The organism is Noviherbaspirillum autotrophicum, assembly GCF_000818395.1.
Classification (GTDB): Bacteria; Pseudomonadota; Gammaproteobacteria; order Burkholderiales; family Burkholderiaceae_D; genus Noviherbaspirillum; species Noviherbaspirillum autotrophicum.
Genome location: NZ_JWJG01000028.1, coordinates 1,196,594 through 1,241,945 on the forward strand (window position 1 = coordinate 1,196,594; position 45,352 = coordinate 1,241,945).

At 59.5% G+C, this 45,352-nt stretch carries 33 protein-coding genes, 2 tRNA genes and 3 rRNA genes (1 of these 38 only partly in view); 22 read left to right on the forward strand and 16 right to left on the reverse strand.

The genetic code is table 11. The features are described from left to right. On the forward strand, nt 1-755 hold the end of the coding sequence (locus TSA66_RS25425; RefSeq protein ID WP_052452157.1) for a PAS domain S-box protein. The gene continues 2,176 nt to the left of window position 1, outside the view; only the last 755 of its 2,931 coding nucleotides appear in the window; its start codon lies beyond the left edge, outside the window; it ends in the stop codon at nt 753-755. 125 nt (nt 756-880) lie between these two features. Next, the gene (locus TSA66_RS06825) at nt 881-1,951 is read left to right on the forward strand and encodes an AI-2E family transporter (RefSeq protein WP_040039495.1); all 1,071 of its coding nucleotides are present in this window, start codon (nt 881-883) and stop codon (nt 1,949-1,951) included. A gap of 85 nt (nt 1,952-2,036) precedes the next feature. On the opposite strand, the gene TSA66_RS06830 is transcribed toward TSA66_RS06825, so the two are convergent. Beyond that, nucleotides 2,037-2,270 (reverse strand): hypothetical protein, encoded by a 234-nt coding sequence (locus TSA66_RS06830; protein WP_040039496.1) that lies wholly within the window; start codon nt 2,268-2,270, stop codon nt 2,037-2,039. 389 nt (nt 2,271-2,659) lie between these two features. Between TSA66_RS06830 and TSA66_RS06835 the strand changes: the two genes are divergently transcribed. The 4 genes from TSA66_RS06835 to TSA66_RS06850 all read left to right on the forward strand — a co-directional run bounded on the left by TSA66_RS06835 (nt 2,660) and on the right by TSA66_RS06850 (nt 6,217). Then, nucleotides 2,660-3,979 (forward strand): PQQ-dependent sugar dehydrogenase, encoded by a 1,320-nt coding sequence (locus tag TSA66_RS06835; RefSeq protein WP_408639503.1) that lies wholly within the window; start codon nt 2,660-2,662, stop codon nt 3,977-3,979. Between the two features lie 160 nt (nt 3,980-4,139). Then, on the forward strand, nt 4,140-5,150 hold the full coding sequence (locus tag TSA66_RS06840; RefSeq protein WP_040039498.1) for a helix-turn-helix transcriptional regulator: 1,011 nt from the start codon (nt 4,140-4,142) through the stop codon (nt 5,148-5,150). Between the two features lie 133 nt (nt 5,151-5,283). Then, the gene (locus TSA66_RS06845; protein ID WP_040039499.1) at nt 5,284-5,697 is read left to right on the forward strand and encodes a VanZ family protein; all 414 of its coding nucleotides are present in this window, start codon (nt 5,284-5,286) and stop codon (nt 5,695-5,697) included. A 175-nt stretch (nt 5,698-5,872) separates the two neighbouring features. Next, the gene (locus TSA66_RS06850; protein ID WP_040039500.1) at nt 5,873-6,217 is read left to right on the forward strand and encodes a hypothetical protein; all 345 of its coding nucleotides are present in this window, start codon (nt 5,873-5,875) and stop codon (nt 6,215-6,217) included. Here the strand turns inward: TSA66_RS06850 and TSA66_RS06855 are convergent. Continuing rightward, nucleotides 6,214-7,182, reverse strand: coding sequence for a ChaN family lipoprotein (locus TSA66_RS06855; RefSeq protein WP_084199386.1), 969 nt, complete (start codon nt 7,180-7,182; stop codon nt 6,214-6,216). The genes TSA66_RS06850 and TSA66_RS06855 overlap by 4 nt on opposite strands. Nucleotides 7,183-7,977: 795 nt before the next feature. Here TSA66_RS06855 and TSA66_RS06860 point away from each other — a divergent pair. The 3 genes from TSA66_RS06860 (at nt 7,978) to TSA66_RS06870 (ending at nt 13,344) form a co-directional block, all read left to right on the forward strand. Further along, nucleotides 7,978-10,824: an adenosylcobalamin-dependent ribonucleoside-diphosphate reductase gene (locus TSA66_RS06860; protein WP_040039501.1), complete on the forward strand. Its 2,847-nt coding sequence runs from the start codon at nt 7,978-7,980 to the stop codon at nt 10,822-10,824. A gap of 185 nt (nt 10,825-11,009) precedes the next feature. After that, the gene (locus tag TSA66_RS06865) at nt 11,010-12,362 is read left to right on the forward strand and encodes a TrpB-like pyridoxal phosphate-dependent enzyme (RefSeq protein WP_040039502.1); all 1,353 of its coding nucleotides are present in this window, start codon (nt 11,010-11,012) and stop codon (nt 12,360-12,362) included. 76 nt (nt 12,363-12,438) lie between these two features. Beyond that, nucleotides 12,439-13,344, forward strand: a complete 906-nt coding sequence (locus TSA66_RS06870; RefSeq protein WP_040039503.1) for a patatin-like phospholipase family protein — start codon at nt 12,439-12,441, stop codon at nt 13,342-13,344. Nucleotides 13,345-13,554: 210 nt separating this feature from the next. Here TSA66_RS06870 and TSA66_RS06875 read toward each other — a convergent pair whose 3' ends face one another. Then, nucleotides 13,555-14,682, reverse strand: a complete 1,128-nt coding sequence (locus TSA66_RS06875; protein WP_040039504.1) for a porin — start codon at nt 14,680-14,682, stop codon at nt 13,555-13,557. Between the two features lie 115 nt (nt 14,683-14,797). Between TSA66_RS06875 and TSA66_RS06880 the strand changes: the two genes are divergently transcribed. Together TSA66_RS06880 and TSA66_RS06885 are read left to right on the forward strand one after the other, a co-directional pair. Then, complete coding sequence (locus TSA66_RS06880; RefSeq protein ID WP_157691628.1) at nt 14,798-14,971, forward strand: hypothetical protein; 174 nt, start codon at nt 14,798-14,800, stop codon at nt 14,969-14,971. A gap of 35 nt (nt 14,972-15,006) precedes the next feature. Continuing rightward, nucleotides 15,007-15,210 (forward strand): hypothetical protein, encoded by a 204-nt coding sequence (locus TSA66_RS06885; RefSeq protein ID WP_040039506.1) that lies wholly within the window; start codon nt 15,007-15,009, stop codon nt 15,208-15,210. A gap of 238 nt (nt 15,211-15,448) precedes the next feature. Here the strand turns inward: TSA66_RS06885 and TSA66_RS06890 are convergent, their stop codons facing one another. The 7 genes from TSA66_RS06890 to TSA66_RS06920 all read right to left on the reverse strand — a co-directional run bounded on the left by TSA66_RS06890 (nt 15,449) and on the right by TSA66_RS06920 (nt 24,652). Then, nucleotides 15,449-15,877: a c-type cytochrome gene (locus TSA66_RS06890; protein ID WP_040039507.1), complete on the reverse strand. Its 429-nt coding sequence runs from the start codon at nt 15,875-15,877 to the stop codon at nt 15,449-15,451. A gap of 313 nt (nt 15,878-16,190) precedes the next feature. Then, the gene (locus TSA66_RS06895; protein ID WP_040042295.1) at nt 16,191-17,798 is read right to left on the reverse strand and encodes an oleate hydratase; all 1,608 of its coding nucleotides are present in this window, start codon (nt 17,796-17,798) and stop codon (nt 16,191-16,193) included. A 295-nt stretch (nt 17,799-18,093) separates the two neighbouring features. Beyond that, nucleotides 18,094-19,245: a UDP-galactopyranose mutase gene (gene glf / locus TSA66_RS06900; protein WP_084199945.1), complete on the reverse strand. Its 1,152-nt coding sequence runs from the start codon at nt 19,243-19,245 to the stop codon at nt 18,094-18,096. Between the two features lie 487 nt (nt 19,246-19,732). Beyond that, entirely contained in the window at nt 19,733-20,440 is a 708-nt protein-coding gene (locus TSA66_RS28110) for a host attachment protein (RefSeq protein ID WP_332309934.1), read from the reverse strand. A gap of 99 nt (nt 20,441-20,539) precedes the next feature. After that, nucleotides 20,540-21,760, reverse strand: a complete 1,221-nt coding sequence (locus TSA66_RS06910) for a sensor domain-containing phosphodiesterase (protein ID WP_040039508.1) — start codon at nt 21,758-21,760, stop codon at nt 20,540-20,542. 76 nt (nt 21,761-21,836) lie between these two features. Next, nucleotides 21,837-22,259, reverse strand: coding sequence for a response regulator (locus tag TSA66_RS25430; protein ID WP_052452161.1), 423 nt, complete (start codon nt 22,257-22,259; stop codon nt 21,837-21,839). 152 nt (nt 22,260-22,411) lie between these two features. Beyond that, nucleotides 22,412-24,652: a hybrid sensor histidine kinase/response regulator gene (locus tag TSA66_RS06920; RefSeq protein WP_052452162.1), complete on the reverse strand. Its 2,241-nt coding sequence runs from the start codon at nt 24,650-24,652 to the stop codon at nt 22,412-22,414. 320 nt (nt 24,653-24,972) lie between these two features. Between TSA66_RS06920 and TSA66_RS06925 the strand changes: the two genes are divergently transcribed. Then, nucleotides 24,973-25,926 (forward strand): DMT family transporter, encoded by a 954-nt coding sequence (locus tag TSA66_RS06925; RefSeq protein WP_052452163.1) that lies wholly within the window; start codon nt 24,973-24,975, stop codon nt 25,924-25,926. Nucleotides 25,927-25,963: 37 nt separating this feature from the next. Here the strand turns inward: TSA66_RS06925 and TSA66_RS06930 are convergent, their stop codons facing one another. After that, on the reverse strand, nt 25,964-28,690 hold the full coding sequence (locus TSA66_RS06930; RefSeq protein WP_084199390.1) for a bifunctional diguanylate cyclase/phosphodiesterase: 2,727 nt from the start codon (nt 28,688-28,690) through the stop codon (nt 25,964-25,966). 167 nt (nt 28,691-28,857) lie between these two features. On the opposite strand from TSA66_RS06930, the gene TSA66_RS06935 reads away from it, so the two are divergent. Then, complete coding sequence (locus tag TSA66_RS06935) at nt 28,858-30,114, forward strand: TIGR03862 family flavoprotein (RefSeq protein ID WP_094299041.1); 1,257 nt, start codon at nt 28,858-28,860, stop codon at nt 30,112-30,114. 14 nt (nt 30,115-30,128) lie between these two features. On the opposite strand, the gene TSA66_RS06940 is transcribed toward TSA66_RS06935, so the two are convergent. Then, the gene (locus TSA66_RS06940; RefSeq protein ID WP_052452164.1) at nt 30,129-30,860 is read right to left on the reverse strand and encodes a lipoyl protein ligase domain-containing protein; all 732 of its coding nucleotides are present in this window, start codon (nt 30,858-30,860) and stop codon (nt 30,129-30,131) included. A 241-nt stretch (nt 30,861-31,101) separates the two neighbouring features. On the opposite strand from TSA66_RS06940, the gene TSA66_RS06945 reads away from it, so the two are divergent. From TSA66_RS06945 to tnpC, 9 genes are all read left to right on the forward strand, one after another. Next, nucleotides 31,102-33,252 carry an ATP-binding protein gene (locus TSA66_RS06945; protein WP_157691629.1) on the forward strand — a complete coding sequence of 717 codons (2,151 nt, stop codon included), beginning with the start codon at nt 31,102-31,104 and terminating at the stop codon, nt 33,250-33,252. 578 nt (nt 33,253-33,830) lie between these two features. Beyond that, nucleotides 33,831-35,361, forward strand: a 16S ribosomal RNA gene (locus tag TSA66_RS06950). A gap of 63 nt (nt 35,362-35,424) precedes the next feature. Next, a tRNA-Ile gene (locus TSA66_RS06955) sits at nt 35,425-35,501 on the forward strand. A 10-nt stretch (nt 35,502-35,511) separates the two neighbouring features. Beyond that, nucleotides 35,512-35,587 (forward strand) — tRNA-Ala (locus tag TSA66_RS06960). 273 nt (nt 35,588-35,860) lie between these two features. Continuing rightward, nucleotides 35,861-38,736 (forward strand): 23S ribosomal RNA (locus TSA66_RS06965). 146 nt (nt 38,737-38,882) lie between these two features. Further along, nucleotides 38,883-38,995 (forward strand): 5S ribosomal RNA (gene rrf / locus TSA66_RS06970). The 16S, 23S and 5S rRNA genes sit together here with 2 tRNA genes alongside, the layout of an rRNA operon. 198 nt (nt 38,996-39,193) lie before the next feature. After that, nucleotides 39,194-39,619: an IS66-like element accessory protein TnpA gene (gene tnpA, locus TSA66_RS06975; RefSeq protein WP_040038455.1), complete on the forward strand. Its 426-nt coding sequence runs from the start codon at nt 39,194-39,196 to the stop codon at nt 39,617-39,619. Then, a complete protein-coding gene (gene tnpB / locus TSA66_RS06980; protein WP_040038456.1) occupies nt 39,595-39,945 on the forward strand; it encodes an IS66 family insertion sequence element accessory protein TnpB in 351 nt (116 codons plus the stop codon). The genes tnpA and tnpB overlap by 25 nt, the downstream gene beginning before the upstream one ends. Nucleotides 39,946-39,976: 31 nt before the next feature. Next, a complete protein-coding gene (tnpC, locus tag TSA66_RS06985; protein WP_040039297.1) occupies nt 39,977-41,548 on the forward strand; it encodes an IS66 family transposase in 1,572 nt (523 codons plus the stop codon). Between the two features lie 98 nt (nt 41,549-41,646). Here the strand turns inward: tnpC and TSA66_RS26050 are convergent, their stop codons facing one another. From TSA66_RS26050 to TSA66_RS07000, 4 genes are all read right to left on the reverse strand, one after another. After that, nucleotides 41,647-41,823, reverse strand: coding sequence for a helix-turn-helix domain-containing protein (locus TSA66_RS26050; protein ID WP_084199392.1), 177 nt, complete (start codon nt 41,821-41,823; stop codon nt 41,647-41,649). An 8-nt stretch (nt 41,824-41,831) separates the two neighbouring features. Beyond that, nucleotides 41,832-42,227: a hypothetical protein gene (locus TSA66_RS06990; RefSeq protein ID WP_040039512.1), complete on the reverse strand. Its 396-nt coding sequence runs from the start codon at nt 42,225-42,227 to the stop codon at nt 41,832-41,834. Between the two features lie 321 nt (nt 42,228-42,548). Beyond that, on the reverse strand, nt 42,549-44,645 hold the full coding sequence (locus tag TSA66_RS27985) for a methyl-accepting chemotaxis protein (protein ID WP_052452166.1): 2,097 nt from the start codon (nt 44,643-44,645) through the stop codon (nt 42,549-42,551). Nucleotides 44,646-45,083: 438 nt separating this feature from the next. Beyond that, nucleotides 45,084-45,352 (reverse strand): 4Fe-4S dicluster domain-containing protein (locus tag TSA66_RS07000; RefSeq protein WP_198358731.1); only part of this gene is annotated, 269 nt, incomplete at its 5' end.

Here is a 45,352-nt window from a genome sequence, read left to right on the forward strand (position 1 = left end):
GCCGGACCTTGTGGGAGATGCCCTTCGAGAAGGTGCCGGCCGAACAGTGGATTGAGCACAAGGCGCGGCTGGCCGAAGGCAAGCCTTTCTATGAACTGGTGCTCAAGGCCGCCGGCGCGGACGGGGCGCTGCGCTACGTGAGCATCAGCGGCTTGCCGATGCTCGACGGCGACGGGCGGCTGATCGGCTACCGTGGCACCGGCAAGGACATCACCGAGCGCAAGGTGGCCGAAGAGCGCATCCGGCACCTCGCCAGCCACGACATCCTGACCTCGCTGCCGAACCGGATGATGTTCAACCAGATGCTCAGCCACCAGGTGCAGCAGGCGCGCCGTTATGGACGCCGGTTTGCGGTGATGTTCATCGACCTGGACCACTTCAAGGCGGTCAACGACAATTTCGGCCATGAAGCCGGCGACATGCTGCTCAAGGAAACGGCCAAGCGCCTGGCCGACAGCGTGCGCGCCAGCGATTTCGTGGCGCGCCTGGGCGGCGACGAATTCGTCGTGATCATCCAGGAAATGAGCGACATCGGCCAGCTGCGCTGCATCGCCCAGAAGGTCGTGGCGGCGGTGCGCGCGCCGCTGCTGCTGGCCGGCACGACGCACCATGTGACGGCCAGCGTCGGCATCTGCGTGTTCCCGGACCATGGCCTTGATGAAGATGCGCTGCTGAATCATGCCGACGCAGCCATGTACGAAGTCAAGCACAGCACCAAGAATGCATTCCAGTTCTATTTGCCGCACGATAGCTGAGTGCGGGCGCCGCATTTTCGCCGCACTCATTGTCGGGGCGGATAGGCAGGATTCCTGAAATAGGGCATGCTCTGCGGATGCGGCCGATGCGCCGTTGTGGAGTGATTTGCGATAGGGATGAAGCGATGCATTCTCGCGAGATGCAGCACAAGACATTTCTGCTGATGCTGATTGGGGTGACGATTGCCTTCGGCTGGATCATCTGGCCGTTTTACGGGGCGGTTTTCTGGGGCGTGGTGTTGGCCATCCTGTTTTCCCCCCTGTACCAGCGCCTGCTGGACAGGGTGGGCCAGCGCAGCAACCTGGCGTCGATACTGACGCTGATGCTGTGCCTGCTGGTCGTCATTCTGCCCACCACGCTGATTGCGATATCGCTGCTGCAGGAAGCCGTCACCGTATTCGAACGAATCCGCTCCAACCAGATCGACTTCGGCACCTATTTCCGGCAAGTCATCGATGCGCTGCCCGTCTGGCTGGTCAAGGTGCTCGACCGCTTCGGTTTCGCCCAGCTGGCGACGCTGCAGGAAAAGCTGGCCGCCAGTGCGGCGCAGGGCAGCCAGATCGTGGCCAAGCAGGCAGTCAACGTGGGCCAGAACATGCTCGACTTCGTGATCAGCTTCGGCATCATGCTGTATCTGCTGTTCTTCCTGCTGCGCGACGGCAAGATGCTCACGGCGCGCATCAAGCAGGCGATCCCGCTGTCGGCCGCGCACAAGCATCAGCTGTTTGATCGGTTTACGACCGTGATCCGGGCCACTGTGAAAGGCAATATTGTCGTCGCCGTGGTGCAAGGGGCACTCGGCGGTGCCATGTTCTGGTTTCTTGGCGTGCAGGCAGCGTTGCTGTGGGGCGCGCTGATGGCTTTCCTGTCGCTGCTGCCGGCCGTTGGCGCCGGTCTGGTGTGGGCGCCGGTGGCGATCTATTTCTTGCTCACCGGCGCCATCTGGCAGGGAGTGACGCTGATCCTGTTCGGCGTGTTCGTGATCGGGTTGGTCGACAACGTGCTGCGCCCGGTACTGGTCGGCAAGGATACCCGCATGCCCGACTATATGGTCCTCATTTCCACCATCGGCGGCATGGCGCTGTTTGGCTTGAACGGCTTCGTGATCGGGCCGGTGATTGCCGCGCTGTTCATCGCCGCCTGGGATATGTTCGCCGTCGAGCCCGACCTACACCATGGCGATGACGGCCGCTGAAGTCGTGCCCCTGCATGCCGCTCGGCTGCTGCCGGAACGTTGCCGGCGCTGCAGTCTCCCTTCTTCAGTGTGCAGCGGGGACGGGTTAGGGCAGCGCTTCTTCTTCGCGCAGCCAGTCGAATAGCTGCTGCAAGCCGTGCTGCGAGATTTCGATGGTGCCCGAGGCGGTGCTGCCGCCATCCGTGTTTTGCCTGATCTGAATCTGGATGGAAGCCCTGTTTTCAGGGGGTAAAGTCACGATCAGTTGTTCGGTGCCGCCGTCGGTCGCATTCTGGACTACGGCCTTGCCAAGCTCCACTTCATGGAATGTCGATTTCATGCATTTCTCCGCGCGACGTTGATCTTTATTTATAGATCAATTGCCTGGCATTTCGAGTCGGCGCCGCATCTAGAAGGATGATCTTTGATTACCGTCAGCCGGCATTTGCGCAATCGGAAAGCGCAGTGCCCTTGCCTCAATGTAGTTAAGAAATAGGATGTCTTGAAAGATAGGGTTACGCTCGAACTCGTGCGCCTGGAAAATACGGGCAGGCACGTCTCTTCGGCCTCACTTCCCGGCGTGCATGGCTTGAGCTTGCGCATCGTGGCGGCACCGCCGCCCTGTTAGATTGATCCATGACTGTGGGGGAGCGGCGGGCGCGGTGCCGGTTGCGCTGCTGGCTAGACCCGTTCCATTCTCTATCCTGATTCCAACGCGAGGGAGCCATGATGCGCGCATATCCGCCGCTGCTTGCCGGCATGCTGACTGTTCTGCTTGTCGGTTGTGGCGACGTGGCCAAGCTGCCGGTGGAGTCCGGGATCGGACCGCAGCCAGCCCTGCCGGAGCCGACGGTGTCGCTGATTCCCACGGTTCATGTCGCCAAGGCCACCGGATGGCCGGGCGGTGCCATGCCGCAGGCTGCCCGCGGTTTTGCCGTCAACGCGTTTGCCGGCGGCCTTGACCACCCGCGCTGGCTGTACGTGCTGCCCAACGGCGACGTGCTCGTCGCCGAAACCAATGCGCCGCCCAAGCCGGAAGACGGCAAGGGTATCCGTGGCTGGTTCATGAAGCGCTTCATGCAGCGCGCCGGCGCGGCCGGCCCCAGTGCCAACCGCATCACCCTGCTGCGCGACGCCGATGGCGACGGCGTGGCTGAAACGCGCAGCGTCTTCCTGCAGGGCCTGAATTCGCCGTTCGGCATGGCGCTGGTGGGCAACGATCTCTATGTCGCCAATACCGATGCCATCGTGCGCTTTCCCTATCAGCGCGGGCAATTGCGCATCAGCGCAGCCGGTACCCGGATCGCAAGCCTGCCCGCCGGTCCGATCAATCACCACTGGACCAAGAACCTCGTCGCCAGCCGCGACGGCCGCCGCCTGTACGCGAGCATCGGATCCAACAGCAATGCGGCGGAAAACGGCATCGACAGTGAAACCGACCGCGCCGCGATCCTCGAGGTCGATCCGGCCAGCGGCAGCACGCGCGTGTTCGCCTCCGGCTTGCGCAATCCGGTCGGCATGGCATGGCAGCCGCAGAGCGGCGCACTCTGGGTCTCCGTCAACGAACGCGACGAACTCGGCAGCGACCTGGTCCCCGACTACATGACATCGGTAAAGGACGGTGCGTTCTACGGCTGGCCCTACAGTTACTACGGCCGCCATGTCGATACCCGCGTCAAGCCGCAGCGTCCCGACCTGGTCGACAAGGCGGTGGTGCCGGACTACGCGCTGGGCGCGCATACCGCGTCGCTGGGGCTGACGTTTTATGAAGGCAGCCTGTTTCCCGCGTCATACGCCGGTGGCGCTTTCGTCGGCCAGCATGGCTCATGGAACCGCAAGCCGGCCAGCGGCTACCGGGTCGTGTTCATTCCGTTTGTAAACGGCAAGCCGGTCGGCATGCCGGAAGACGTACTGACCGGATTCCTGAGCGAAAAGGGCGAAGCGTTCGGCCGTCCGGTCGGCGTCGCCGTCGACCGCCGCGGCGCATTGCTGGTCGCCGATGATGTCGGCAATACCGTGTGGCGCGTGACGCCGGCCGCACCTAAATAGCGTACTGTGCCAAGCTGGAAATGCACGCCAATTGAGGCAGCTCCAACGGCGTGAATGAATCGCGCACTAATCGACTAGCGGCAATCTAACCAGCTTTCCGGCTACCGTCGCCTGGCGGGATTCATTGCCGCCCGCGCCGGCTGCTGTGGAGGAGAATGCTGTGAAAGCCTTCGCCCGCGCCCTGGCGGACCTGCATCACATCGCAAGCGCCGCTTCGATCCAGGAATTCCCCGCCGAGGCAATGCGCCTGCTGCGCAAATGGATCGCTTTCGATGGCGCGGTACTGGGCATGGGACGCGCCGAACCGGTGCCGCAGGCAACGCTCGAGATTGCCGAAGCCTATGTGCACAACAGGGCGCCGTGCATTCTCGACGATTATGCCGAGGTGTCGGCCGCCGACCCCATTACGCACGCCTTCCTCGACGGGCTGGTTGCACCCTTGCGCTGCGACTGCCGCAGCCTGTACGCCAGCCGCGCGCTCGACGCGCTTGCAACGTTTTCACGCAGACACGACCTGCACCACCTGATGATCTTTGGTGACGCGCCGCTGGCGCAGGCGCCGGCACGCTGGCTGGTCATGTACCGTGGTACCGCTTTGCCATTTAGCGCTGGCGATGAGCAGCGCCTGTATGCGCTGTGGCTGCACCTGGACATTGCGATCAGCGCCAATTGGCACCACGCGCTGGAGCGCATCGCATCCGACCGCACGGCAGCGGCCAATTCCCCTGCCGATTCCGCCACGGCGGTGACTGGCGCCATGCGGCGCGCCCTGGCACTGGCAACGAAGCATGGCGCCATTCTCGCCGCCGATCCCCTGTTTGTTGCGCTAATGCGCAGGGAATGGCCGGACTTCCAGGAAATCAGCCTGCCGCAGCCGGTGCTCGACAGCTTCCTGCAGCGGCAAGGCTACCGGGGAAAATGCATCGATATCCAGTTTGCCGGATACGCCGGATGCATTGCCTGCAGCGTCAAGCCAGTTGCGCCGGCACGCCTGAGTCCCGCCGAAAACCGGGTCGCCATGCTGTTTTCGGCTGGGATGAGCCAGAAGGAAGTGGCGCGCGCGCTCGGCGTATCCGAGCATACGGTGCGCGCGCAATTGAAAAGCGCGTATGCCAAGCTCGGTGTGCATGACAAGGCGGAACTGACCCGCTATGTCGTCCTGAACTCGTGATACGGCGTGCCTGCCGTCATGTTGTTTGGGCAAGCGCAGAGCCGCCTGCGCAGAACGGTGATACAAGCTACCTTTCCGTCTTTAACCGGCGTGCGCTGCGCACGGCACACGCCACTTCATTTCAGGCAAAGACATGCGTTCTCTCCTTGCACGGCTGATGTCCGATCCGCGCTATCGCACCTTAGCGTCGCGCGCTGCCTTCCTGCTTTATGCCGCAGTGATCGTGGGCGGGTCGATTCCCGGTGCGCGCGCCGAAGTCGGTGAACTTGCTTCCGGCCTGACTTTGCATCTGACGACGTATTCCGTCATCGCCTTGCTGCTGTTTTGCGGTGCGCAAGGCAGCTCATCGCACAAGGCATGCAAGTCGTTCCTGCTCATCGCCGCCATGGGCGCGGTCGACGAATGCGTGCAAAGTCTTTTCCCCTACCGCGGCGCCAGCCTCGTGGATTGGTTCGTCGACCTCAACGCCGGCTTGTTCACCACGGCGATCCTGTGGTTGATCTGGCCAAAGGACGAGATTGGCGAGAAGTCGACCTCGCTTTCCTGAAGCGGCGCTGGGTGCCTGCCGCTATTCCGGATGCTGTTCCGGCACTAAATGATGCATGCGGGAACTAGTTGTCGGCCGCCTGTCTAAGCGTGCACCTCGCCATCGTCGATGCATCTGGCACGTCGCTTGCATTTTTCGAATGACGAGGCAACAGACACCACAGGAAAAGCACAAATTGTATTCATTAAAAAACATCCGGCGCATACGCGGCTTGGACGGCTCTGGCGTGACGGCATCGATTTACCGCGGCGGCCTGCGTGTAGGCTGGGTGCAGATCCCGGCTGATGGTGGTGCCGCCTTGTTCACGTTTGACAGCGATGGCGACCGCGCGCCGTTTGAAGAATATGTCGAGCACTGGTGGGACACGTCGCAAACGCAAGTGTCGTTTGAACTTACCGCTGTCGAATTTGCCCGCGCCACTCCCGGCTTCACGCCGCGCCTGCATGCAAAACTGAAATATTGGGTCACTGCCCTGGTCGGGGCCGCCACCCAAGTAAGGAAATTCAGCCCGGCTCCCTAATCCGGCTGCCTGAGCGCCACTGGCGCCGCCGACTGCGCTGGAATCGTGTCGCATGGATCGTCCGAACGCGACACGCGTGGCGTAAACCACACGTAATCGAACGCCGGACCCAGCGGCCCGTTCGCATAAGTGGCAGGATTTTGCGCCGTATCCACCTGTACCATTCCCACCGATAGCAGCACCGCCTTGGGCGCCCGCGCCGCCATATAGAGCGGGACTGCCATATCGCGGCGTGCATGGCCGTCGCCGACAATGGCCACCGCGCCTGCGTCGGCGAAACGCAACATCGTGTCCGCCATGACGGCGTCGCGCGCGCGTTGCGCCTTGGCGACCGCGTCGACGGCACGTCGCGGCAGCTTGCCGCAATGGCCGTCATCAATATCCTTGACCAGCTGCGCCTGGCGCTGCGGCGTCCATACGGTTTCCAGCGCCAGGCGCTCACTCTCGCCGGGACCAAGCGCGCCAAATCCCTGGCGCGACACCACCCGCAATTCTTCGCGTGACAAGTTGGCTGCTGCCACTGGCAATGTGTATTGCAGCGCCAGGCGCAGCAACGGTTCGTACGCTTGCCATTCCCATCCTTTGCGCATCAGTTCGCGCAACGCCTTGAGCTTGTCGCTGTGCGGCAGGCCGCTTTTAAGGATGGCATCCAGCTTGCCTTGCTGGTCGCGGTCGTACTGCTCCATCACCAGTGCCGGGCGCCTGCCGCGTTGCACGATTTGCGCCAGTAGTGTTGCCTGAATGTCGTGATGCGTCTGGTTGTCGTGAATTTCACCCAGCAAGACGAAACGCGCCTCGGACGCCTGCTGCGCCAGGACGGCGGGATCGACGAAGCGTTGCTCCGATGCTCCCCACACCTTGCCGATGAGCGGATGCCGTGTACGGTCCTCGCCCAGATGGGCGCAGGAAGCGAGTCCTAAAGCAAGCATGGCCATCCCCACAAACCTTCCAAGCAGGCGTGGCATCCTATTCCTTTATAAAAATAACTAATTAGCAATATTCCAATGGCTAGGAAAACTTCTTCCATTCTCGGGAATGCTAAAGCAAAGGTATTTCTAATCTGATATTAAAAATAACGGCTCAATATCCGTCGCGGCTACGGTGGTCTTTGCGGTTTGAAAATTGATACTTGGCGCCCCGCTGGTTACATTATTCATCCAAAAAACAGAGGAAAAAAATGACTTATCTCACGGGCGGGGAAGATTCAGTAGCCGCCAATCGTGGCATGAATGGCACTACCGTCCCCCAATTCCTCCCCCGGCCAGTCCGTCACGCGGCCACGACTGCTGGAAGACGGCGTGAGCGAGTTATGGCGCGAACGGGCGAATCGTCTTTAGGAAATCGGCGCCAGCCAGCAAGGTTAGAAATAATGCTGACTGTCGCCAAAGTAAGCGCTTCCTTTGGCGATCCGCACGGCCCTATCTTGGCTCGGCTGAAAGGCCCGACGCCTGCCGCTCCAGACTAAAAAGTCCACCCGGAAATTCTTGACCTAGATCAATTAATATCGCCGTCCGCGTCTTATAGAATGACCCGCTGTCAGCCAGCGCGCCGTGACATTTCGACGGAATGAAAACAAGGTGATACAGCTAAATGTAAGTCGGCGTAGGCGGTGCATAATGAATAGCATCGCGAGCTGACCATGACCGCTTGTCACCGTGCTTGCATTCCCGCATCCCGCGCAGCCAGTTGACACCGATTTCCCGATTCCCTGCAAATTTTTTCGACGGGCCGGCTCATATGCCGATGCCCAGGAGACCTCTATGCATCAACTTGAAAACCCCGTGATCGCGCTCGCCGAGCCGCAAGATATCTCCACCGAAGTACTGATCGAGAAATACGCGAAAGGCGACGAGACCACCATCGAGCAGGTGCAGACGCGCGTTGCGTTCGCGCTGGCCGAGGTCGAGCCGCAGAAAACCCGCAAGAAGCACGCCGACGAATTCCTGTGGGCGATGCAGAACGGCTTCATCCCGGCCGGGCGCGTCTCCAGCGCCGCCGGCACCGGCCTGCAGACCACGCTGATCAACTGCTTCGTGCAGCCGGTGGGCGACTCGATTACCGAAGACGCCGCCGGTAAACCCGGCATCTACCGGGCGCTTGCGCAGGCGGCCGAGACCATGCGCCGCGGCGGCGGCGTCGGCTACAACTTTTCCGCGATCCGTCCCAAGGGCGCGATGGTCAAAGGCACCGGCAGCAGCGCCTCCGGTCCGATCTCGTACATGAAAGTGTTCGACCGCTCCTGCGAAACCGTTGAGTCGGCCGGCGCGCGGCGCGGCGCGCAGATGGCGGTGCTCAACGTCGATCACCCGGACATCTTCGACTTCATCACCGTCAAGCAGGAAAAGGGGCAGCTCAATAACTTCAACGTGTCGGTCGGCGTCACCGACGCCTTCATGCGCGCGGTGGAAAGCGACGGCGAGTTCGAGCTCGCGCACGTCACCGAGCCGAACGCCGACTTCAAGAAGAAGGGCGCCTACCGTCGCGACGACGGCAAGTGGGTGTATCGCAAGATCCAGGCGCGCGAAGTGTGGGACCTGATCATGAAGAGCACCTATGCCGCAGCCGAACCGGGCGTGCTCTACCTCGACCGCATCAACACCGAAAATAACCTTGCCTACTGCGAAGTCATCGAAGCGACCAACCCGTGCGGCGAACAGCCGCTGCCGGACTACGGCTGCTGCTGCCTGGGCAGCCTGAACCTGAACGCCTACGTCAAGGAGCCGTTTTCGGAAGCGGCCAAGTTCGACTTCGACCTGCTCGCGAAAGTCACCAAGATCGCCGTGCGCATGCTCGACAACGTGCTGATCGCCACCAAGTGGCCGCTGCCGGAGCAGGCGCGCGAAGCCGACGCCAAGCGTCGTCTGGGGCTGGGCTTCACGGGTCTTGGCGACGCGCTGATCATGCTCGGCGTGCGCTACGACACCGAAGAGGGCCGTGCGCTGGCTGGCGAAATCTCGCGCGTGATGCGCGACGCCGCCTATGAAAGCTCGGTGGAACTGGCGAAAGAGCGCGGCGCCTTCCCGCTGTTCGACGCCGACAAGTACCTGCAGGGCGGCTTCGCGTCGCGCCTGCCGGAAGAGCTGAAAGCGCAGATCAAGAAGCACGGCATCCGCAATTCGCACCTGACCTCGATTGCGCCAACGGGCACCATCTCGCTGGCGTTCGCCGACAATGCCTCCAACGGCATCGAACCGGCATTCTCCTGGTTCTACAACCGCACCAAGCGCATGCCCGACGGCAGCAAGAAGGATTACACGGTCGAAGACCACGCCTACCGCGTCTACCGCGCGCTCGGCCACGACACGGACAAGCTGCCGGAAGCTTTCGTGTCCGCGCTGGAAATCACCGCGACCGACCACATGCTGATGGTGGCCGCCGTCGCCCCCTACATCGACGCGGCGATTTCCAAGACCGTCAACGTGCCGGAAGACTATCCGTACGACGAATTCCAGGACCTCTACCTGCAAGCGTGGAAGAAGGGCTTGAAAGGCATCACCACCTATCGCCCCAACAGCGTGCTCGGCGCCGTATTGTCCGTGCCGACGGCTGCTGTCGCCAACCCGCAACCGATGACGCTGCCCGAACAGGATAAGCGCCTGGTGCTGAAAGAACTCGCCACCAAGCCCGTGCTGGCCTCGCTGCGCTGGCCGTCGCGCCCGGGCCTGCCCGCCGGCGCCTCGGCCTGGATCAGCGAAATCATCCAAACGCCGCAAGGCGAATTCGCGGTCGGCGTATCCGACAAGGGCAACATGCCGTTCGAAGTCTGGGTGCTCGGTGGCCAGCCGCCGCGCGGCCTCGACGCCGTCGCCAAGACCCTGTCGACCGACATGCGCGCCAACGACCGCGGCTGGATGCGCCGCCGCCTGGCGCTGCTGGCCAATGCCTACGGCGACCCGTTCGACATGCCGATGCCGCCGAATGGCCAGATGGTGCAGGTGCCCAGCGTGATCGCCGCCTTCGCCAAGCTGGTCGAATGGCGCTACAACCAGTTGGGCGCGCTCGACAAGCAGGACCACGAAGCCACGCCGGTGCTCGACGCGCTGTTCGCGCCGCACGAGCCCAAGACCGGCACCGACGGCACGCTCGCCTGGGTCGCCGACGTGTGCAATCCGGCCACCGACGACGACTTCGTGCTGATGCTCAAAGAGCTGCAAATGCCCGACGGTACCCGCCGTCCGTACAGCATGTGGCTCACCGGAGGCCATCCGCACACGCTCGACGGCCTGTGCAAGCTGCTCTCCCACGACATGCGCGTGGTCGACCCGGCCTGGATCGGTATGAAGCTGCGTAAACTCCTCAACTACGCCGAACCGCGCGGCGACTTCCTCGCCCGCGTGCCCGGCAGCGAAAAGCAGGCCAGCTATCCATCGACCGTGGCCTACATCGCGCAACTGGTGATCCACCGCTACGCGATGCTCGGCATCCTCACCGAAGAAGGTTTGCCGGTGAAGTCGATGGGCGTCGTCACCGACGAGCCGACCCATCCCGCCAAACCGGCACCGACCATGCACGGCAAGCAGTGCAAGGAATGCGGTAACGCCGCGGTCATCAAGAAGGATGGCTGCGAGTTCTGCACCGCCTGCGGCGCCATCGGCGCCTGCGGCTGACGCGCTCGGCAGTCCACCACATGCCCCTCTCCTGAAAACGGAGAGGGGCAGGGGCTCCGATGTAGGAGCGCCTGGCGCAGGGGTGAGGGCGTTCGCCACACCCGCATCCCTTTCTCATTTACTTCACGCATCACCCATGTAATCGCAAATCCCCATCCACCGCTGCCATTTCCAGAGGAGACACCATGTCGCAAACCAAGATCCTGCTCGACGAATCCGATATCCCGACCCACTGGTACAACATCGTGGCCGACATGCCGAACCCTCCGGCGCCGCCGCTCGGCCCCGACGGCAAGCCCCTCTCACCCGACGCGCTGGCTGCGATCTTTCCGGCCAGCCTGATCGAACAGGAAATGTCGGCAGAGCGCTGGATCGCCATCCCGGAAAAAGTGCGCGAGATTTATCAGCTCTGGCGCCCGACACCGATGTTCCGCGCGCACCGCCTCGAGGCCGCGCTCGGCACCCCGTGCAAGATCTACTACAAGTTTGAAGGCGTCTCTCCCGCCGGCTCGCACAAAGTGAATACCTCTGTCGCGCAGGCCTACTACAACGCTGAAGCCGGCATCAAGCGCATCGCCACCGAAACCGGCGCAGGGCAGTGGGGCAGTTCGATGGCGCTGGCCGGCCAGATGTTCGGACTCGAAGTGCGCGTGTACATGGTGAAGGTCAGCTACCACCAGAAGCCGTACCGCCGCTCGATGATGCAGACCTGGGGTGCCGAAGTGTTCGCCAGCCCTTCCGAGCAGACCAACGTGGGCCGCGCCGCACTCGCGGAAAACCCCGACAACCAGGGTTCATTGGGCCTGGCCATCTCCGAAGCGGTGGAAGAAGCCGCCTCGCGCGCCGACACCAATTACGCGCTCGGCTCGGTGCTCAACCACGTGCTGCTGCACCAGACCGTGATCGGCCTGGAAGCGAAGAAGCAGTTCGAAAAGGTCGGCGACTACCCCGACATGATCTTCGCGCCCTGCGGCGGCGGCTCCAACTTCGGCGGCGCAGCCTTCCCCTTCCTCGCCGACAAAGCCGCCGGCAAGAACGTGCGCCTGGTCGCCGTCGAACCGACTTCCTGCCCGACGCTGACGCGCGGCCACTACGCCTACGACTACGGCGACACCGCGAAGCTCACGCCGATGACCCTGATGTACACCCTCGGCCACGACTTCATGCCGCCGGGGATCCATGCAGGCGGCCTGCGCTATCACGGCGACTCCGCGCTGGTATCGCAGCTCTATCACGAAAAACTGTTAGAGGCCGTCGCCGTGCCGCAGCTCGCCACCTTCGACGCCGGCGTGCGCTTCGCACGCTCGGAAGGCATCATCCCCGCGCCGGAATCAAGTCACGCGATCGCCGCGTGTATTGCCGAGGCATTGCGCTGCAAGGAAAGCGGAGAAGCAAAGACGCTGTTCATCAACCTGTCCGGCCACGGCCACTTCGACATGGGCGCGTATGACAGCTACTTCAGCGGCAAGCTGCAGGATTTTGCATATCCGGAGGAGGCGATCAAGGCGGCGCTGGAGAGGTTGCCGAAGGTGGGCTAAGCGATTGGTGGCGCAAGGCCGGCACGTGTGCCGGCCACGCCACGGCGCGATCACTTTGATAGTAGAAAGGAAAGCCGTGCAACGACGCCGTCCCACCATCGGAATTGCACTCGGCAGCGGCTCGGCGCGCGGCTGGGCGCACATCGGTATCATCCAGGCGCTCGAACGCGCCGGCATCGTGCCCGACATCGTGTGCGGCACCTCGATCGGCGCGCTGGTTGGCGCGGCCTACGCCGATGGGCAACTGGAGCGGCTTGCAAGCTGGGTAAAAAGCCTCAGCTGGCAGTCGGTAGTCAGCTTGCTCGACCCCACCATCGACGGCGGGCTCATCCAGGGCGAAAAGCTGCTCGCATTCTTTCGCGCGCACTTCAACGACAAGGACATCATCAAGCTGCCAAAGCCGTTTGGCGCCGTCGCGACCGAACTCGTCACGGGGCGCGAAGTGTGGCTGCGCAATGGGTCGGTGATCGAAGCCGTCCGTGCATCGATCGCCTTGCCCGGACTGTTTACGCCCGCCCAGCTCGATGGATGCTTGATGGTGGACGGCGGACTGGTCAACCCGGTTCCCGTGTCGCTATGCCGTGCGATGGGCGCCGACATCGTGATTGCGGTCGATTTGAACTGGGACCTCATGGGGCGCCATGCCGCACGCGAAGCGCAACCTGCGCAAGCGGCAGCCGGCAGGCTTGCCTCGATTCTGGACAAGCTGCCGCTAGGGCTCGGGCGCTTGAAAAGCGGGCCGGCGGCATCGACTGAAATGCCATCCATTTTCGATGTGCTCAGCATCAGTCTCCACATCATGCAGGTGCGTATCACTCGTAGCCGCCTAGCAGGCGAACCAGCCGATGTGATGATTCGGCCGCGTCTCGCCAACTTCGCACTGATGGATTACCACCGTGCTGCCGCCGCCATTACGGAAGGAGCACGCGCGGCCGAACTGGTGTTGCCGGAGTTGGAGGAGTTAATCGGTGGGGCTGGTTAGCGGAAGACTTGAGTGATTTACGTCAGGCCCGGCTCCATTAACGGTGATTCACTATGTCGAGTCTGACCCCACGTATATATGGGGTCAGACTCGATAAATTCTTAAGTCGAGTCTGCCCTCCGTTTACGTATTGGTAGACGCCCGCCATGCCCGCGCCCTTGTCACAGGCATATTTGCGCATGCCACCAAATGCGCGAACAGCTCGACCGACTAGAAGAACAGGATGCCGCCCAAGGATACGCCGTTCATGCGGGCGGTAGTGCCATCCACCGCTTTCGAGCGGGTCTGGCCTATTTCGCCTACCAGCGTGACGCTTTTGGTCAGCGCATAGTAGGAGCCGAGCGTGATGTTGCTGTTGGAGCGCAGGCCGGTCGTGTCTTCCTTGTTGCGGCTGATGCCGTAGCTGGCGCCGAGTTTCAGCTTGTCGCTGGTTTTGTAGGTCGCCTGCAGCAGATAATCGGTCGTGCGGATATCGCCCTGGTCTCCTTCGCTCAAGATGCCGAGGCCCTTGCCGGTCTGGACATTGGCGAGCACGCCGAGCGCACCTGCAGTGTAGGAGCCGCCGATTTCAAAACCGCTCATCCGATACTCGCCGGCGAGGGAGGAGGTGTTGAACTTCTGGGTCTTTGCGCCGAACCAGGTCTTCAACCCATCCTGGCTGTAGCTCAGTTGCGCCTGCACCTGAGGTGTCGATCCGGCGCCGGTGCCTGCGGCGTCGGCGCTGACCGGGCTGACCAGCGCTGCATCGACCTTGAAGCCAGCCGATGTCGGCGAGCTGTACGCGATCTGGCCGTAGGTGCCGAGGTAGCTATAACCCGCGCCGATGTGCCCGAGCGCGACACGGCCGCGTTGCGTCGCCTGCACCGGTGCGCCGGCGCCCAGCAGCGTCATGTCGCCCAGGATCGCGCCGGAACCGAAGATGCCGTAGTCGCGGCCCAGCTTGAGGGTGCCGAGGTCCGCGTTACCGAATGAGAAAAACGCCTGGCGTACGTCGACGCCGCTGTTGGCTGCAATCGCGCTGTCGGTCGCGGTATGGGCCATAATGCCGATGGTGCCGGCGACATCGTATTCTCCCTGCTTCGATTTCACGCTCGTGATCAATCCGTTCGGCAGCAAGCCGTTGCCGATGGTGGTGCGGCTGCCTTGGCCGCCGCATCCCAGGGCACGGCCGGCCAGTGCAGTACCGCCAACCACGTCGTCAGAGCAGTTCACCGCTGTGTAGTAGGCGTTCACAATACCGCCGACCGAAACGGTCCATTCACCGGCCTGCATATCGACCGCATAGGCCGCCTGGGTTCCGACAATTGCAAATCCTCCCGCTAATAATATTTTTTTCATTCATCTCTCCCTTGGTTAATATTTAAAGGTCGCCACTAATTGGCTTGCGGACTATCGCAAATTGCATGCCGACAACGAGGCGTTCGCATGTGAGGGCCTGCAAGCAGCTAATCTCATGGCGGCATCGGTAGATTTCATGCCGCTGCGCGCGGCCCTGTTACGCCATTCAATCGCTTTGTTTGTGCGCCTGAGCCCTTCCTCGGCAGCGCCAAACAGCGGTTTCCAATTGTGTGAATTTGGATCGATCAGCAACAACAGTGCTCAAATTTTGATCAATGCTCTACTGTGAAGAATATAGATAGGATTAGCCTCGGAGGCCTCCCCGTGCCGGAATCGAGCCACGCGATTGCCGAGGGCTTGCGCTGCAAGGAAAGCGGAGAAGCGAAGACGCTGTACATCAATCTGTCCGACCACGGGCACTTCGGCATGGGCGCGTACGACAGCGACTTTGGCGGCAAGCTGCAGGATTATGCTTGTCCGGAGGAGGCGATTAAGGCGGCGTTGGAGCGGTTGCCGAAGGTGGGGTAGGTTTGATGTTGCTTTGATGTTGATGCGGCGGAGCCTTGAGGCTTCGCCCTTTTGTTTGCTCGCGTACGGAAAACGGGGGCAGGTCTTGCAATCAAGCGGATGTGTGACTGCAAGACTTAACCCGAAAGCGGTGGTAATAGACTGCGAGGGGCTTGCGAACAGCAGTTATTCCTTATCCGTGAGCGCAACCACTCTTTCCATGCGGACTACAATCCAATCGAAAATAAGCGCTCTGCGTTCAGCGCGCCTGAATGCGATTAAGATATTCGACCAGCATCAGGATGCGTCCACGAACCACGGCTGCCGCGTCATAGTTGCCGCGCGCTTCCTTGTAGAATTCGGCGTTCTCGATCTGGAACTCCTTGCCCCAAACAGGCATGGTCCGCGTGCCATGGCTTGGCACATTGGCGCCTTCGATCACTTCGTATAATCGTGCCGTCGGCAACACTCCGCCATTCTTCTTGGCGAGCTGAGTCAGGTCCGCAGGGCTGCTGCGCAGTTGATCCGCCATCGGGCCGTCGCCCTTGCCATTTATGCCATGGCATGTCGCGCAATTTGATTCGAATTCCTGCTTGCCAAGGTCTATTTTCTGTTGCTGCGCGAAGACAGCTCCACTGTAAGCCGCCATGCCAACAACAATCAGCCATACTTTAATTGTAGTTTTCATTTTATGACTCCAAGAAGTTGATCAACGATCAGTTGCGGGCGAAGGCTTATGCCGAACTCCAACCCTTCGTTGATCTTAGAGCCGCCTACTACCGTGTAAATTGACCCCTATCAGCTTAGCTGGACTTTATCTATTTCTGGCTATGTGGCAAGCGCAGGGGGCGCTTCGCGCACCGATTCGACGAGAGCGATTTGCTGCGACAGCGCGCCCCCGATGAATCCGTCGGCATTCGTGCAGAGGTAGGGGCAGACTCGATCATTCCCTTATGTCGGGTCTGCCCCCTATCCACACGCACTCCAGCCGCCTTGCGCCCTCAATGAAAAGCAGCTTCGAGTGCCTGCAAACCAACCTTGGGATCAAGCATGCCGTTGTAGATATCGGGAATAGCCCGATTTACGCCGAGCAGCTGATAGACGGCCACCATGGCGCACCGCACGGAATACTCGACGGTGAACACCACATCGTCTTCCAGTTCGACAAACTGCCCAAGGAAGGCAAAATTCTCTGCTCCTTTCGGCAATACCAGCGGGCGGTCGCCTGGGGCCCGGCAGGCAAAGAGCGCGGACGCGTACGGAAGCATGACCGTGGTTACATCCGTCGTCGCAAGCACATGGTCGAGAATGTCATCGAAGCCCAGATGATGAACCAGCTCGGTCAAGATTTCTTTGCCGGTAGCCTGGCTCATGGATTTCCTGACATAGTCGCCCACCTTATCGATCTGAAATCCATATCCCCAAAGCGTGAACGTATCCTTCGGCAGATCGGCGAAGTGCGGTTGGTGAGGCACGACAATCGACAGGTGCCAGCCCGATTCATGCCACGTCATCAAGGCGCCGGTGCCGGGTTCATTGCCCGAGTAGGCGGCAATCCGGTTGAGCAGGGCGTCGTCGCGCATGGTCAGCGTGAACGACTCCCACTTGTGCTCGTCGATGTTGCCGTAGAAAGCGGCAGGCCGGCCGAAGTCGGGCGCCTTTTGCGCAATCTTTTCCCACAGTGACCAGCCATGGTCGCGCCGGTCTCGCACCAGTTCCGGCACGTCGTCGTTGCCGCCATAACGCGCGTCGGCCGTGATCGATCCCAGCGTGAAGAAAGCCAGGTCATTGGCGCCCAGCGCAATCTGTGCTGGGCTCTGCGCATTGTCGATATGCAGGCAGGTGGCACGGCGCCCCTCGTCCGCGGAGCCGGTAAAGTCGGCGTCGATCACGCGTGTGCCAAAGCGGACGTCGACACCTTGCGCAACCAGCCAGCGCTGCAATGGCACGACCAGCGAGTCGTACTGGTTGTATTTGGTCCGCTTGACACCGGCCAGCGTATGGATCCGTGGGAACTCCTGCACAAAGCGCAGAAAATAGCGGCGCAGTTCTGCTGCGCTATGCCACTTCTGGAACGCGAAGGTGGTGCGCCACATGCGCCAGAAATTCGTGGTGAAAAAATCCTCGTCAAAAAACTCATCGATACGACGGCTGCCGATCTGTGCTTCACCGAGCGCCAGCAGGCGTAACATTTGCGCACGATTGCGCATGGAAAAACCGAGCTTGCCGGCATCAACGATTTCATGGTCGGCGTTGATGAGCCGCGCCTTGGCATTCGTCTGGACATGGCTATTGAATTGCCGGCATTCCTCCCGCACCGACAAGGTGGCATCCTCGAGCGACGGAATGGTGTCAAACAGATCCCACATGCACAGATACGTCTCGTCCGTCAGCATGCGGCCGCCTCGTGTGACCCAGGCATGCGCCGGCGGCTGGTTAGGCGCGTGGCCGCCATCGAGCGCGCCGCCGGGCAACCCCAACTCTTCAAGAATATGAATGTTGGCAGCAGGGACCTTGCCGTCGCGTATCGCAAATGCGGCGGCTGCCATGCCGGCGATACCGCCGCCGACAATCCAAAGATGGGCAGATGCCGGATTTATGTTGTGCATTGATTCAGCCGATTTCATTTTCAATTCCTCTTTTTATGAGAACGGACCATGTTCGCTTCACCTGGTATTTCAGGAGGCGTCTGCAGCCGACTAGCGACCGTACAGGACATTAAACTGCTAAATCCGCGCGCGCGGACGTTCGTATTGGGGCAAGAAAACGCAATGGATCATTGCTGAAAATGGCGTGAATCGACGAGAACGAATCGATGTCGGCCGAAGTGGGCGCTGCGATCGCTGCACAGGCGGTCGGCTGCACCATCACTGAACAGGCGAGACAGCCAGGTGCCTGAGCGGCCTACCCCAGCGGATTGACGACGAATGCCGGCATCGGCGCGTCATGGGAACGGGTGGCTAGAAAACGCTGGGCGGCATCCAGCGCTTCGCCGATCGTTACATGCATATCGAGATAGCGGTAGGTGCCGAGACGTCCGACGAAGGTCACGTTTCTTTCATGATTGGCTAACGCAATGTAGTGCTTTAGCTGCGACTTTTCCTGCGCCAGCTGGATCGGATAATAAGGCGTGTCATTCTCTTCGCAGAAGCGGCTGTATTCCTTGAAGATCAGCGTGTTCTCATGCGTCTCCCAGGCTGAGAAATGCTTGTGCTCAGAAATGCGCGTCCATGGAATGTCTTGGTCGCAGTAGTTGATGACCGGGTTACCCTGATAGTCCCCGGTGTGGCGCTCAGTGACGAAATCCAGCGTGCGGTATCCGAGGCGGCCCTCCGGATAACCGAACCACGCGTCGATCGGGCCGCTGTAGAAGACGTGGTCATACTCCTTTGCCATGCTTCGCGCGAAGCCGGTGCCCAGATGAAGTGCGATATCCGAATGGTCGAGCATGCGCTGCACGATATGGGTATAGCCGCGCCTTGGCATCCCCTGGTAAGTGCTGGCGTAATAGTTGTCGTCATAATTGAAGCGCACCGGAAGCCGGCGCAGGATGCTGGCCGGCAGTTCCGACGGGTGCATGCCCCATTGCTTGACCGTGTAGCCCTTGAAGAACGCGTCATACAGGTCGCGCCCAACGAAACGCAATGCCTGCTCTTCAAATGTCTGTGGCTCGTCGATGCTCTTGTCCGCGACCGATTCCAGGAACGCTTGTGCTTGCTCGGGATTGAAGGTTTTGCCGAAAAACTGATTGATGGTCAGGAGGTTGATGGGTAAGGAAAACACCCGGCCGCGAGCGATCGCCTTCACCCTGTTCGTAAAAGGCATAAACTCGTCGAACTGGCGTATGTAGTTCCATACTCTTTCACTGCTCGTATGAAAGATATGCGGCCCGTAGACATGCACCATCACGCCGGTCTCGCCATCCCGCTCGGTATGGCAATTTCCGGCAACATGCGAGCGGGTTTCAAATACGTCGACCGCATGGCCTGCCTGCGCCAATTCATGCGCAATCACCGCTCCGGAGAAGCCAGCGCCGACGATGCCGATTTTTTTCATGGTTTTCATTTCGCTCGTGGGTTTCGTTGGCACCGGCATGCGGAGCATCGTGATGGCGCTGCTCGCCAGCAGGGCGAGCATGCAGCAGCCGGCATCGCATTCGTCGGCAAACGTGCAATCGGTGTTTCGGTAAAGTATTTCGCTGATTGCACAGGCATCACCGACCATATCCGGGCCGGATTTTGTGACACTCCCTTGTTGGCGGGGAGCGACGTGAAACCAGCGCCTGTGATTGTCAGGGCAACGCTCCTTTCCGACGCCGGCTGGAGAAGTCAGTTGCGGATCTCGGGAACAGTAGTGCGCGCCTGGAAATCGGGATGACTGCACGCATACCCAAGGTGCATTGGTCGCCCCCATTGCTCAAGGACGATGACCTGTGAAGGTTGCCGGACGCGCTGCCGATGAACTATCTGGCTTCGCTTTAGGCGACCGGTGCCTGTCAGTGGCACATCGCTTTACTACTCGGCAAGCGTCCCGTCACAGGCACTCAATGCATCTGGATATGCTGGCGCAGCTCTTCCGGGCTGAAGTGGGTGTAGTCCTTGTTGAGCTCGAGCTTTACTGCGTCCTGCAGTGAAGGGTCGAGAAACTTGCGCAGTGCGCCGAGGAATTGCGGCGATACCACCAGCGACAGTTGCTGGAAACGCCCTTCGCGGTGCGCCCGCAGCAGATATTCGGCGATATCGCGCGCGAAAAACTCGGCCGCCCGCTTGTCGGGCATCTGCTTCGGCTCGAAGGTCTTGTTCGGCGTCGCCCCGCCCACGTTATGGATACTCTTGCCCGCAGAGGTCGGCCCCATGCGGTCGGTCTCCACCTCGCTAGTGCTCAGGCGGGCGGCGTCATTCACCATATCCTCGAACTCCTCGAGTGGATCCGTGAGGTTCGACTGGGAAAAGAACCTTGCACGACTTGCGTTAGCTGAAACAATCCAGGTCGCGGCCACGTTGTCCTCCTTGAGGCGTTGATAAATACGTACGATGCGCAAAACGGATGAAATGTTCCCACGCTTAAGCCGCTGACCTGGCTTCCGTCGTCGTGCTTCTTGCCTCTGGCAAAAAACGGGCGCTGGCCGTGCAATCAGCAGAAATGTGATGGCAGGGCCTACCGCGGAAGTATGCTTGTCAAGCGCGCTGCAGTTTGTCGGTATTGCCGGGGGAATTCCGGCCCCGCTTCCAGAGCGATCCGACTGGCACACGGCGCAAGTAATGACAAGTCCTGAAGGGTAAGTTTTCTTCCATCAACCAGACCAAGACGTGGCCAATGCGCGCGGGGAATTGGCCGCAGTTAATGGTCGCTAATGGCAACAGATTTGCGCTGCCTGCGAAAGAGGCATCGGCCGCCCGATATAGTATCCCTGCACCTTGGTGACTCCCAGGCGCCGGAGGGTCTTGATTTCCGATTCGGTCTCGACGCCCTCCGCCACGATGGCCGTTCCCGTTTCTTCTGCGAATTTGGAAAACGCCGCCGCCAAAGCCCGGCGCGAGCTATCCGTGTCGATATTGCGCGTCAAACTGATGTCCAGCTTGATGCGGTCCGGGGCGAGGTTCAGGATATGGCGGAAACTGGCATAGCCGGCGCCGGCATCATCGACGGCGATTTTCAGGCCGCGATGACGAAACGGGCGAATCAGTCGCGCCAGCTCATCGTAGTGGTCAACGACGGCATGTTCCGTAATTTCCAGCATCACGCGATGCAGCGTCTGATCTTGGAAGATCTCCTCCAATACGCCGTCCAGAATGTATTCTGGCGATATGTTCACGGACATGTATATGTCGTCCGGTAAATGCTCCATGGCGCGAAGCCCGAGACGGATCGCCCTGGCTTCCAGTTCCGATCCCAGGCCCACTTCCTTTGCATCGCAAAACCACGCATCCGGTGGACGATACGGGTCTGGGCTAAAGCGGGACAGCGCTTCGAAACCGACGACCTTGGCTTGCTCCAGGTCGTAGATTGGCTGATACACCATGGACAGGCTGTCACTTTCAAGCGCAGCCAGAATTTTTCCTTCAAGCGTCTTCTGGCGAAGCGATACCTCGCGCTCCTTGTCGATCAATCTTGCCGCGACATCGGCAAACACCCGCATCATGTTGAGATCGCGCGCATCCAGCGACTGGTCCGGCGAATAACTGAAGCAGCAAAATGTGCCATAGTAACTTCCATCGGCCAGCAAGATGGGAACACTCAGATGCGCGCCGACCGGCAGGGCGTGCGTGACGGGGAGCGCAGCGGCAACCGGGTTTTGCTTCGCATCACACATCAGTTCCGGCAGCCGGCCATCGACAACGCGCTGACAATACGATTCCTCCAGCGGGTCGCTTGCGCCGGGTTGGACCGGGTTGTCTGGGCCAGGGGGATCCACCGTGCGGAATACCCGCCGGCCCCGTACAAATTCCGAGACAAATGCCACATCCATTTGCAGGTGTTGGCGAATCGCATTCAATAATTGCGGAAGCGATTCACGCCCCTGAATCTCGGACTCGCCAACACTTTGCAGAAGTAAATCGGAGAAAGCCATGTGTTCCTACTCTGTCATCATTAACTGAGAAGAGGGGAATCCGATAAAGTTCAGAGAGGAAAACGGGATTAACGCTTCAATCAGCTTTACTTGGGGGTATTGGCCGCATAGGAGTGCGTTTGCCCGCGACCGAATAGGCGTCAATGGCTTTTGAGAGCTCCGCAAACTTGACCGGTTTGCGAAGCGTCATGTCGAACGCCGAACGCGCCGTGCCGTCTGCGTAGGGGGCAGCACCCGAAATCGCAACCAGTGCGACATTGGCGAAAGACGGCATCGCGCGGATCCGTCTTGCAAAGTCCAATCCGCTCATCTCGCCCGGCAAATTGATATCGCAAAATACGATGTTGGGCTGTATTTCGGTGAGGAGTCGCAAACCGGCGTCTGCGTTCGTGACGCAAGTGGCGACACACCCCTTTACTTCCAATATGTCCCTGAGAACTTGCGCAAAGTACTGGTCGTCCTCGATGACGAGTACCTGAATTCCATGTGAATTTTCCATACTCGTCCTGCGATTTTGCTTGTCGCGGTAAATGCATCCAAAGAGCAACTGTACCGGGCAAGCAGGCCGTTTTCATCTTGAAACCGGATATTGTAGCGCTTAGTGTTACTCAAATTTTGTGAAACCCGGAGACGGGCGCTCGGTCGACGGGGCTACGTATTTTGCTGCACCAGCGTTGTGACGAGTTGCGTGAAGTCATGCAGCTTGAATGGCTTTGTCATCACTGCCGTTCCGGCTTCCCCGAAGCTCTCGTCGGGCCGTGCATCGGCGACGTAGCCGGTGATGTACAGGACCTTCAAGTCGCCTTGCAGCCTGCGAGCCGCCTCGGCTAGCTTTTTGCCGTTCAACACGCCCGGCAGCCCGATGTCGGTGACCAGCAGCTGGATCTTTTCTTGCGCTTCGATGATGCGAAGGGCGGATGCGCCGTCCGGCGCCGGCATGACTTGGTAGCCTAGGTCGCTCAATGCTTCCGAAAGAAGATTGCGCAGCGGCGCTTCGTCCTCCACGAGCACAATCGTGGCGGCTTCCGAGGAGCGAGGCACGCGGGGTGGTGCGGTTGCGCCCCCATCCTCGGGGATGACGCCATCAAACGCGGGCAGATATATCCGGACCGTCGTGCCGGCATGTACCGTGGACGCGATTCTTATTTCTCCGCCGGATTGCTTGACGAACCCGTAGACCATCGACAGGCCCAGGCCGGTCCCGTGCCCCAGCGACTTCGTTGTGAAGAATGGTTCGAATGCCCGTTGCAGCACTTCCGGCGTCATGCCGGTCCCGCTATCGGCGACGGCGATGGTGACGAACCTGCCGCGCGGCAAGCCGTTCGCAGCATCCGCAGCGGATCCGTCTATCAGAACGTTTGAAGTCGTGATCGTCAGCTGCCCCCCTTCGGGCATGGCATCCCGCGCATTGATCGCGAGATTCAGTAGCGCCGAATCCAGCTGATTCGGATCGCACAGGGTGTTCCAGCCGTCATCGGCGAGCGCCGTGTGCATTTGCACGGCTGGCCCGACGGTGCGCTGGATGAGCTCCAGCATGGAGCGGATTCTGTCGTTAACACGGGTCGGCGTGGGCGACAGCGGCTGCCACCGGGAGAATGCCAGCAACCGCTGGGTAATGGAGGCTGCCTTGTCGACGACCGCCTCGGCCCTATCAATATGCCGTGAAACGGCCTCGCGGTTATCCTGCGCGAGGCGTATGCGCATCAGTTCCAGATTGCCGGAAATGCCGGCCAGCAGATTATTAAAGTCGTGCGCGATTCCGCCGGTCAGTTGCCCGATGCCCTCCATCTTCTGGCCGTGCCGCAATGCGTCTTCGACCGCTTCGCGACGCGCCACTTCGTGTTCCAGATTGTCGGCAACCTCTCGCCACTTTTGGGCGGCAATCTTCTGGCGGTACGATTGCTGCATCACCAAGATCAACAGCACGACGAGCGCGCTGGATACGGCAACCGCGGTCCCGCCGGCCATCATCACATCGCGCCTCCACTGTTCGAGCGCGACGCGCTTCTCGATACTAAAGCTGACATAGAGCGGAAAGTCTCTGATCTGGCTGTACGTATTGATGCGTTCGATTCCATCGACTTGGGAAACCGCCGTGTAGGCGCCCCGCGGCGACTGCTTGATGTGCATAACAAAAGGGCCGTTGGGATTGAGCCGTTCCGGGCTTGTCAGCGCCGGATAGCGCACCATCAAGGTGCCATCTTCGCGCATCAGCGGGATCAGATAGCCGTCGGACGGCGCAAACTGCCGCCAGAAGCTAATGAAATAGTCGATCGGAACGCAGGTGAAAATGACGCCGTCAAATGCGCCATTGGCATCGGTACGGGCAACGCTGATGGCAAACTGGCGCTTGCCGCTTACTCTTCCTGTATAGGCTTGGCCGAAAAACCTTCCCCGGTGTCCGCCGTTTTTGTGGGCGAGGAAGTAATCCCGGTGCGCGATGGTGGTATCGGCCGGGTACGCCAAATTGCTCGCCCATACTCTGCCTTGCGCGTCGGCGATGCCGATGACGGATACCTGGGCGAAATTCGACGTAAGGTGTGCCAGCGCCTGCTGCAGTCTTTTGTCGGCCGCAATCTGGGGCCAGGTCTTGCCGTCAGCGAGCATCGCGACCTCGCTGATGATGAGCGAGTGCGCCTGCAAGACGTTATCAGCATGCTCTACCAGCGCGACAACCAAGCGCTGCGCGCGAGAATGGACGTCCTCGAGGGTGACGCCATGCCGGTGCCATGAAAACCACCCGGCGATCAGCGCTGGAAGAACGAGGGAAAGCAGAAGCAATATCCGCAGGGACCATGAGGCGTTGCTCACCATGCCCGGCTCGTAGAAGGCGAGCCACCAGCGGCGCGGGCCTTGGATATTTCCCTTTTTGGGCACTGCGGTATCGTTCATTTATTTCGAGTTTTTAATCACCGCACGAAGGAGGGTTTTTGGCCGCGCCACGCCATTGACCGATGCGGCATTTGATCTGACTTTTCCCGCGATTATCCAGGCCTTGCGGGCACGGCTAGAGGGTAGCAAATAGGTGACCCATTATAGGGAGAATTGTCATGAAAACATTAAATGAAGCGAAAATGGATGGGACATCCTCTGCGTTCTCCCTTCACGATCGGTTCGCTTCCATTCATGCGCCGAGCATCTCTGCCCACATCTCCGTACAATGATCGGCTCGATCGACCTTCTTTGCCCGACTAATCAACCGAGTCCCTTTGATGAGCTACACCCCAAGTCGCACGCTGGCCTATGGCTGCCTTGCCCTCTCCATGTCCTTAGTCGGCAGCTATGTCGCCTTGTCAAAGCCGCTGGCCATCGTCTTTCCGGTTTTTCTGCTGGCCTGGCTGCGCTTTGGCATCGGCGGGCTGGCGATGCTGCGCTGGCTGAAAAAGCCGACGGCCGAGCAGCCGATGTCGTGGCAGACCAAGAAGCTGGTATTCCTCGAATCCTTCCTTGGCAATTTCCTGTTCACGATCTGCATGATTTCCGGCGTGCGCATGACCAGTGCGGTGTCGGCCGGCGTGATCATGGCCACCATTCCGGCAGTGATTGCGCTGATGAGCTGGGTCTTCCTGAAGGAGCGCATTGGGCCGCGCATCTGGGCGGCGGTGGCTTGCGGCGCACTGGGCATCGGCCTGCTGGCGCTGGCCAAGCCGTCGCATGGGACGGGCGAGATCCAGCAGGCGGCCTGGCTCGGCAATCTGCTGGTGTTCGCGGCGGTGCTGTGCGAAGCGTCGTATGCGGTGATCGGCAAGAAGCTCACCGCGGTGCTCAGCCCCAAGCGCATCAGTTCCATCATCAACCTGTGGGGCTTCGCGCTGATGACGCCGCTGGGCCTGTATATGGCGGTCGGCTTCGACTTTGCGTCGGTCGCGCCCGGCACGTGGCTGCTGCTGGTGTTTTACGGGCTGGCTGCGAGCGTGTGGACCGTGTGGTTGTGGATGACCGGGCTGAAGTCGGTGCCCGCCGCGCAGGCCGGCGTGTTTACCGTGATGCTGCCGGTGAGCGCCGCGCTGGTGGGCGTGGTGGTGCTGGGCGAGACGCTGACCGGCATCCAGATGGCTGCTTTCGCCGTTTCGCTGGCCGGCGTCCTGCTCGCCACCGTGCCGACCCGCAGCGCGAGTGCGGCGCTTTCCTCTCAAACCGGCAGCACCGGGAAGCTCGAGGCGTAGGGGGCACGCGTGCACGGGCGCCCGTGCCCCGCACCTGTCATGCGCCACCCACGCCATGCATCGGCTCGTGCGGCAGCGGAAGCAGAGACCGGGGCTGCCGCATAATCCGGGATATTTCGTTCGCCGCAATCGCCTTCGAGATGAAGTGCCCCTGAATTTCATCGCAGGATAGCGCGCGCAGCGCGTGCAGCTGCTCCGGTGTTTCGACACCTTCTGCCACCACACACATATCGAGTGCGGCCGCCATCGATACGATGGCGCGAAACACCGTGTAACCTTCCACCCCTTCGCACAATGCGCGCGTGAACTCCTGGTCGACCTTGAGCACGTCGACGTCAATCCTGTGCAATTGGGCCAGGGAAGAATGCCCGGTGCCGAAATCGTCAATCATGAGCGTGATGCCAAGCCGCCGCAGTTCGGCCAGCTCCCGCGATACGGTCTGGCTATTGTCAATGACCGCCGTCTCCGTGATCTCGACCTCGATCAGGGAGGCATCGAGTCCGTGTTGCGCAATGCATGATGCAATGGACGCGCTGACGTGGCCGTTCTTGAGCTGCTGCGGCGAGACGTTAATCGAGACCGGAACCAGGTCGAGCCCCTGCGACCGCCATTGCGCCAGCTGTGCGCAGACTTTGTTGATGACCAGTTCGCCCAGCGGCACCACGAGCCCGATGTCTTCGGCTAAATCAATGAATTCGGCCGGACAGACTGTGCCGCGTTCCGGGTGTTCCCACCGCACCAGCGCCTCCATGCTGCTCAATGTGCCAGATGTCACGCCGACGCGCGGTTGATAGTGGACGATGAATTCATCCATGTCGATGGCGTGGCGTAACGCGCGCTCCTTGCTCATTCGCACCAGCAATGCGTCCGACAGATGCGACTGGTAGAAGTGATAGCGCCCCTTGCCGGCGGCCTTGGCCGCATACATCGCAATGTCCGCATGTTTCAGCAAGGCCTCGGCGTCCGTCCCGTCTTGCGGATACATGCTGATTCCGATCGATGCATTCACCTGGTTGCCCGTTCCGGCCGCCAGCGTGAACGGCACCTTCAGGGCGCTGACGATGGTTTGCGCAATATGCGCAACGTCGTCGCCGGCATTGATGTGTTCGAGAATGACGGTAAATTCATCGCCACCGAGGCGAACGACATGGTCGCTGGCGCGCACCGCGTCCTTCAGCCGGCGCGCCGCCTGCTGCAACAGTTCGTCGCCGGCTTCGTGCCCCATCGTGTCGTTGATATTCTTGAAGTTGTCGAGGTCAATGAACAGCACCGCCAGCCGCTGTGCGCCATGCTCGGCGTGCTTGACGGCCGTCGGCAGAAAAGTGGTCAGCCAGCGCCGGTTGGGCAGCTTGGTCAGCGCGTCGCTGTTGGCGAGGTGGGATAAGGCTTCTTCATGGTGTTTCGCTTCCGAGATGTCCCTCACCGTCAAGGCCAGCCCTGAGCTGGACCGTATCATGCGGCGATAAATCCATGTCGCGTGAAGCGGGCTGTAGGAGGGCACGCGCACTTCGCTTTCGCTGAACCCGTGCTCCAGCGTGCGCTGGCATAACAAAAACACTTCGTCCCGATATTCCGTCGGGAGCAATTGCGAAACGTGGGCTCCGATCAAGTCTTGACGCTGCTTGCCGATGAGGGCCGCGCCACGTTCGTTGCAATCCTCGATCAGAAAGTCGACAGCCTCGTTTTCCTTGCCGTAGATCGGTCGAATCATCGCAAATCCCTCATCGGCCGCATCGGTGGCAAGACGGTACGTTTCTCGCACGTCTTCTTCGCGCTGGCGTCGCCAGGCAATATGCGCCGAAAAATACGTGCCGCCGATGGCCAGCAGGGCAAGAAGCAGGGTGCCGATTTTTGCCGCTTGCCGGTGACTTTGTGCAAGTTCTCGGTAAGAGGCAAGCGCTTCGTGTTCCGACAAGGCGGCCAGCGCCACTAATGGATAACCTTGCAGCTTTCGCCATGCCACGATGCGCGCTTTGCCATCCCTGAATTTTTCCGCCGATTCCAGCGCGACGCCCGCCTGGGTCGGGAAGATGGGGTCTTGCCGGTAGTAGACACGAAATTCATGGGAATTTCCTCCGAGCCGAGTCGCCAGCAACGGGCCGTTCGTCATGCGCAGCGAAATGAAATCAGTCTTGGAGAGTCCTTCATCCTGAAACGAGCTTAGGTAGGACGATTCGACGGAAGCAAAGGCGACCCCGTCAAAAGAGCCGTCGGCTTTATTGAGCCTCCTTGAAAATCGGATCACTATTCGGTCCACGCGCTTGGCAAGTTCGGGCTTGCTAATCAAAAGGCCGGCGCAGCAGCCGCTTTTTTGCTGTTGAAAGAATTCAGTCGTACTGAAATCGGGATGGGTGCCGGTCAAGAGCGTACTGGTGGCCAGGCGGCCACGCGCATCGATGGCGGTTACAAATACCGACGCGTCATTGGGGAAAAGTCCCCAGCGCTTCTTCTTTTCCAAATCGACAGGGATGGAAGGCTCTTCCCAGTCGTACTTGAGGTTCAAGACCATCTGGTCGATTTGCTGAATGGTCTGATTCAGTTGTGTCGCGTACGAGCTTGCCGCAGCGGATGTCTGCCGGAAAGCCGATTGCCATGCATTCTCTTTTTCCTGGTTAATTTGATCCTGGGTAATACTCCAGAGCACGACGATGAAGAGCAGGCACGCGAGTGGCCAGAGCAGGATTTGAACGATGCCTTTCCAGTCGAGCAAGCGCCCATAGTCTTCGGAGGACAGTCTTAATGCCTGGGAGAATCGGGTACGCATGTGTGAATGGCACTGGCAATAGCTATTAAGAAACCTCTGGTTTGAGTTAGTTCAATGATTTCCTGGCAGGAAGGTAACCGGGGACGTCGGGCTTTGACGCCGGCCGCAATGGCGAGCGGATCATTTCCTTGCCATCGGCTTGGCTGAAAGATTGGATAATGTCGTCCATGAACGAGGACAACCATTCCATGAAGCGCGTCGCCATCATCGGCGGCGGGCCGGCCGGCCTGATGGCCGCTGAAGTGCTCAGCGGGCACGGCTTGCAGGTCGCGGTATTCGACGCCATGCCGTCGGTCGGCCGCAAATTCCTGTTGGCCGGCAAGGGTGGCATGAACATCACCCATTCCGAGCCGATCGACGCCTTCCTCGGACGCTATGGCGCGCGCCGCGAACAGATCGCGCCCCTGCTCGACGCCTTCGGCCCGCATGCGCTGCGCGAATGGATACACGGCCTCGGCATCGAAACCTTCGTCGGCACGTCGGGACGCGTTTTCCCGACCGACATGAAGGCCGCTCCCTTGCTGCGCGCCTGGCTGCACCGCCTGCGCGAAGCCGGCGTGCGCTTTCACATGCGGCATCGCTGGCAGGGATGGGAGGGCAAGCCCGCAGACGGCAAGTTGCGTTTTGCGACGCCTAGCGGCGAGCAAGTCGTGCATGCCGATGCCGTGCTGCTCGCGCTCGGCGGCGGCAGCTGGGCGCGCCTTGGCTCGGACGGTGCCTGGGTGCCGCTGCTGGCGGCACAGGGTATTGCGGTCCGGCCGCTGCAGCCGGCCAATTGCGGGTTCGACGTGCCGTGGAGCGAGCATTTCCGCACGCGCTTTGCCGGCGAGCCGGTCAAATCCGTGGTCGCCAGCGTCGTCGACGCGCAGGGACAGACGCACACGCGCCAGGGCGAATTCGTCATCAGCGCCAGCGGCATCGAAGGCGGCCTGGTTTATGCATTGTCGGCGCATCTGCGCGAGGCGATTGCGCTGCATGGCGAAGCGACGCTGACGCTCGACCTGGCGCCAGGCAAAGACTTGCAGCGCGTGACCGATGAAGTCGCGCACCCGCGCGGCTCGCGCTCGATGGCGTCGCATCTGCAGAGCAGGGTCGGCATCCACGGCGTGAAGGCTGGATTGCTGCGCGAACTGGCGTCGAAAGAGACGTATGCGGACCCGCGCCGTCTGGCGCAGGCGATCAAAGCGCTGCCGCTGAAGCTGGTGGCGCCGCGCCCGATCGACGAAGCGATCAGCAGCGCCGGTGGCGTGGCGTTCGAGGCGCTCGATGCGCATCTGATGCTGCGCGACGTGCCAGGCGTATTCTGCGCCGGCGAAATGCTCGACTGGGAAGCGCCAACCGGCGGTTATCTCTTGACCGGCTGCTTTGCCAGCGGCCGCGCCGCCGGACTTGGCGCACTGGCCTGGCTTGCCGGCCGGCCGTGAGCCGGCGCGCTGCCCTAGCGCTCAGCCATCGGCAAGGCGAGCACGTCGCGCAGCGCCGCATCCAGCGCCGTCGCCATGTCTGTTACCGCAATGATGCGGCCAGCCTGTTCGGCACAGGATGTGGTGCAATGCTCCAGAGCCAGGGCTTGCTCGACCGGCTTGCCCATCGCCTGGCACAGCAGCGGCCATTCGGGGCGATCCAGCAATAATCCCGCCACGAGCAGATTGCCGGTGCGGCGGCGGACCTGCGCCAGGCCGACGATTTTCCGCTGGTCGACCACGACTTCCCACGGCGACAGGCCGGCAAAGCAGGCCCAGCCGAGTTCGCTGTTGGCATGGCGCTGCTGGCTGGCCTTGGCGGCTTCCGGTGCAAGCGCTTCAGTCGCGATGCCGGCGCCGCTCAACACCGACACGAACAGCTCGCCGAGCCAGCGGTAGCTTTGCACGGCGCTGGCCGTCACCAGCGGATGCGAAGTGGGCAGCACGATGGAGGCGCTCAGCATCCATGGGCCGACCAGCACTGCGCCGCCGCCGGCATGGCGCTGCACCAGGTCGAGGCCGGCGCGCTGCACGCTTTGCGCCTCGCTCACCAGCCCCCGTTGCGAACAGCCCAGCACGACCGCCGGGGCGCGGTAACGCCAGAGCCGGAAATCCGGTCGTGCTACGGGAGCGGCAAGCTGCTGCTGATTCCACGCCTGCTCGGCGCGGTGGACCGCAATTTCTGCTGCAAGTGTTGGGAGGGACATGAACGACTCCTCATGCGAATCGGGAAGTGTCGCCGAGCTTGTTGGCCTCAGTCAATCCGGTCGGATGCTTATTCCATCAATGTCCACGTGGCATGCCCATTGATAGTTGCATTTTATGCATCCGCAAATCCGCCATTTTCAAAATAGTCATTGATCTTCCTCCGGACACGATGCAGTGGCTGGCCGCATCCTAGCGTTTGATACGCAGGAAAATGACCACCAGCATTAAAGCGGAATGACGATGCAGCCCACTTTCGACTTTCTGTCCAACGGCGGCGAAATGGGCGCCCTGATGCGCGCCCACGACTGGGGCGCCACGCCGCTGGGAGAGCCGCAGCATTGGCCGGAAATCCTCAAGACTACCGTGCGCCTGCTGCTGACATCGAACCATCCGATGTTCATCTGGTGGGGCAAGGACCTGATCCAGTTCTATAACGACGCCTACCGCAAAACCATGGGGCCCGAGCGTCACCCGGGTGCGCTCGGGCAGCGCGGCCGTGAATGCTGGGATGAAATCTGGCACATCATCGGGCCGCAGATCGAGTTCGTCATGGCCGGCAGCGGCGCCACCTGGCATGAAGACCAGCTGGTGCCGGTCACGCGGCACGGAGCGCGCGAGGATGTCTGGTGGACCTACGGGTACAGCCCGATCGAAGACAGTCGCGGTGTACAGGGCGTGCTGGTGGTGTGCACCGACGTCACGGTGGAACACCAGTCGCGCGAGCAGCTGCGGGAATTGAATCGGCAGCTGGTCGAGCAGATACGCGAGCGCGAACAGGCGCAACAGCGCGAGGCAGTCGAGATGGCCGAGCGCCTCAACGCCGAGCGCCTGCTGGCCGCGCAGCGCCAGGCCGAAAGCGAGCGCCTGTACGCGCTGTTCCAGCAAGCGCCCGGTTTCATGGCGCTCGTGCGCGGCCCGCACCATGTATTCGAGTTCGCCAACGAAGCGTACCTGCACCTGATCGGCGAGCGCGCGCTGCTGGGCAAGCCGGTGCGGGAGGCGTTACCGGATATCGAAGGGCAGGGTTTCTTCGAGTTGCTCGACGAGGTGTTTTATACCGGCAAGCCGTTCTCCGCGATGGACGTGCCGCTGCGGCTGCGGCAGCAACCCGGCGGCCCGCCCATGCAAGCCTACGTCGATTTCGTCTATCAGCCGATCATCGACGTGGACGGTGCCGTATCCGGCATATTTATCGAAGGCTTCGATGTCACCGAGCGCACGCTCGCGAAAAAAAAGCTGCAGGAGGCGGACCGCCGCAAGGACGAATTCCTGGCGATGCTCGCCCATGAGCTGCGCAACCCGCTGGCGCCATTGAAGAATGCCGCCGACCTGTTGAGCCTGATGCCGCGGGAGGAGGCGCGCCTGCGGCACATCCACGGGCTCATTTCGCGCCAGGTCAGGCACATGACCGGCCTTATCGATGACTTGCTCGATGTATCGCGGGTCAACAGCGGCCTGATCGTGCTGGACAAGCAGCCGCTCGACATCCACCAGATTGTGGCCGAGTCGGTCGAGCAGGTCCAGCCGCTGGTGGCGGCGCGCCGCCATCAACTTGACGTCAGGCTCGCTGCCGGTCCGGTCTTTGTGCAGGGCGACCACAAGCGCCTCGTGCAGGTCTTCACGAATCTGCTGCAGAACGCCGCCAAATACACCCCGGAAGGCGGCCGTATTTCTCTTACCGCGCTAACGCGCGACCAAGAGGTCGTCGTCGAGATCCGCGACAACGGCATCGGCATTGATGCCGAGCTGCTGCCGCATGTGTTTGAATTGTTCACGCAGGGAAAACGCTCGTCCGACCGCTCGCAGGGCGGCCTGGGGCTGGGCCTTGCGCTCGTCCAGAACCTGGTTGCTCTGCATGGCGGGCGCGTTGCCGTGGCGACGCAAGGACAAGACAAGGGATCAACCTTGACGGTGGTCCTGCCTTGCCGCAGCGAAGCCCCACGCGACCTGTCGTCGCGCGCTGTACAAGGCGTAGCAGCCGCACATGCATGCCAGCCGCTGCGTGTGATGGTGGTGGACGACAATGTCGATGCCGCGCAGACGCTGGCAATGGTCCTCGACGCCTGCGGCCATCAGGTCATGGTCGAACATGATCCTCACAGCGCCCTGGCACACGCCGGCATGACGCTGCCAGACGTGTATCTGCTCGATATCGGCTTGCCCGGCATGACGGGCAACGAACTGGCATGCCGCTTGCGCAGGACGCCGCATGCAGCCGCGGCAACCCTGATTGCGGTGACCGGGTACGGCAACGAATACGACAGGGAGACAGCCCTGGCCGCCGGATTCGATTTCTATTTCGTCAAGCCGTTGGACACCGCGCAGCTGCACCAACTGCTATCGGGCATTCGGCCCGACAAGGGCCGGGGCAGGCCTAATATATACGGATAAGCGCCTTGCGCCCCAGTCCTTAAGTATTAAGTAAGGTGACAGTGCCGCCCGGCACGATCCACCTTGGCTTTTCTTTTTCTGCGATTGTAGACCCGTGTATGCTTCGGGCCCGCATCGAGCGAGCGATTCTTTGGCCTGCGAACATTAGGTGAGGACATGCAAGGCAGCGCGATGCATTAATCGTTGCTGGCTGCTTATGACAAGCTATTCGCTCCCGGCCAACATGCTTTTAATGTCTAAATGACATTGAATATATTCTTCTATGCAGCGTTTTGCGGTTTTTTCTAAAAACCTCTTGCGCAGTGGATGGCGGCTTGCTATAGTTCGCCTCCCGTCGCGCAACGCAGCGAACAAAACGATTCGACAGCGGCGACGGCAGGAACAAGTTCTTTAACAAATAACAGCCGATAAGTGTGGGCGCTTGGTGGCAGTGCGGCGGCGACGGAAGTTGCCGAAGCTCAAAGCATATCAAGTGCTCACAAAGAAATACAGGTAAGTTCGCAAGAACGGACCTAGTCAGTATTTTGAGTGAGCGACGGTTCTACGGAACCTGCCAGAGATGGCACAAAACAGGAATTAAACTGAAGAGTTTGATCCTGGCTCAGATTGAACGCTGGCGGCATGCCTTACACATGCAAGTCGAACGGCAGCGCGGGAGCAATCCTGGCGGCGAGTGGCGAACGGGTGAGTAATATATCGGAACGTGCCTTAGAGTGGGGGATAACTAGTCGAAAGACTAGCTAATACCGCATACGACCTACGGGTGAAAGTGGGGGATCGCAAGACCTCATGCTCTTAGAGCGGCCGATATCTGATTAGCTAGTTGGTGGGGTAAAAGCCTACCAAGGCGACGATCAGTAGCTGGTCTGAGAGGACGACCAGCCACACTGGGACTGAGACACGGCCCAGACTCCTACGGGAGGCAGCAGTGGGGAATTTTGGACAATGGGGGCAACCCTGATCCAGCAATGCCGCGTGTGTGAAGAAGGCCTTCGGGTTGTAAAGCACTTTTGTTCGGGAAGAAATCCCTTGGGCTAATACCCCGGGGGGATGACGGTACCGGAAGAATAAGCACCGGCTAACTACGTGCCAGCAGCCGCGGTAATACGTAGGGTGCAAGCGTTAATCGGAATTACTGGGCGTAAAGCGTGCGCAGGCGGTTGTGCAAGACAGATGTGAAATCCCCGGGCTTAACCTGGGAACTGCATTTGTGACTGCACGGCTAGAGTGTGTCAGAGGGGGGTAGAATTCCACGTGTAGCAGTGAAATGCGTAGATATGTGGAGGAATACCGATGGCGAAGGCAGCCCCCTGGGATAACACTGACGCTCATGCACGAAAGCGTGGGGAGCAAACAGGATTAGATACCCTGGTAGTCCACGCCCTAAACGATGTCAACTAGTTGTCGGGTCTTAATTGACTTGGTAACGCAGCTAACGCGTGAAGTTGACCGCCTGGGGAGTACGGTCGCAAGATTAAAACTCAAAGGAATTGACGGGGACCCGCACAAGCGGTGGATGATGTGGATTAATTCGATGCAACGCGAAAAACCTTACCTACCCTTGACATGGAAGGAATCCTCGAGAGATCGGGGAGTGCCCGAAAGGGAGCCTTCACACAGGTGCTGCATGGCTGTCGTCAGCTCGTGTCGTGAGATGTTGGGTTAAGTCCCGCAACGAGCGCAACCCTTGTCATTAGTTGCTACGAAAGGGCACTCTAATGAGACTGCCGGTGACAAACCGGAGGAAGGTGGGGATGACGTCAAGTCCTCATGGCCCTTATGGGTAGGGCTTCACACGTCATACAATGGTACATACAGAGGGCTGCCAACCCGCGAGGGGGAGCTAATCCCAGAAAGTGTATCGTAGTCCGGATTGTAGTCTGCAACTCGACTACATGAAGTTGGAATCGCTAGTAATCGCGGATCAGCATGTCGCGGTGAATACGTTCCCGGGTCTTGTACACACCGCCCGTCACACCATGGGAGCGGGTTTTACCAGAAGTAGGTAGCCTAACCGCAAGGAGGGCGCTTACCACGGTAGGATTCGTGACTGGGGTGAAGTCGTAACAAGGTAGCCGTATCGGAAGGTGCGGCTGGATCACCTCCTTTCTAGAGTATTCGCACGAAAATCAAGCGTTCACACTTATCGGTGTGTTATTCGAGAACAGCAATGGGTCTGTAGCTCAGCTGGTTAGAGCACCGTGTTGATAACGCGGGGGTCGTTGGTTCGAGCCCAACTAGACCCACCATCAAGGTTTCGGGGGTTTAGCTCAGCTGGGAGAGCACCTGCTTTGCAAGCAGGGGGTCGTCGGTTCGATCCCGTCAACCTCCACCAAGACATCAAACCTAAGTCATCGCTTCGATGGCGACGTGATTTAGGTTTGATCTTTTAGATCATTGGCTGTTTTTGTTCTTTAACAATCTGGAAGAAGTAGTAAAGATTTATCAGTTGGAGCTGATGCGTTGTGATGACGTGTTGGTGAAGACTGGTGGGTTGTGATTGTATCAATCAATAGTATGAAAGAGTTCTCGTAACAACGAGAGTCTGGAATACGGCACGCAAACTCAAGCTCTATAGCGTTTCTCGCAAGAGAAGCTAACGTTATAGGGACAAGCGAATAAGTGCACATGGTGGATGCCTTGGCGATATCAGGCGATGAAGGACGTTGTAGCCTGCGATAAGCTGCGGGGAGCTGGCAAACAAGCTTTGATCCGCAGATTTCCGAATGGGGAAACCCGGCCCTTTGGGTCATCTCACACTGAATACATAGGTGTGTGAAGCGAACGTGGCGAACTGAAACATCTAAGTAGCTACAGGAAAAGAAATCAACCGAGATTCCCAAAGTAGTGGCGAGCGAAATGGGAACAGCCTGCAAGATTTAGCAGTCGAGATAGCAAAATGCTCTGGAAAGTGCAGCCATAGCGGGTGATAGCCCCGTATGCGAAATCTGGATTGTGGAACTAAGCTTGCGACAAGTAGGGCGGGGCACGTGAAACCCTGTCTGAACATGGGGGGACCATCCTCCAAGGCTAAATACTCGATATCGACCGATAGTGAACCAGTACCGTGAGGGAAAGGCGAAAAGAACCCCGGAAGGGGAGTGAAATAGATCCTGAAACCGTGTGCATACAAACAGTAGGAGCCTCGCAAGGGGTGACTGCGTACCTTTTGTATAATGGGTCAGCGACTTACATTCAGTGGCAAGCTTAACCGTGTAGGGAAGGCGTAGCGAAAGCGAGTCCGAATAGGGCGTTCAGTCGCTGGGTGTAGACCCGAAACCAGATGATCTATCCATGGCCAGGATGAAGGTGCGGTAACACGCACTGGAGGTCCGAACCCACTAGTGTTGAAAAACTAGGGGATGAGCTGTGGATAGGGGTGAAAGGCTAAACAAATCTGGAAATAGCTGGTTCTCTCCGAAAACTATTTAGGTAGTGCCTCAAGTATCACCATCGGGGGTAGAGCACTGTTATGGCTAGGGGGTCATCGCGACTTACCAAACCATTGCAAACTCCGAATACCGATGAGTGCGAGCTTGGGAGACAGACGCCGGGTGCTAACGTCCGACGTCAAGAGGGAAACAACCCAGACCGCCAGCTAAGGTCCCCAAGATTGGCTAAGTGGAAAACGAAGTGGGAAGGCTAAAACAGTCAGGAGGTTGGCTTAGAAGCAGCCATCCTTTAAAGAAAGCGTAATAGCTCACTGATCGAGTCGTCCTGCGCGGAAGATGTAACGGGGCTAAGCCAGTCACCGAAGCTGCGGATCTGCAGTAATGCAGATGGTAGGAGAGCGTTCTGTAAGCCTGCGAAGGTGTCTTGTAAAGGATGCTGGAGGTATCAGAAGTGCGAATGCTGACATGAGTAGCGATAATGCGGGTGAAAAGCCCGCACGCCGTAAGCCCAAGGTTTCCTGTTCAACGTTCATCGGAGCAGGGTGAGTCGGCCCCTAAGGCGAGGCAGAGATGCGTAGCTGATGGGAAGCAGGTTAATATTCCTGCACCGTCGTGTGATGCGATGGGGGGACGGATCGCGGAAGGTTGTCCGGGTGTTGGATGTCCCGGTTCCTAACTCAAAGAAGGCCAGTAGGCAAATCCGCTGGCGTAATTCAAGGGGTTGGGACGAGCGGCTTTATGCCGCGAAGCAATCGGAAGTGGTTCCAAGAAAAGCCTCTAAGCTTCAGTCATACGAGACCGTACCGCAAACCGACACAGGTGGGCGAGATGAGTATTCTAAGGCGCTTGAGAGAACTCGGGAGAAGGAACTCGGCAAATTGGTACCGTAACTTCGGGATAAGGTACGCCCTTGTAGCTTGACTGGCCTGCGCCAGGAGGGTGAAGGGGTTGCAATAAACTGGTGGCTGCGACTGTTTAATAAAAACACAGCACTCTGCAAACACGAAAGTGGACGTATAGGGTGTGACGCCTGCCCGGTGCTGGAAGATTAAATGATGGGGTGCAAGCTCTTGATTGAAGTCCCAGTAAACGGCGGCCGTAACTATAACGGTCCTAAGGTAGCGAAATTCCTTGTCGGGTAAGTTCCGACCTGCACGAATGGCGTAACGATGGCCACACTGTCTCCTCCCGAGACTCAGCGAAGTTGAAGTGTTTGTGATGATGCAATCTACCCGCGGCTAGACGGAAAGACCCCATGAACCTTTACTGTAGCTTTGCATTGGACTTTGAACCAATCTGTGTAGGATAGGTGGGAGGCTTTGAAGCGGTGACGCCAGTTGCCGTGGAGCCAACCTTGAAATACCACCCTGGTTTGTTTGAGGTTCTAACCTTGGCCCGTTATCCGGGTCGGGGACAGTGCATGGTAGGCAGTTTGACTGGGGCGGTCTCCTCCCAAAGTGTAACGGAGGAGTTCGAAGGTACGCTAGGTACGGTCGGACATCGTGCTAATAGTGCAATGGCATAAGCGTGCTTAACTGCGAGACTGACAAGTCGAGCAGGTACGAAAGTAGGACATAGTGATCCGGTGGTTCTGTATGGAAGGGCCATCGCTCAACGGATAAAAGGTACTCTGGGGATAACAGGCTGATTCCTCCCAAGAGTTCATATCGACGGGGGAGTTTGGCACCTCGATGTCGGCTCATCACATCCTGGGGCTGTAGCCGGTCCCAAGGGTATGGCTGTTCGCCATTTAAAGTGGTACGTGAGCTGGGTTTAAAACGTCGTGAGACAGTTTGGTCCCTATCTGCCGTGGGCGTTGGAAGTTTGAGGGGGGCTGCTCCTAGTACGAGAGGACCGGAGTGGACGAACCTCTGGTGTACCGGTTGTCACGCCAGTGGCATTGCCGGGTAGCTAAGTTCGGAAGAGATAACCGCTGAAAGCATCTAAGCGGGAAACTTGCCTCAAGATGAGACTTCCCGGGAACTTGATTCCCCTAAAGGGTCGTTCGAGACCAGGACGTTGATAGGTCAGGTGTGGAAGCGCAGTAATGCGTTAAGCTAACTGATACTAATTGCCCGTGCGGCTTGTCCCTATAACCTTAGCAGGTATAGGCAAGAGTAGCGTGTGACTCGATTGAGCATCACACCCGCCAATATATGTAGTACCCCTACTGCTTCTTCCCAGATTGCGTTGTTTGATGCGCCAGTGCACCGGCCTCAAGCAACACTACAAGTTATGCCTGATGACCATAGCGAGTTGGTACCACCCCTTCCCATCCCGAACAGGACCGTGAAACGACTTCGCGCCGATGATAGTGCTGCAACCAGTGTGAAAGTAGGTTATCGTCAGGCTAGTTACTCCTAAAACGCCCCCAGCATCCCCTTGCTGGGGGCGTTTTGCTTTGCACCCCGCCTTTTGCCTGCCCCGATCAAAAACGCATCTGCAGCAACACGGGGCACTCAAATCGAGGTAAGCGATCCATCATCGGCGTCTTGAATCGCGGAGTTTGAGCAGTCAGGATATGTCCACCTACATGGAGGTGGACACCTATGGCAGAGCATGACTCAGAGCTGTTGCAGCGGCTGGTTGTCGGCAGCAAGCGGGATGGACGCCGGCGATATGACAAACAGGCGAAGGCCGAGCTGGTCCAGACATGCCTCAAGCCAGGCGTGTCAGTGGCGCGCGTGGCGCTCAAGCATGGCATCAACGCGAACCTGCTGCGCAAGTGGATCAGCCTGCACCTGCAGAAACAGGAGCAATCTCCTGTTGCGACATCACAGTCTGTCGCGCCTTCACCGCCTCCATTCATACCGGTCGTGCCGGCGGGCTCCTGCAGCAAGCCCACAGAGTCCGGGTTACGAGTGCGGCTGCCCAACGGCATCGAGATTTGTCTGAGTGGGCATGGCGAAGATGAGCTGTCGTGCTTGTTGCGCCTGCTGTGCACACTGCCATGTTCCGTCTCGACCCGGCTCTGAAGGTATTCCTGCACCGCGAGCCGGTGGACGGCCGCAAGAACATCAATGGCCTGGCTGCGCTGGTCGAACAAGGCCTCGGGCTCGATCCCTTTGCTCGGGCGGTCTACGTCTTCAGCAATAAGCGGCGCGACCGCATCAAACTGCTGCTGTGGGATCGCACCGGATTCTGGCTTCTGTTCAAGCGGCTGGAAGCGGACCGCTTCGTCTGGCCGAAAGCGTCAGCGGTGGTCGAGCTCAGCGTCGAGCAGCTGCAATGGCTGCTCGATGGGATCGACCTGGAAGCCATGCGCGGCCATCCTGTGCGCCATTACCGTCGCACGGCGTGAACCGGGGCGGCAGAGCGTTGTCAAAAAGTCCATGCAAAACGTCATGATCACGGCCGAGGAACTGGAAGCGTTGCGCCAGGCAGCGCAGGAGCGTGACGCGTTGCGCGGTGAGCTGCGGGTCGTGACGCTCGAGCGGGGCCTGCTCAAGGAACGCGTGCAGGCGTATCTGCACAAGCTGTATGCGGCACGCAGCGAAGCACGCAGTGCCGGGCAAAAGGATCTGTTCTTTAACGAGGCCGAGACCCTGGCGCCGACTGCCTCCGCTGAGCCTGCCAAAGAGGACGAGCCAGGCGTTGAAGTGGCGAGCCATCTGCGCAAAAAGCGTGGTGGCCGCAAGCCGCTCGATCCCGCGCTACCGCGCGACGTCGTGCGTCACGAGCTGCCCGAATCCGAGCGTATTTGCCCGCATGACGGCAGCGTCCTGATCGAAATCGGTGCCGAGATCAGCGAACAGCTCGACATCATTCCCCAGCAGGTACGCGTGATCCAGCATCAGCGCATCAAGTACGCCTGCCCGTGCTGCGATGGCGGCATCAAGGTCACGCCTGCCGCAGCGCGCGTCATCCCCAAGGGCCTGCTGACCGAAGCGGCGCTGGCGTGGATCGTGACGGCGAAGTATCAGGATGGCTTGCCGCTGTATCGGCAAGCGGCCTTGCTGCGCCGCTTTGGCGGCGACCTGTCGCGCACCACGCTGGCCGCCAGCGTGGTGCGCGTTGGTCAGGCAGTGCAGCCGATCATCAACCTGCTGCGCGACGTGCTGCTGGAATCCGAGCTGGTGTACGGCGACGAGACGGAACTGCAGGTGCTCAAGGAACCGGGCCGCTCGCCGCAGACCCAAAGCTATCTGTGGGCGCAGATGAATGGCACGGGACCGCCGGTGCGCTTGTTCGGCTACTCTCCCGGTCGGGGAACCAGCCATGCGCTCAAACTCTATGCCGGCATGGCCAAAGGCGCAGTGCTGATGACGGATGGCTATGAGGTCTACAACGCCATCGCGGCGACCCATGGTCTGGTGCACCTCGGATGCTGGGTCCATTGTCGACGCTACTTCATCGAGGCCGAGGACGTGCTGCCGAAAGAGTCGCGCACACCGCAGCAGCCTGCCACGCAATTCATTGCAGCCATCGGCAAGCTCTATGCCGCCGAGGCCCGAGCCAGGCACGCCGACGCGGCCCACCGACAACGGCTGCGCGCCCGCTACAGCGCCCATGTGCTCAAGCACATCGAGCGCCTGCTGCTGACGTATCAGCCGATCGTCACGCCCAACAGCAAGCTCGGCCGTGCTCTTGCCTATCTGAGTGGGCAGTGGTCCAAACTGACGCGCTACATCGAGAACGGCCTCTGGCCGATTGACAACAACCAGTGCGAAAACGCGATCCGTCCCTTCGTGATCGGGCGAAAGGGCTGGCTGTTTGCGGACACCGTCGGCGGCGCTACTGCCAGCGCCAATCTGTATTCCATCATCGAGACCTGCAAGGCCAATAACGTCAATCCGTACGCCTACCTGATCAAACTGCTCCGCGCGCTGCCTCTGGCAACTACGGCCGATGATTACGAGGCGCTGCTGCCCTGGAAAATCTCCCTCCCAACGACTCGGTTGTAATCGCGCTAACAACACGCGAGACTATCCGACAAGGGACGTCCGTCATGGATCGCTTACAAATCGAGTTCCCGGGTTGCTTGCTTCTATGGCTTGCTTCGCTAATGGGGCGGCGCGATTTCACTGAAGCGATATTCGCTCGGCCGTGCCCCGGTCCATTTCCTGAACGCACGGTAGAATGTGCTTGCCTCTGTAAAACCCAATTCGGCAGCGATGTCGGCAATCGGCTTGTCGGAATTTGGCGCATGCCGCGTTTCGCTGCAGCGGGCGACCGCCATGCCGTCACCTATTTGTCGCTAGCCAGTCCGCAGGTCCAGCGATGGTCCGGGATGGCTGGAAACACTAAAAAAAACTTATTCGGCCGGTCGATTTTCGTGGCCTGTCCACCATTCAGGTATCCCCCTTTGAAGGACAGGGTGCCGTTGGCGTCGACCGTGTACATGCCGGTGCTGGGTTTTTCCATGCCCTTGTAGACGTATTTGCCGTCCGCAGTGATGACGAACGAACCGCGTGGTGTGTACTGGACCGCTCCCCCGCTATACATGGAAGCGGTGCAGCCATACCTGCCGAGCACTGGTTTAGCGGTCTGAGCCGCAGCCAATTGGCTTCCTGCCGTGGCCAGTAGCAAAGCTCCCATAAGGAAGGCATGTGCGGTCCTGCATCCCAGTTTTTGCTTTTTCATTATTCCATTCCTCGCTGGTTTTCCGTGCGATCCAATGTTGCGCAGTCGAGATCTTACTTTATCGCGCGGGATCAAAGTTTTGCCAATCCGACGCGAACAACACACGTGTTCGTCCCACTGCAATAGAACGCCACTGTCACGGTAGTTGTATAGCAAGCCTGCATTTATTCGGACCGACAATGACGAAAAATTCCCCGTGACAGCCATGATGAAGTGGCTGCGTGTTCAGAACGTTGGCGCGGTCTATTTAAGCCCGACAGCCCTTGGGAAAACGGCTTTGTGGAATTAACAGCAAGCTGCACAACGAATGCCTGAAAAAGTTCAAAACCTTCTCGTCGTACGGGATGCCACAACCGGTAATGCCGGTAAATTTTCTTCTTCGGCGTGGTAACGTTTTAGGGAAAGCACATTCGATATTTTTGTTTCCCTGGTGTTGCTCGCGCCATTTGCAGTCTTTGGGGAAAGGGCCTCGCCAGTTTCTAGTATTTCCGTGAAGTCCAGTTTGAATACGCCCACCAGTTGCGCTAGGCTGCCGGCTTGATCCTTTAATGATGCGGCCGCCGCTGCTGCCTCTTCGACGAGAGCTGCATTCTGTTGTGTCACAGTATCCATTTCGGCGATGGCCAGGTTGATTTGTTCGATGCCCGATTCCTGCTCGCGGCTGGCATGTGAAATGTCGCTCATGATGTCGGTGCAGCGTTTCACACTGGTGACGATCTCGTCCATAGTGCTTCCGGCCTGATTGACCAATATTCTGCCGGCTTCGACTTTGTCGACGGAGTTTTCAATCAAAACCTTGATTTCTTTCGCGGCGCTGGCAGAACGTTGCGCCAGGTTGCGCACTTCGGAGGCCACGACGGCAAAGCCGCGCCCTTGTTCACCGGCACGTGCTGCTTCCACTGCCGCATTCAGGGCAAGGATATTCGTTTGGAAGGCGATGCCGTCGATTACACCAATAATGTCGCCGATCTTGCGGGCCGATTCGTGGATAGACCCCATGGTGTCGATGACCTGCGATACCACCGCGCCCCCTTTGATTGCGACGTCGGAGGCCGACTGTGCCAGTTGGTTGGCACGGTATGCATTCTCGGCGTTCTGTTTGACCGTTGACGTCAGCTCTTCGATGGACGAGGCGGTTTCCTCCAGCGAGGCGGCTTGCTGTTCGGTGCGCGAGGATAAATCGAGGTTGCCGCTCGCAATCTGGCTGGAGGCGGTGGCGATGGTGTCAGTGCCGTTGTGTACCTGGCCGACGATGTTGCGCAGACTATCGTTCATCTCTTTCAGTGCTTGCAACAGCTGGCCGGTCTCGTTCGCGGAGCGGACTTCAATGTGCACGGACAGGTCGCCGGAGGCAACTTGCTTGGCCACCGCGACCGCTTCATGCAACGGATCGCTCACGGAGCGCGTAACTTGGTAGCCGAGCGCGGCGATCAGCAGTGTGATTGCAAGGACTGCGGCAATCAGGGTATAGGTCGAATGCTGCCGGTCCGAGGCGCGCTCCGTCAGCATATGGTCGAGCGTGTCGATCGTCGTATCGAAAAACTTGGCTTGTTCGTTAATGGATGCGGTCGCCTGGGCAAAATAATCCGCGCCGGCATAATTGTATTGCTCAGACTTGATGATCTGTTCTGTCGTCAGCTGCAATATTTCAGTACCTTTTGCCATAGCGGTCTGCAGCGGTACGCCAAGATTTGTCTTAATCGCCGGATTGGCAGCAATCGTTTTTTCGAGCGAGGAATTGATGCTTTCAATGAGCCTTTGAGCCCTTTCGATGAGCACGATCATGTCTGCCCGCTCTTCAATCGTTGCATTTTTGGCGGTCAGGATCGCGGCGCCACGGGCACGCATGCGCCCCAGCGTTTCCATCAAGGTTGGCGTCTGCGACAGGCTGGTTTGAATCAAGTGCGAGCTGTCCGCATCAGGATCAAGGTCGAGCCCAAAATGATCGATCAGGAAGTCATTGATCTTGAGCAGTCTGGTGATCAGTGCAGTATGTGCGGCAAAGCTTTCTTTGCCAGTAATCGCACGGTGCGTCACGTTCTGCGCGAGCGGCGTCCATTGGCTCTTCGCTTCAGACCACAGTGAAGCGATGGCTGGATTATGGATGGCGCTAGCAGCGCCATCCATCACGGCAAGCGCTTTGTCGACTTCATCCTGCTTGGCGCTGCGCTGCGTCTGGACGGCATCATTACCGTTTAACACTAGGGCGGACAGTCCGCGATGTTGTTGTACAAGCTGCACTACTTTTAACAATGCACGGGCGGGCGGGACGCCGCGCGCTTCGGTTTTTGCCGCATTGACTGCCTTGTTCGATTCACTGATATACAGGGTGAACGGAACAGCTACCAGTACTACCCCTAGCAAGGCGAGGAGTGCGAATTTTTGCCAGAGAAATAGGCGGCTGAGTAAGGCATTCATTGATTCAACTTTTTGTGGTGGGGGATGCTTGACGTGCTAGAGGGCTAGCGCTTGTGGCTTTGCCTCGACTGCTGCAACGCTGCGCGATAGGCACATGTGCCGAGCGAAAGAATGGCTGGTATCGCAGTCTGTTGCGTGATCGGTGGCGATATGGCCGACGGGGCAAGGGCGTTGAAATATTGCATGGGCGACTCGTCAGAATAGGGGGGGGCTGGCCAAATTGAGAACTACTCGTCCTATTCCGTTTTCGGTATTTACATTGCGTAGAGTAAATACCTACCCGATCAAATTCCTTGATATGCAATAAGTAATTTCTGTATGGAAAGATTTATCCTGCGCGCGGTCGCATGGGCGCAGGATAAATGCTGCCGAAATTGTAATAAGGCGCCGCAGGGAATGCGGCGAGCGACATTCCCACGGATTGCGTTTTTCACACGTTTACATTCCCGAATAGTTGGGCCCACCGCCGCCTTCGGGCGTGACCCACACGATGTTCTGCGTCGGGTCCTTGATGTCGCACGTCTTGCAATGCACGCAGTTCTGCGCATTGATCTGCAACCGATCCTCGCCGCCATCGGTCTTCACGAATTCGTACACCCCCGCCGGGCAGTAGCGGCTCTCCGGCCCCGCAAACTTCGCCAGGTTGATCTTCACCGGCACCGACGGATCCTTCAGCGTCAGGTGCGCCGGCTGGTTTTCTTCATGGT

Excerpts from the sequence above, each read along its gene's own strand:
- TSA66_RS26050 (WP_084199392.1), bottom strand. The coding sequence starts at position 41,823 with ATGGCGGTCGCCCGCTGCAGCGAAACGCGGCATGCGCCAAATTCCGAC.
- TSA66_RS06990 (WP_040039512.1), bottom strand. The coding sequence starts at position 42,227 with ATGAAAAAGCAAAAACTGGGATGCAGGACCGCACATGCCTTCCTTATG.
- tnpB (WP_040038456.1), top strand. The coding sequence starts at position 39,595 with ATGTTCCGTCTCGACCCGGCTCTGAAGGTATTCCTGCACCGCGAGCCG.
- TSA66_RS06830 (WP_040039496.1), bottom strand. The coding sequence starts at position 2,270 with ATGAAATCGACATTCCATGAAGTGGAGCTTGGCAAGGCCGTAGTCCAG.
- TSA66_RS27985 (WP_052452166.1), bottom strand. The coding sequence starts at position 44,645 with ATGAATGCCTTACTCAGCCGCCTATTTCTCTGGCAAAAATTCGCACTC.
- TSA66_RS06860 (WP_040039501.1), top strand. The coding sequence starts at position 7,978 with ATGCATCAACTTGAAAACCCCGTGATCGCGCTCGCCGAGCCGCAAGAT.
- TSA66_RS06845 (WP_040039499.1), top strand. The coding sequence starts at position 5,284 with ATGCGTTCTCTCCTTGCACGGCTGATGTCCGATCCGCGCTATCGCACC.
- TSA66_RS06855 (WP_084199386.1), bottom strand. The coding sequence starts at position 7,182 with ATGCCACGCCTGCTTGGAAGGTTTGTGGGGATGGCCATGCTTGCTTTA.
- TSA66_RS06880 (WP_157691628.1), top strand. The coding sequence starts at position 14,798 with ATGGCGGCATCGGTAGATTTCATGCCGCTGCGCGCGGCCCTGTTACGC.
- TSA66_RS06925 (WP_052452163.1), top strand. The coding sequence starts at position 24,973 with ATGAGCTACACCCCAAGTCGCACGCTGGCCTATGGCTGCCTTGCCCTC.
- TSA66_RS06865 (WP_040039502.1), top strand. The coding sequence starts at position 11,010 with ATGTCGCAAACCAAGATCCTGCTCGACGAATCCGATATCCCGACCCAC.
- TSA66_RS06935 (WP_094299041.1), top strand. The coding sequence starts at position 28,858 with ATGAACGAGGACAACCATTCCATGAAGCGCGTCGCCATCATCGGCGGC.
- TSA66_RS06890 (WP_040039507.1), bottom strand. The coding sequence starts at position 15,877 with ATGAAAACTACAATTAAAGTATGGCTGATTGTTGTTGGCATGGCGGCT.
- TSA66_RS06920 (WP_052452162.1), bottom strand. The coding sequence starts at position 24,652 with ATGAACGATACCGCAGTGCCCAAAAAGGGAAATATCCAAGGCCCGCGC.
- tnpA (WP_040038455.1), top strand. The coding sequence starts at position 39,194 with ATGGCAGAGCATGACTCAGAGCTGTTGCAGCGGCTGGTTGTCGGCAGC.
- TSA66_RS06875 (WP_040039504.1), bottom strand. The coding sequence starts at position 14,682 with ATGAAAAAAATATTATTAGCGGGAGGATTTGCAATTGTCGGAACCCAG.
- TSA66_RS06940 (WP_052452164.1), bottom strand. The coding sequence starts at position 30,860 with ATGTCCCTCCCAACACTTGCAGCAGAAATTGCGGTCCACCGCGCCGAG.
- tnpC (WP_040039297.1), top strand. The coding sequence starts at position 39,977 with ATGCAAAACGTCATGATCACGGCCGAGGAACTGGAAGCGTTGCGCCAG.
- TSA66_RS06825 (WP_040039495.1), top strand. The coding sequence starts at position 881 with ATGCATTCTCGCGAGATGCAGCACAAGACATTTCTGCTGATGCTGATT.
- TSA66_RS06930 (WP_084199390.1), bottom strand. The coding sequence starts at position 28,690 with ATGCGTACCCGATTCTCCCAGGCATTAAGACTGTCCTCCGAAGACTAT.
- TSA66_RS25430 (WP_052452161.1), bottom strand. The coding sequence starts at position 22,259 with ATGGAAAATTCACATGGAATTCAGGTACTCGTCATCGAGGACGACCAG.
- TSA66_RS06895 (WP_040042295.1), bottom strand. The coding sequence starts at position 17,798 with ATGCACAACATAAATCCGGCATCTGCCCATCTTTGGATTGTCGGCGGC.
- glf (WP_084199945.1), bottom strand. The coding sequence starts at position 19,245 with ATGAAAAAAATCGGCATCGTCGGCGCTGGCTTCTCCGGAGCGGTGATT.
- TSA66_RS06835 (WP_408639503.1), top strand. The coding sequence starts at position 2,660 with ATGCGCGCATATCCGCCGCTGCTTGCCGGCATGCTGACTGTTCTGCTT.
- TSA66_RS06910 (WP_040039508.1), bottom strand. The coding sequence starts at position 21,760 with ATGGCTTTCTCCGATTTACTTCTGCAAAGTGTTGGCGAGTCCGAGATT.
- TSA66_RS06945 (WP_157691629.1), top strand. The coding sequence starts at position 31,102 with ATGCAGCCCACTTTCGACTTTCTGTCCAACGGCGGCGAAATGGGCGCC.